The organism is Aliamphritea hakodatensis, from assembly GCF_024347195.1.
Taxonomy (GTDB): domain Bacteria; phylum Pseudomonadota; class Gammaproteobacteria; order Pseudomonadales; family Balneatricaceae; genus Amphritea; species Amphritea hakodatensis.
In genome coordinates this window covers 4,208,476-4,266,146 of sequence record NZ_AP025281.1, presented here as the reverse complement: position 1 = coordinate 4,266,146, position 57,671 = coordinate 4,208,476, and the positions used below count along the sequence as shown (strand labels likewise).

26 protein-coding genes (2 of these 26 only partly in view) are annotated in these 57,671 nt (G+C 55.3%); 11 read left to right on the top strand and 15 right to left on the bottom strand.

Annotation, left to right across the window (positions count from 1 at the left end; genetic code table 11):
• Positions 1-1,315, bottom strand: the 5' portion of a protein-coding gene (locus PCI15_RS19370; RefSeq protein WP_271271554.1) for an ATP-binding protein. The gene continues 305 nt to the left of window position 1, outside the view; 1,315 of the gene's 1,620 nt are visible here — the first part of the coding sequence; it begins with the start codon at positions 1,313-1,315; its stop codon lies off the left edge, out of view.
• 185 nt (positions 1,316-1,500) lie between these two features.
• Between PCI15_RS19370 and PCI15_RS19365 the strand changes: the two genes are divergently transcribed.
• The 4 genes from PCI15_RS19365 (at position 1,501) to PCI15_RS19350 (ending at position 5,713) form a co-directional block, all read left to right on the top strand.
• On the top strand, positions 1,501-2,487 hold the full coding sequence (locus tag PCI15_RS19365; RefSeq protein ID WP_271271553.1) for a tripartite tricarboxylate transporter substrate binding protein: 987 nt from the start codon (positions 1,501-1,503) through the stop codon (positions 2,485-2,487).
• A gap of 145 nt (positions 2,488-2,632) precedes the next feature.
• Positions 2,633-3,106 (top strand): tripartite tricarboxylate transporter TctB family protein, encoded by a 474-nt coding sequence (locus tag PCI15_RS19360; protein ID WP_271271552.1) that lies wholly within the window; start codon positions 2,633-2,635, stop codon positions 3,104-3,106.
• Positions 3,107-3,110: 4 nt separating this feature from the next.
• Entirely contained in the window at positions 3,111-4,652 is a 1,542-nt protein-coding gene (locus PCI15_RS19355) for a tripartite tricarboxylate transporter permease (RefSeq protein WP_271271551.1), read from the top strand.
• Positions 4,653-4,984: 332 nt separating this feature from the next.
• Positions 4,985-5,713 carry a class II aldolase/adducin family protein gene (locus PCI15_RS19350; protein ID WP_271271550.1) on the top strand — a complete coding sequence of 243 codons (729 nt, stop codon included), beginning with the start codon at positions 4,985-4,987 and terminating at the stop codon, positions 5,711-5,713.
• 62 nt (positions 5,714-5,775) lie between these two features.
• Here PCI15_RS19350 and PCI15_RS19345 read toward each other — a convergent pair whose 3' ends face one another.
• The 4 genes from PCI15_RS19345 to PCI15_RS19330 all read right to left on the bottom strand — a co-directional run bounded on the left by PCI15_RS19345 (position 5,776) and on the right by PCI15_RS19330 (position 11,417).
• On the bottom strand, positions 5,776-6,699 hold the full coding sequence (locus PCI15_RS19345) for a DMT family transporter (protein WP_271271549.1): 924 nt from the start codon (positions 6,697-6,699) through the stop codon (positions 5,776-5,778).
• 139 nt (positions 6,700-6,838) lie between these two features.
• Positions 6,839-8,182, bottom strand: coding sequence for a GGDEF domain-containing protein (locus PCI15_RS19340; protein ID WP_271271548.1), 1,344 nt, complete (start codon positions 8,180-8,182; stop codon positions 6,839-6,841).
• The gene (locus PCI15_RS19335) at positions 8,179-9,099 is read right to left on the bottom strand and encodes a cytochrome-c peroxidase (protein ID WP_271271547.1); all 921 of its coding nucleotides are present in this window, start codon (positions 9,097-9,099) and stop codon (positions 8,179-8,181) included. Before PCI15_RS19335 ends, PCI15_RS19340 begins: the two co-directional genes overlap by 4 nt.
• Before the next feature lie 329 nt (positions 9,100-9,428).
• Positions 9,429-11,417, bottom strand: a complete 1,989-nt coding sequence (locus PCI15_RS19330) for a methyl-accepting chemotaxis protein (RefSeq protein WP_271271546.1) — start codon at positions 11,415-11,417, stop codon at positions 9,429-9,431.
• A gap of 437 nt (positions 11,418-11,854) precedes the next feature.
• On the opposite strand from PCI15_RS19330, the gene PCI15_RS19325 reads away from it, so the two are divergent.
• From PCI15_RS19325 to PCI15_RS19315, 3 genes are all read left to right on the top strand, one after another.
• The gene (locus PCI15_RS19325) at positions 11,855-12,532 is read left to right on the top strand and encodes a tRNA (adenine(22)-N(1))-methyltransferase (RefSeq protein WP_271271545.1); all 678 of its coding nucleotides are present in this window, start codon (positions 11,855-11,857) and stop codon (positions 12,530-12,532) included.
• A gap of 310 nt (positions 12,533-12,842) precedes the next feature.
• On the top strand, positions 12,843-14,147 hold the full coding sequence (locus PCI15_RS19320) for an NAD(P)/FAD-dependent oxidoreductase (protein ID WP_271271544.1): 1,305 nt from the start codon (positions 12,843-12,845) through the stop codon (positions 14,145-14,147).
• A gap of 313 nt (positions 14,148-14,460) precedes the next feature.
• A complete protein-coding gene (locus PCI15_RS19315) occupies positions 14,461-17,649 on the top strand; it encodes a methyl-accepting chemotaxis protein (RefSeq protein WP_271271543.1) in 3,189 nt (1,062 codons plus the stop codon).
• Positions 17,650-17,719: 70 nt separating this feature from the next.
• Here the strand turns inward: PCI15_RS19315 and PCI15_RS19310 are convergent, their stop codons facing one another.
• Positions 17,720-18,367, bottom strand: a complete 648-nt coding sequence (locus PCI15_RS19310) for a glutathione binding-like protein (protein ID WP_271271542.1) — start codon at positions 18,365-18,367, stop codon at positions 17,720-17,722.
• Between the two features lie 170 nt (positions 18,368-18,537).
• Positions 18,538-19,722: an HD-GYP domain-containing protein gene (locus PCI15_RS19305; protein WP_271271541.1), complete on the bottom strand. Its 1,185-nt coding sequence runs from the start codon at positions 19,720-19,722 to the stop codon at positions 18,538-18,540.
• A gap of 405 nt (positions 19,723-20,127) precedes the next feature.
• Between PCI15_RS19305 and PCI15_RS19300 the strand changes: the two genes are divergently transcribed.
• The 3 genes from PCI15_RS19300 to PCI15_RS19290 all read left to right on the top strand — a co-directional run bounded on the left by PCI15_RS19300 (position 20,128) and on the right by PCI15_RS19290 (position 24,436).
• Complete coding sequence (locus PCI15_RS19300; RefSeq protein WP_271271540.1) at positions 20,128-20,688, top strand: RNA polymerase sigma factor; 561 nt, start codon at positions 20,128-20,130, stop codon at positions 20,686-20,688.
• A 10-nt stretch (positions 20,689-20,698) separates the two neighbouring features.
• Positions 20,699-21,688 carry a FecR family protein gene (locus tag PCI15_RS19295; protein ID WP_271271539.1) on the top strand — a complete coding sequence of 330 codons (990 nt, stop codon included), beginning with the start codon at positions 20,699-20,701 and terminating at the stop codon, positions 21,686-21,688.
• 183 nt (positions 21,689-21,871) lie between these two features.
• Positions 21,872-24,436 carry a TonB-dependent siderophore receptor gene (locus PCI15_RS19290; RefSeq protein ID WP_271271538.1) on the top strand — a complete coding sequence of 855 codons (2,565 nt, stop codon included), beginning with the start codon at positions 21,872-21,874 and terminating at the stop codon, positions 24,434-24,436.
• Positions 24,437-24,532: 96 nt separating this feature from the next.
• Here the strand turns inward: PCI15_RS19290 and PCI15_RS19285 are convergent, their stop codons facing one another.
• The 5 genes from PCI15_RS19285 to PCI15_RS19265 form a co-directional block, all read right to left on the bottom strand.
• Positions 24,533-24,994: a superoxide dismutase family protein gene (locus PCI15_RS19285; RefSeq protein ID WP_271271537.1), complete on the bottom strand. Its 462-nt coding sequence runs from the start codon at positions 24,992-24,994 to the stop codon at positions 24,533-24,535.
• Positions 24,995-25,151: 157 nt separating this feature from the next.
• A complete protein-coding gene (locus PCI15_RS19280) occupies positions 25,152-26,318 on the bottom strand; it encodes a glutathionylspermidine synthase family protein (RefSeq protein WP_271271536.1) in 1,167 nt (388 codons plus the stop codon).
• A 1-nt stretch (position 26,319) separates the two neighbouring features.
• Positions 26,320-26,904, bottom strand: a complete 585-nt coding sequence (locus PCI15_RS19275; protein WP_271271535.1) for a DUF1190 domain-containing protein — start codon at positions 26,902-26,904, stop codon at positions 26,320-26,322.
• 11 nt (positions 26,905-26,915) lie between these two features.
• On the bottom strand, positions 26,916-27,323 hold the full coding sequence (locus tag PCI15_RS19270; protein WP_271271534.1) for a DUF350 domain-containing protein: 408 nt from the start codon (positions 27,321-27,323) through the stop codon (positions 26,916-26,918).
• A 23-nt stretch (positions 27,324-27,346) separates the two neighbouring features.
• A complete protein-coding gene (locus PCI15_RS19265) occupies positions 27,347-28,342 on the bottom strand; it encodes a potassium channel family protein (protein ID WP_271271533.1) in 996 nt (331 codons plus the stop codon).
• Between the two features lie 679 nt (positions 28,343-29,021).
• On the opposite strand from PCI15_RS19265, the gene PCI15_RS19260 reads away from it, so the two are divergent.
• Positions 29,022-52,568: a cadherin-like domain-containing protein gene (locus tag PCI15_RS19260; protein WP_271271532.1), complete on the top strand. Its 23,547-nt coding sequence runs from the start codon at positions 29,022-29,024 to the stop codon at positions 52,566-52,568.
• 96 nt (positions 52,569-52,664) lie between these two features.
• Here PCI15_RS19260 and PCI15_RS19255 read toward each other — a convergent pair whose 3' ends face one another.
• The 3 genes from PCI15_RS19255 to PCI15_RS19245 all read right to left on the bottom strand — a co-directional run.
• On the bottom strand, positions 52,665-53,363 hold the full coding sequence (locus tag PCI15_RS19255) for an SDR family oxidoreductase (RefSeq protein WP_271271531.1): 699 nt from the start codon (positions 53,361-53,363) through the stop codon (positions 52,665-52,667).
• A 47-nt stretch (positions 53,364-53,410) separates the two neighbouring features.
• The gene (locus PCI15_RS19250) at positions 53,411-54,481 is read right to left on the bottom strand and encodes an ABC transporter substrate-binding protein (protein ID WP_271271530.1); all 1,071 of its coding nucleotides are present in this window, start codon (positions 54,479-54,481) and stop codon (positions 53,411-53,413) included.
• Between the two features lie 179 nt (positions 54,482-54,660).
• A protein-coding gene (locus PCI15_RS19245) for an efflux RND transporter permease subunit (RefSeq protein WP_271271529.1) crosses the window boundary here: on the bottom strand, positions 54,661-57,671 show its 3' portion. It continues 157 nt past the right edge of the window; the window shows 3,011 of its 3,168 coding nt (coding positions 158-3,168); its start codon lies beyond the right edge, outside the window; it ends in the stop codon at positions 54,661-54,663.

Below are 57,671 nucleotides of genomic sequence, written 5' to 3'. Positions count from 1 at the left end.
CGATGAGGTTGCCAAGAATGCTGACGAGCTGATCCCGGGGCAGGTTTTCGGGCAGATCAGCCATCTGGCTTTCCGGGTCGATATTCAGGCGCAGGCTGAGTTCCCGGGCGCGGTTGTACTTGCCCAGCAGACAGCCGGCGAGAATCGGATCAGGCACTGATGCAACCAGCAAATGTATCAGTTCCTGATGGTCCTGGGTTTCCTGACCGATCAGCGCCAGCGCTTCTTCTTTGGCGTTAATCTGAATCAGCCCGGCGATGGTGTGCAGTTTGTTGGAGTATTCATGGGCCTGACTGCGCAGGCTGTCGGCGTACTGCTGGATTCGGGTGAGTTTTTTACTCACCTGATCAAGCTCGTCTTTGCGGCGGAAACTCGACACCACGCCGGTGATGGTGTCCCCCTGATGCAGGGGCAGGCGGTTCACAATCAGGTTTTTGCCCTTCAGCCAGACTTCATTGTCGAACTGGGGTTCACCGCTGGCAAGAACTTCCAGCATGGCACTGTCGGGCAGCAGTTCTTCAATCGGCTGGCCGGTGAGGTCGGTATCAGTGGGCAGGCCAAGGGTTTTAATGGCGGTCTGGTTGATGGTGGTGATCTGACCTTCGCTGTTGATGGCAATGATGCCTTCACGGACCGATTGCAGGGTGGCTTTCTGTTCGTCGAACAGGCGGCCGATCTGCTCCGGCTCCAGCCCGAAGGTGGCTTTTTTGAAGTGATCGGCAAACCACAGGGCAGTCAGCACGCTGAAGGCAAAGGCACCGATGATGACCAGTATCAGGGTGATGCGGTAACCGGCGATGGTCGCTTCCACGGTGTCCAGCAGGTAGCCCACCGAAATAACCCCGATGATGTCTTTGCCGTTGTGATCATATACCGGTACCCGGGCCCGCATAGACCAGCCAAGGCTGCCTTTGGCTTTGGAGACCCGTTCAATGCCCTGTTTCAGGGTGGGAGATATGTCATCGTCATCGTCATCCACAAGTGACAGACCGATCATTGCCGGGTTGGGATGGGAGAGACGAATGCTGTCCTGATCGCCGAATACCACAAAACGGGTTTGGGCTTTTTGCGCCAGATGCATACTCAGCGGTTGCAGCATGGCGGAGTCTTTACGCTGCACGGCATCGATGACTTCGGACATAGCGGCAATGGTTTTTGCCACGTGCAGGGCTTGCTGACCGATTTGCTCATCGAGCGACCGGTTGAGGTTATGCAAGGCAAAGAGGCCGATGATACTGGTCTGCAATAACGCGATCAGACCGAGGATCAGTACCATGCGTTTTTTTAGCTTCAGGCTGCGTATGGAGAATTTCATTATTTTTCTTATTCCGCCGGATACCCTCTGAATACTAAGAAATTTTTTCCGGAAAAGCCCGTGAACTTTATGCACAAAAGGTGCTTTAAATTCTTTAATGCCATTAAATCCACAATCTTCTTTACTCAGGCATGAGCGACTACCTTGAGGGCTGAAAATAACGATAAAAATGCGAGGAAACTCAAATGTTCGCCAAGAAAGCCTTCTCCAAACCAAACCTGATGGCAGCGCTGCTGACCACCTGTCTGACGGCGGGTATGTCTATGCACGCTGCGGCGGTTGATAACATTCACTTCCTGATTCCCGGCGGTGCCGGCGGTGGCTGGGACGGTACTGCCCGGGGGACCGGTGAAGCCCTGACCAAGTCTGGTCTGATCAAGGAAGTTTCCTATGAAAATATGTCTGGCGGTGGTGGCGGCAAAGCCATTGCACACCTGATCGAGACAGCTGCGCAGCAAGACGAAACGCTGATGGTGAACTCAACGCCGATCGTGATCCGTTCCCTGTCTAAAGTATTCCCTCAGTCGTTCCGCGACCTGACACCGGTTGCTGCCACCATTGGTGACTTCGGTGCATTCGTGGTGAAAAAAGATTCCAAGTACAACAGCTTTAAAGAAGTGGTCGCTGATTATCAGGCTGACCCGCGTGCGATCAAGATTGCCGGTGGTTCTGCCCGGGGCAGCATGGACCATTTAGTGGCGGCAATGGCGTTTAAAGCGGCCGGTGGCGATGCCCGTCAGGTGCGCTATGTATCTTACGATGGCGGCGGAAAGGCGATGGCCGGCCTGTTGTCCGGTGAGGTTCAGCTGTTATCCACAGGTCTGAGTGAAGCGCTGACCCTGGCGGAAGCCGGTGAAGTACGGGTGCTGGTGATGACCGGTGACGAGCGTAATGATGCCGCTGCTGACGTGCCGACCCTGAAAGAACTGGGTTACGACGCCGTGTTTGTTAACTGGCGTGGTTTCTTTGCCGCACCGGGTATCTCTGATGCTAAGAAAGGTGAATACGTCGCTGTGCTGCAGAAAATGTACGACACCCAGGAGTGGGAAGACGTTCGCGCCCGTAATGGCTGGAGCGAAATCTTTAAGCCTGATGCTGAGTTCGTCAGCTTCCTGAAGGAACAGGAAACCGAAGTCGGTAACCTGATGCGCGATCTGGGCTTCCTGAAGTAAACCCTGCTGCTTTACCTCTCACGTGATGTGTCTGCTGCCGTGTACCGCCGGTACCGGCAGCCAGACTCTCTGACTGGCTGCTCAGTTCTGTTGACCGGAACGGGTGTGACTGCAGCCTGCAAGTGTTTTGTCCGGGAGTATTTCCATGACGATTACCAAAGACCATATTGGCGGCCTGGTGTTTCTCTGCCTGTCGGTTGCCTACGGCTATTACGCCCGGGATATTCCTCTGTTACCCGGGGATGAGTTTGAACCCTTCACCGCCCGCAGTGTGCCCAATGCACTGGCCTGGATTGGCGGTGTGCTGTCGCTGGCACTGATCGTGACGGCTAAGTCTGATGCCGCGAATACATTGCGTCTGGCGGGGCTGGATTTTGGCCTGGTCAGCAAGTTACTGATTTTAGTGGTGCTGTTCGGTCTGGCACTGGACTGGCTGGGCTTCCTGCTGGCCACTGTACTCTTTCTGGTGGCTGGCTACTGGCTGCTGGGGGAACGGCGGCCAAAAATGTTACTGATTGCGTCCGTGCCGTTTGCTGTCGGTATCTGGTTTGTACTGACCCAGTTGCTGGATATTTATCTGGCCAAGGGTAAGTTTTTCACAATGTTAATGGGAGGCTAGGACCATGTTGGATGGAATTTTTACCGGTTTATCCACTGCGCTGATGCCGTTTAACCTGTTAATGGTGGTGGTAGGCTGTTTTGCCGGCACCTTTATCGGCATGTTACCGGGGCTGGGGCCGATTTCGGCTGTCGCGCTGATGATCCCGATTACTTACGGATTAGATCCGTCTTCCGGCATCATTCTGATGGCCGGGGTCTATTACGGGGCCGTATTTGGCGGTTCGACGTCTTCAATTCTGATCAATGCACCGGGCTGTGCAAGTACGGTTGTAACCTCTTTTGACGGCTATCCGCTGGCGCAACAGCAGCAGGCGGGTAAAGCACTGGCGCTGGCGGCGTATTCATCATTCACCGGCGGCACTATCGGTGCGCTGGCACTGTTGTTTGCTGCCCCGGCACTGGCGACGGTGTCGCTGAGTTTTCAGTCGACGGACTATTTCGCCCTGATGGTACTGGGCCTGACGGCGGTCGCTGCGTTTGCCGGTAAGGGGCAGGTGCTTAAAGCGCTGATTATGGCGGTGTTCGGCCTGATGATTGCGACGGTGGGGACGGATCTCAGTTCCGGTGCGCCGCGCTATACCTTCGGCAGTGTGGATCTGATCGACGGGGTCAGCTTCCTGTTACTGGCGATGGCAACGTTCGCCCTGACAGAAGTAGTCATGACGGTGTTAAAAGGGGAGCACCGTGATGAAGAAAAGCAGGTGGACATGAGCCAGCTGGGCAGTATGAAACTCAGTAAAGAGGAAGTGCTGCATATCGCACCCACGGTAGGCCGCAGTTCTGTGTTCGGTTTTCTGGTGGGCATTTTGCCGGGGGCCGGGGCAACCATTGCATCCTTCCTGGCCTACGGTCTGGAGCGTAACCTGGCATCGGTTAAGGAACGGCTGAAGTTTGGTAAAGGCGCATTACGGGGGCTGGCGGCGCCGGAATCCGCAAACAACGCGGCCTCGACCGGCTCGTTTGTACCCCTGCTGACACTGGGTATTCCGGGCTCAGGTACTACGGCAATCATGTTGGGGGCGCTGATTGCATACGGTATTCAGCCGGGGCCGCGGTTATTCATTGATAACCCGGATGTGTTCTGGTCGGTGATCATTTCCATGTACTTCGGTAATCTGGTGCTGCTGATTCTGAACCTGCCGCTGATCCCGTATATCTCCCGTTTGCTGGTGATTCCGCGGCCGATTCTGATTCCGCTGATTCTGTTCTTCTCAATCACCGGGGTGTATCTGGTGAGCTTTAACAGCTTCGATATTCATATGATGGCGATCATCACTTTGATTGCGATCTTCCTGAAGTTGCTGAACTTCCCGATGGCACCGATGTTGTTAGGCTTCATTCTGGGCGGGCTGATGGAAACCAACCTCAGCCGGGCGCTGATTATATCTGACGGCAGCATGGCCTTTCTGTGGGAACGTCCGCTGACGCTGGCGATCATGATCATCGCGGCGCTGATGCTGTTCATGACACCGCTGATTGAACTGATGAAGAAGTTTCGCTCTGACCGGGGCGTTGAAGAATCCGTGGGAGAAGGCGAAGGTTAATCGCTGCGCTGTGGGTTAAGTGTGAAGAGCACCAAAAGCCTTCTTCTGGCCGTCAGGAGAAGGCTTTTTTAGTGCCGGCTTTACTGAATTGGCGACGGCACTCAGGGAGGTGAAGCGGGCAGTGAAATCAGCCGGCATGACTCCGCGTGACAGATACCCTTAATTATTGCCTCTGAGCGACAGGGTTGAATGCACCCGACCTGATGTGCAAAAAAATAGCGGTGGCTATAGAGGCAGGGCATGGTTTGCTGTAGATTGTAGGACAATCTGTAAATAACAATAAAACCTGACTGTGTAATCTGGATAGCAGACGCAGCGGAAGTGAGGTGCTTATGTCACAGGAACAACAATTACGTATCGATCTGGCAGCCGCGTTTCGGCTGGTCTATGAACTGGATATGCATGAGTCGGTTGCGAATCATCTGAGTGCGGCAGTCTCCCCGGACGGCAAACAGTTTCTGATGAACCGTCGCTGGATGCATTTTGCCAATGTTACCGCCAGCAATCTGCAGTTACTGGACAGTGAAGATGACAGCATCATGCACACCGATGAAGCGCCGGATGCCTCTGCCTGGGCCATTCATGGCAATGTGCATAAAGCCTTTCCCCATGCCCGGGTCATTCTGCATGTGCATTCTACCTACGCAACCGCACTGTCGACGCTGAAAGATCCGCGCATTTTACCGCTGGATAACAATACCGCCCGGTTCTATAACCGGATTGCGTATGACACCAATTTTGGGGGCATCGCAACCAGTGATGCAGAAGGTAAGCGCATCATGGATACCTTTGAAGGTAAGAAAGCCCTGATGATGGGGAACCATGGTGTGTCCGTGGTGGGTGAAACCGTCGCGGAAGCGTTTGAAAGCCTGTATTACCTGGAAAAAGCCTGTAAAACCATGGTACTTGCGTATTCAACCGGTCAGCCGCTGAATGTGTTACCGGATGATCTGGCGGAAGAAACCGCTGCCAGCTGGGATGAATTCAAAGGCGCCGGGGATGCGCACTTTGAACAGCTCAAAGCCATGCTCGATAAGAAGGACCCGTCTTACCGGGATTAATGCTTCAGACGCACATAAAAAAGCAGCCGGTTGGCTGCTTTTTTTGTGGTTTTCTGAGGCGATTATTTTTGCCGTACCGCCAGTACACCGGCGCTGATAATCAGTGCCATACCGCTCAGCGTGAAGATGTCCGGTATCTCTGCGAAGAACAGAATGCCCCAGACAGTCAGGAAAGCCAGGTAGCTGTAATCGAACGTGGCAACGGTGGCGCTCGGACCGTTTTGGTAGGCATAAGCGCCGCCGACAGCACCGATCACGGCGGCCACAGCCAGCGCGCTCATGGCCAGCCACTGGGTGATGCCCATGTCGGTCCAGGCACCGAAAATAAACTGGTTGCCGGTACTTTGCAGAGCATCCGGCCAGAACAGGGGAAAGCCCATGCTGGCGACAGCACCGACCGTCAATATGGTCAGATGCAGACTAAGCCCCAGTACGAGCGGGCTTTCCTGCTGGCATTTTGCCCGGGTCAGTACCATGGAAAGTGCATAAAGAATTGCACCTACCAAGGGCAACAGTGCCGTGAAGCTGAAGTCATCGGCGCCAGGACGCAGCATGATCAGTACGCCGCTAAAGCCCAGCCCGATGGCGAGCCAGCCCAGCGGGCGAATATGTTCCCCCAGAAAACAGGCGGCAAACAGGGTGATAAATAACGGCAGGGTATAGAAGGTTGCCCCGGCAACGGAAAGGTCGATCGTTGGCAACGCGGCATAATAGGCCACCCACTGAAAGGTCAGCATCAGGCTGCGCAGGGCCACCCAACCCCGGGCTTTAGGCCGCAAACCCTGCTCTCTGGGTAAAAAGTGAATCAGTAAAATCAGGGGGATCACCGCAACAATGCTGCGCATGACGAATAATTGCCACAGGGGAAAAGACAGGCTGAGGGCTTTAATCAGCGCGTCACCCAGTGACAGGGCAAATACCGCCAGCAGGATCGCGCCGACAGGGTACATAAGCTTGACCGGAGCCTGGGGCAGGGCCTGATTCATAGACTGTTTTCCTGTGATTATTATTCTTTTAGCGGGCAGTTGCTGCGCGACGGAGAATGCCGATCATACGGTCTGACGATAGCTGCTGGCAACTGCCCTGAGCCGGCTCTTCAGAGGAGGTGAATGCTGGTGTCTGGCATTATTCAGGGGCGTAAAACCGGATACACTGTTTGCCGTCCTGCTTTGCCTGATACATCGCCTGATCGGCCAGTTCTACCAGTTCATGCATATTACGGGTATTGGAAGGATAGTGGCTGATGCCGATGCTGGCGCTGACCTGAATGTTTTGTTCCAGTGTTGTACTGCACAGGCGCAGGGTGTTTTTTGCAATCCGTTCGAGAATATCTTTATTGGCATTGGCGATCGCCAGTACAAATTCATCACCGCCAAAGCGGATGACCAGATCATTTTCCCGCAGAGACAGTTGTAATTCGTTGGCAATATGACGCAGCAGTTCATCCCCCTGCTGGTGGCCCAGGGTGTCATTGACGGCTTTGAACCCGTCCAGATCGATAAACAGAATGCCCAGCGAGGTATGGTTGCGTTTGGCTTCACTGAACAGCACTGGCAGTTGCTGTTCCAGTAAGCGCCGGTTCCCCAGCCCGGTCAGGGTGTCGGTCATGGATTCTGTTTTATGGAAGTAATGCTGTTCATGATAGTGGCGCAGGGCGTAGATCAGCACACTGATCAGTAACAGGCCGGCCAGCACATAGATAGCCAGCCAGGTTTGCTGTTGTTCGCGGTGTTCGTCCAGAAAGGCCAGATGCTCAGAAAACAGCCGGTTAAAGTCTTCAATTTTGGACTGCATCGCGATGCTGTCCAGTTGCTGGCTGAGCTTGATGTTGTTGTCCCGGTGCATGTTGAGCAGGCTGAGGTGCTTAAGCATGTTTTGCCACAGGGGTTGTAATTCTTCCGGTAACAAACCGTTGTAAGGAATCACCTGCAGGGTTTCCAGCCGGTAATCCACCAGTTGATTGGTGAGGCTCTGAATCACTTCATTTTGCAGATAGTTACGGAACAGAATGCTGGTTTCCGCGGTGATCTGACGTTGTTGTTTCGCCTTTTCGAGCCTGCTAAACATCACTTCGATCAGGTTTGGCAGGTAGTTAAGTGAGTTGCGTAGCAGGGCATTATTGGATTTGAGTTGCTCGATCAGCGGGAACTTCCGTTCCAGGCTGGCCCGTAACTCCGGAATGCAGGGGGCCAGTGTCTCAGGCAGTGACGGCGGCGAGGCCAGCGTGTCTTTATATTCTGTATAGACTGAATTCAGCTCGTCATAACTGCGAAAATACCAACTGTCCATCAGCAGAATCTGCTTTTCAAGCTTGGCATCCAGCTGCTCTAACTTGCTGATGTATTGATTGATTTCCGCTTGCTGGTGGCGTTCAGAGCTGGTCTGGTCCTGAACAAACAGAAACAGCAGTGCCAGCCCCAGAATGGCCAGTAAAATACTGAAGATAATTCGGCTTTGCAGGCTATTCATGGCATAAGCGTCGGATGTGGTGAGCCGCTGAGGCTTTCTAGGAATGCAACGATAAGAGTGACATCCGTCACCGGGATTTCCCGCCCCAGCTGGTGTCTGGCCATCAGCCTGATCACGTCTTCAAGGGTGCTGACTGAACCGTCATGGAAATAAGGTGGCGTCTGGGCGACGTTGCGCAGGCTGGGCACCCGGAACACCTGAATATCTGCTTCATTTTCGGTTGTGTTATACCGGCCCAGGCTGGCCTGGGAGCTGTCATCCGGATCATAGGCGTAGGGTTCGATGACGCCAATTTTCTGTAACAGGTTACCGCCGATCTTCTGTCCCTGATGGCAGGATACGCAACCGTAACGCTTGAACAGTTCGTAACCGAGTATTGCGTCTTCACTGATGGCGGATTCGTCACCCTGAAGATAGGCATCGAACGGTGACGGTGTAGTCAGGGCCAACTGGTAAGTGACCAGCGCCTGAGTAATGCTTTTCCGGGTAATCCCTTCCGGGTAGAGCCGGGTAAACCGTGAGTTATAGTCTGCCTGCTGCCGCAGGCGGTTTTCGATGTTGTCCCAGCTCAGGCCCATTTTGGCCTGTTTGTTGACGAGGCTGTGCATCTGCGCCTGCATGGATGTTAGCTGACCTTCCCAGCCCAGAGGGTAGTTCTGCGACAGATTAAAAACAGACGGTGAGTTATAGCGGCTTTTCCTGCCGTTATGCATGGGAGTTTTAGCCTGCGGGTAGCTGCCGCCGTGGGAAAACAGGTGACAGGATGCACAGTTGGTTTGCCGGTCTTCAGATAACAGCGGATCAAAGAAGAGTTTTTTCCCCAGCAGCATTTCCGGGGTGATTTTTGCCGGATACTGAACAGCCGAGACCGGTTCGCGGGCATGACTGATCCCCGCAAGGAGCAGCTGCAGAAGCAATATCCATATCAGGGAGGTCAGTTGAAAAGCGCTTTGCCGCAATGGATGGGCCCGTATGTTTCAGTGTTGTTATTAGTATTCATACTGAGGTTACAGCTCTGTGCTGTAATCCGTCCGCTAAACCCTGCATGGTTTACCGGTATCCGTTCAGGTTATGCGTATTCCGGCGGTTTGCCTACGCCTTTTATTGCCGTTTCGGGCACTCCTGGGTAAACGGATTAATATCCTTACGAAGTTTACAGGTAATACCGGCCAGAAAAAATCAGGTATTTAAAGCACATGAATAGCCCAAGTTGGGTATTCATGTGCTTTATCAGTTACTTATCCGGTTATACCTGAAAGCGTTGTACGCTGGCACTGAGTTGCTGTGAGGTATCTTGTACACCGTCGGAGCTTTCACTCAGCTGTGCCATGCTGTCGGCACTATCGTTATAACGCTGCTGGATTTCCTGAATATTGTCGTTAATTTCGTTAACCGTGGCGGACTGTTCCTCGGTCGCGGCGGCATTCTGGGTATTCATATCGTTGATGGTCGAGATCTGATCGATAATGCCGGTGAGCTGCTCAACCAGAGAGCCAATGCTGTCATGGGTGGCCACGGCTTTTTCCTGGCTTTGGGTCATCGCATTGACGGCCCTCTGGCTGCCGTTCTGCAGCTTGTCGATCATCTCTTCAATACGGATAGTTGATTCCCGGGTGCGTTGTGCAAGGGTGCGGACTTCATCGGCAACAACCGCAAACCCGCGGCCCTGTTCGCCGGCACGGGCGGCTTCAATGGCAGCGTTCAGTGCCAGCAGGTTGGTTTGTTCAGAGACCCCTTTGATGACATCCAGAACGCTGCCGATTTCCTCGCTGTCGCTGGCGACCTGACCAATGATGTCACGGGTTTCCAGCAAAGTGCTATCCAGTGTATTTACATCTTCACGGGTTTTCTGCAGCAGCTCTTTGCCGGACTCAGCAGAGATGTTGGTGGCGTTAGACTGATCTGCTGCCATGGAGCAGTTTGACGCAACTTCCTGAATGGACGCGGCCATTTCATACATGGCTGCAGCAACCATGTTGGTTTGATCCTGGCCACTGACCATCTGGGTGCGAACGTCGCTGGAGACCGTCTGCATGGTATCCACCGTATTCTGCATACTGTGGCCGGCCTGCTGGATATCATCTACCAGCTTGCGGATACCGTCGACCATGTTGTTGAAGATCACCGCCAGACGGCCAAGGTCGTCTTCACTGCGCGGGGTCACTTTAACCCGCAGGTTGGAGTGTTCGCCCAACTGGGTCAGGCCTTCAATGATGTCTTTCATTTGAAGCGCGATCTGGCGCTGAGTCAGTACGCTCAGTGCAATGGTAGCGCTGATGACCAGGATAGCCGCAATCAGTACGGTGTAGAAAATGCTGTTGGCGGCGTCTTTCTTGTTGTTCACCAGGCCGATCAGGTCTGCAGACAGAGTATCTTCAGCCTGTTTCAGCAGATTAATCCGGTTAGTGGCCTGTTTAAACCAGGTGTTTGCATCAACGTTAAAGTTGCTGTCGGCTGCCCAGGCGATCTGGCGCATCCGGTTAACTTCAGCAACCGCCGGGTTCTGTAACACACGGTTTACTTCCTGCTGGTTCACCTGGGTGGCAAACTTGCGGAAAACCTGCATCAGGGCGGTTTGCTCAACGGCCAGAGAAATGTACTTTTCTTTCTCCTTGGCTGTTGCCACGTCTTTCACAAACACACCGCTTAATACTGCCCGCTCAATACCCGCGCGTTCTTTACTTTGCATCATGTAAAAATATGCAGAGGCACGGTTGGCAATATCAACGTCCGCGACCATGTCTGATAAACCGGCGGTGATGTTAAGCATTTTGCCGTTCAGAGCTGTTAAGAAGCCGATTGCCTGCGGAAGAGGAATACTCAGTGATGAAATCTTTCCGCGCATGTTTTCCAACTGGTTGAGGTCGGCGCTGATGGCATCCAGACTCTGGCGAAGTCCGCCTTCTTCATGCTTTGCCAGAATATCAGCGACAACTGTCTTATAGGCTTTCAGGGCTGTATCGGTGTTACGGCGCTGATTCCCCATTTCGGTGTTGAAGCGCTGGCCCTTACTGCCCAGATATATGGCCGATGCACCACGTTCTTTCTGAACTTCATGTACCAGTTCGCTGGCGGCAACGGAGAGCTCAATCAGGTCAGCGGCTTTCTGATCATCGGAAACAATGGTGTATTTGTCGGTAAGGATACTGGCCATGCATAAACACAAAATGCTTAAAGGCAGCAGAATGATGAGTTGCAGTTTGGATCTGATAGACAGATTCCTGAAAAAAGACATAACAGCTCCTTAGGGGGGAGGCCCCTAATCTATGAAAACAACATTTTTATTGCTGGACTGCATAGGTTTACTGGCCGTCAGGTGCCAGCGGTCCATCGCGTGCTACATGGGAAGATAATACATTATATACAATGCATTTAAACCAGCGTTTGTATACTTTATAACCCAAATTGTGTGTGCGTTTGTCTGGCAAAAAAGTCTTTGAAAAACAATATATGTACGCGAAGTGTTTCATAGTATTGCCACTCAATTTTTGATTTTTATCAAGAAAACGCGACTAAAGTTGAATGCTTAAGTACTGACCTGCCCATTATGAAAATAACGGGTGTTTTTAACTGAGATGTTGCCGGGCGAGAGGGCTGAAATAAGGTTTATGACGTGCTGCAACAGGTGGGGTAAACTGAGCCGCCTTCTTCGCTGTTTAAGAGAATATCCGCATGAAAGTCAGCCTGCGTATCCAGCAACTCAGTACCATGGTTCACGGCCACTATACCCATATCTGGGATTGCTGCTGTGATCACGGTTTGCTGGGGCAGCTGTTACTGGAACGGGGCCGGGCAGACTGTGTGCACTTTGTGGATGTCGTGCCGGCGCTGATGAACACGCTTGAGCACCATCTGCAACAAGATTACGGCGACAGACGGTGGCAGGTGCATTGTCTGGATGTTGCCCGGTTACCCCTGAGCCGGTACGCGGGCGCCGGTGAGCCGCAACTGGTGATGATTGCCGGAGTCGGCGGCGATCTTCTCGTGGATCTGGTGACGGCTATCTGTCAGGCGCATCCGGAGGTGCCCGTTGAATTCCTGCTGTGTCCGGTTTATCACAACTATAAGGTGCGCCGGGCACTGGCAGATTTGTCGCTGGGGCTGATCAGTGAAACCCTGGTGGAAGATAAACAGCGCTTTTATGAAATACTGCATGTCGCTTCTGCCGGCGGCGATCCCGTCAGCCCGGTGGGAGAGCGGATGTGGGATTTCACGGATACGGTTCACCGGGCCTATTTACAGCAAACCCTGAATCATTACCGGCGTATGGCCAGTAATCCGCATCAGGATGTCAGTGCCGAACTACAGGCCTATCAGCGCCTTGAACCTGCTTTTCTACCTCTTAAGTGATAGGGACAGCCCTGTTCGTGATCATTTATGCTCGGTACAGAACCCCGATATAGCCTGTTGTACACGGAGTACAGCCGGTGTTGGGACTGTTTTTCATAGAGTGTTCTTCAGATCTTGTTCTTCAGGTATTTTGCTATGGAAGTGTTTATCAGTTGGTCACACTGGGCCTGTACTGCTGCCATCTGGCAGGACTTCTTCCGTGGTGAAGACACCGATCCTCTCCTTTAGCGCTGATTCATTGCTGTGTCTGTTGCCGGCAGTCTGATGCTGCTGGCCGGTATTGTCTTATCTTATCTGAAGGAGAGGGCTGATGTTTGCTCTGAAAAAACCGCTGGAGAGTCGCCAGCACACCGGATCTTATTACGCTGCGACCGCTAACTGGCAAAACTGTTATCCACCGTTAACCAGTGAAATAAACGCGGATGTTGTGATTGTCGGCGGTGGTTTCACCGGCGTGAACACATTACTGGAATTAACGGAACGTGGTTATAGCTGCGTATTGCTGGAAGCTAACCGGATCAGTTGGGGCGCGACCGGCCGTAACGGCGGGCAGATTCTGGGAGGGATCGGCCATTCCCATGAGCGCTTCCGGCCTCAGATAGGCGAGACCGGCGTGCGTGCTCTTTTCGATATGGGGGTTGAGTGCACCGATATAATCCGCCAGCGGGTGGCGAAATACAGCATCGGCTGTGATCTGCGCTGGGGCTATCTGGATGCGGCCCTTAAACCCCGTCATATGAAGGAGTTTGAAGCGGATAAACGCTGGCAGGAGCAAATGGGCTACCCCTATACATTAACCCTGCTGGACCGTGAGGAAATGCGTGGGCATATAGGGTCAGACCTATACGTTGGCGGCATGCTTAACGCGCATGGCAACGGTCACTGCCATGTGCTGAATCTCTGTATTGGTGAGGCCCGTGCTGCAGAACAGCAGGGGGCCCGTATTTTTGAAAACTCAAACGTTATCCGGCTGGTGCAGGGTAACCGTCCCCGGGTGTATACCGATAGCGGCGTTGTGAATGCCCATCATGTGGTGCTTTGCGGCAATGCGTATCTGGGCAATCTTGTACCGGCAATGGCGTCACGGATTCTGCCGGCGAACAGTTCGGTTGTAACAACTGCACCGTTAACGGCGCAACAGCAGCATGATTTACTGCCGGGCAATGTGGCGGTGTGTGATCCGCGAACGGCGCTGGATTATTTTCGTCTGACGGCCGACGGACGCCTGCTCTTTGGTGGTTTGTCTAATTATACGGGGCGCGAGCCGGGGGATCTCACTGGAGTGATGCGTCAGAAAATGCTGAAGGTGTTTCCGCAGCTTCAGGATGTACCGCTTGAATACGGCTGGAGCGGGCAGATGGGCATCGGTATTAACCGGATGCCGCAGCTGGGCCGGCTTGACGGCAATGTGTATTACATTCAGGCGTATTCGGGCCATGGGGTTGCGCCCACCCATATGATGGCACGTATTACGGCACAGATGATTGCCGGTCAGGCGGAACGGTTTGATGTGTTTACCCGGATTAAACACTGGCCGTTCCCGGGCGGGCCGGTATTCAGAACCCCCTGTTTTGCCCTGGGGATGTTGTATTACAAACTCAGAGATATGTTTTAGCGGCATAGCGGTCATCAGGGTAAGGCTCCTTACCCTGATGATTTGTAAGCTTTTTCCCCTCCTGAATGCGGAAAGTCAGAGTTCTCCCCAAAATGGTCAATCAAATAGCCATGTCGCTATTCAAAGTGCCGTTAACCCACCTATGCTGTATGCGGATGTAAACCGTGATTTACCCGGGGTGATGGAGGTAACACGGTTGCAGGCGGTGCCTGATTACATCCGATAAAAATCCCGGACACGGTTCCTTCAGGAATCGGGCAGTAGAACAATTAAGTCCGGAAAGGTTGCTGGAAAAATCCATGGGAGAGTGTGCATGAAGATCAATATGCCGGTTACTGAAACGGAAGTCATGATGCAGGAAGGTCAGGAGCTGGTCTCCAAAACTGACCTGAAGGGAGTTATAACCGATTGTAATCAGGACTTCGTGGATATCAGCGGTTTTACACTGGATGAACTGATCGGGAAAAACCACAATCTGGTGCGTCATCCGGATATGCCGCCAGCGGCGTTTCAGGATTTATGGGAGACGCTTCAGGCTGAACAGCCCTGGATCGGGATGGTAAAGAACCGTTGTAAAAACGGTGATTATTATTGGGTACAGGCCAATGTTACGCCGATTAAAGAAAATGGCCACGTCAGTGGCTATATGTCTGTCCGTTCCAAGCCCAGCCGCCAGCAAATTGATGAAGCCGATGCGCTTTACCGGAATATAAATGCCGGCAAGGCGACGCTGCATGCTGCCCGTCGCTGGGAGCGACTGAACTTTTTCTCCCGCTGGAAATTATTTCAGAAATTATCGTTTTCACTGGCAATGGTGCTGATTCCGTTGCTGGCGCTGCTGTTCCTGGTGGTTGCGGAACAAAACAGTGAAATTGCCAAAGCGCAGGATGAAGTACACGGTGTGGAATTCATTATGCCATTGCGTACTTTGCAGCAGAATCTGGCAGAACACCGGGGGCGCACTGCCGCGTATAAAAATGGAGATAGTAGTCAGGCTGGCCGGTTAGCCGAACTGAAAAACAATATTGCCGCAAGTATTACCCAGATTGACCAGGTAAACGCCGAATATGGCTCAGAACTGAAACTGAGTAGTGAATGGCAGACGCTTAAGTCACGGTGGCCGGCGCTGGAAAGCCAACTGGGCGGTTTGAGTGGTCAGGAGAGTTTTGTCCGCCACAGTGCCATTATTAATGCCCTGTTTGAATTTATTGTGCATATATCGGATAAGTCCGGCATGGCGGTAGACCCGAATCTGGATTCTTCATTGCTGATCAGTTTGACGGTGAATGAGTTACTGCCACTGGCAGATACATTAGGGGTTATGCGTGGTACAGGTGCAGCGGCTATTTCTGCCGGTGTTATGAATGAATCGCGCCGTGATGCCGTACTATCAATGCATGGGCTGGTTGAAAAGTATATTCATGACATTGATGACCGTTATCAGTCTTTATTTAAAGCGAACCCGCAGCTGGAAGCGAGCCTGAAAAATGAGGTTGAAGGTGTACTGCGTGAAGCGAAAGACTATCTCCATCTGGTGGATGAGCAGTTGTTGTCCCGCAATGTAATAACGGTCAGCAGCGATGTTTATTTCAGTCAGGGAACCGAGGTCATCAATCATATTTTTGCGCTGTTTGATGAATCCGAACATCAGCTGAATTACCTGCTGAATGACCGGGTAACCGGTTTGCGTATTACCCAGGGCATAGAGCTTGGGGTAGTGTCACTGATCATTATTATGGCACTGTTCCTCTACTGGCGGACAGTCCGCGGAATTACCCGGCCGCTGGATTCGGCAGTGGGCATGTTTGAAGCTATTTCCGAAGGTAATTTCACGACCCGCGCCGATCTTAGTCAGGCAGATGAGATTGGTGATGTATTGCGTGCTTTGACCAGCATGCAGATAAAGCTGGGCTGTGAACTGAATGAAAGCAGGGCCAAAGCTGAATCAGCACTGCGCATTAAGGTGGCGCTGGATAACGTTTCCAGTAATGTCATGCTGGCGGATACCAATGGTCAGTTGATTTACCTTAACCCTGCTGTGAACAATATGTTGCGGAGCGCTGAAGACGCTATCCGGAAGGATTTGCCTGAGTTTGATGTTAATGCGTTGCCGGGTGCCAGCATTGGCGGGATCTTTACTGATGAGGACCTTCAGAGCCGGATGCTGGAAAAACTGACGTCTACTTACCGGACCAATATTCAGATCGGAGATCATCACTTCAGCCTGATTGCTAACCCGGTTGTGAATGATGCCGGGCAGCGTTTGGGAACCGTGATTGAATGGACGGATATCACGGAACAGCTGGATGCTGAGAAACAAGTTGAAGCACTGATTGCCCGTTCGGTTGCCGGTGAACTGGATGACCGTCTGGATACCTCAAGTTACGATGGCTTTATGAAAACCATCAGTGAAGGGGTTAACCAGATGCTGGATACCGTGGTGGTGCCTATCAAGGAAGTGCGCCGGGTACTGTCAGAGCTGGCACAGGGTAATCTGAGAGAGCGGATGGACGGTGACTTCCAGGGTGAGTTTGAGGCCCTTGACCGGGCGCTGAATACCACCATGGATCAGTTGAGCGAAACTGTGATGAATATCCGGGCTAACGGTCAGCAGATAAACCACGGTGCCGGTGAGATTGCCCAGGGCAATACAGTACTGAGCCAGCGCACGGAAGATCAGGCCGCAAGCCTTGAAGAAACCGCGTCCAGCATGGAAGAAATGACCGCAACGGTGAAACAGAATGCGGATAACGCGCGCCGGGCCAGCGAGCTGGCCAGCGGTGCAAGGGATCAGGCCGAACAGGGTGGCCGGGTTGCCACCGAGTCTGCAGAAGCCATGTCGACCATTAACCAGAGCAGTAAGCAGATTGTTGAGATCATCGGTGTCATCGATGAAATTGCTTTCCAGACTAACCTGCTGGCACTGAACGCAGCCGTTGAGGCTGCCCGGGCCGGTGAGCAGGGCCGTGGCTTCGCGGTGGTGGCGTCTGAAGTACGCAGCCTGGCGCAGCGCAGTGCCAGTGCGGCGAAAGACATTAAAGATCTGATTAACGAAAGTGTGGTGAAGGTGGAAGAGGGTACCCGTCTGGTGGGCGAGTCCGGGGAGTCACTGGAGCAGATTGTTAAATCGATCAAAGAAGTGAGTGATATCGTGTCCGAAATTGCCTCTGCCAGCCAGGAGCAGGCCAGCGGCATTGAACAGGTGAACATTGCCATTGGTTCAATGGATGAAGGCACTCAGCAAAACGCTGCACTGGTTGAGCAAACCGCTGCTGCCAGTGAGTCTGTTAATCAGCAGTCTCAGCAGATGATGGACCTGATTGCGTTCTTCTCTGTGGATGATACCGGGGCAGTGCCTGATGCGGTGGCAAAAAATGATGCCCTCAGTAAGCTGATGGGCTCAGCCAATGAACAGCGCGATGTTGAATCCCCGCTGAAGCAGAAAAGCAGCCGTCCGGTAGATCTGGTGCAGAGCGGTGGTAATGAATGGGAAGAATTCTGATCACTGGCTGATCAGACTGACGGAAAAGCCCGCGACAGTTCAGCTGTCGCGGGCTTTTTAGTTATCTGTATCAGACTTCCGGAATAATCTGCTGATTCATTTCCCTGTCTTTCAGGCGGTCGCTTTCGATCAGTGCGCGGATCAGCGGACGGGATAAAACCCGTTCCCGGTATGCATTCAGGTGTTCATATTCAGTCGGGTTCAGTCGTGCGTTTTCTGCCAGTACAAAGAACCAGGTCAGATAAGCATCGGCGGCCGAAAAGTTATCCCCCAGCAGAAACTGTCTGTCAGCCAGATGCTTATTGAGCACGTCAAAGCGTAACGGTGCCAGATCACGGATTTTATCTTTGACGCTGTCGGTGGCTTCCGGATAGAAAACCACCCTGAAGATCTGCTTGTGCAATTCGGTGGCGCAAAAGGCGATCCAGCGCAGCATCTGAAAATAGTCCGGGCTATCCGGTGCACGGTGAAAGTGGCTGTTTTGCGACTGCGACTGAATCCACAGCAGGCAGGTTGAGGTTTCCGTCAGAATCTCACCGTTATCAAACTGCAGTACGGATACCTGCCCCAGCGGGTTTATATCATATAGGGATGTGCCGTTTTCCAGTGTTTTGGTCCGCAGGTTCAGGTACTCAGTATTCAGGGAAACCCCGCCTTCTGCGGCTGCTATACGGGCGGCCAGTGAGCAGGTTAACGGGGCGTGCATAAGTGTGGTCATTGGATATCCTCTGCTGGCGGCCAGCGTTGTCTGCAGCTTGAAAATGCTGCAAAAAAGAAAGGCTTAGCCTATAAGAGGATGTAACGGTCAGCGACGGACACAGGTGACAGATTACGGGCGAAAATTGACAATCGGTATCGGCTTTGCCCGCCGGAGAGAACGCAGGCGGGTTACATTTCGTCCCGGGCCAGAGGGTGTTGCATGGGCCAGACGGTACGCAGGCCTTTCAGCAGATGCTGATTTTCTTTCGCGCAGAGCATGTTTTTAATGGTCAGGCCAGTGTCGCCGCCGGTAGGCGTTTCCTCGCCGATTTCACTGGCATGCCCACGGGCGTCACTGATCAGGCGGATCTGGGGTTCATCCAGTTTTTTAGTGAGCCGGGTAACGATCCCGGTTTCACCGCTTGTCAGCACAATCAGGCTGCCCGGAGAATAAATGCCAATGGCATTGATCAGCAGGGTAACCAGGTCGCCGTCAATGGAGCTGCCGCGTTGCTGCAGCATCTGCCGCAGGGCGTCTTTATGCAGAATTCTGCTGCGATAAGCCCGTGGGCGGATCAGTGCCGTGTAATTATCGGTAATGGCCAGCAGTTTGGCGTCTTCACTGAGATCTGCGCCGCTGATACCGGCAGGGTAACCGCTGCCATCGATACGTTCATGGTGCTGCCGGACCGCTGTCAGCCAGCGTTTTTCAGTTACCCCGTGGCTGACCAGTAAGTCATGACCGGTTTGCGGGTGTTCATCGATAATGGTCTGCTGCTCTTCGCTGAGGGCTTCTTCCTGATGAAAGACCTGCTCCTGAATGCTCAGCATGCCAATGTTCTGGGTCAGGGCTGCCACCAGAATAGGTAAACGGTCCAGCGGTCCCTTACCCTGACGGCGACAGGCGGCTTCACACAGAATGGCATTGTGCAGCGGGTGCGCAAGAAAATTAGGAGCTTCCTGATTGAGCTGAATACTGCCAACCATCGCATCCGTGTTTTCATCGCAGGCATACTGAATATCCAGTGCGATGCGCATGATTCGGTTAATAAAGGTGGGATCATTTTCTTCGTGCAGAATGGCGAATGCATTTTTCAGATGATCAAGTAAGGTATTGATGATCAGAAAACTGACCGCCGGTTCATTGGGGTCGCGGCTGGTTTTTTTGGTTGCAGTCACCTCTTCGGGGGAGCAGTAATAGCAGGCTCCGCGGGCAATCAGCTGAGTGATCTGGCTATCGCTTTTGATCACGTGGCCTTTTGAAAGCAGCAGTGATCCCCCTGAGGAAAAAATATCCCAGTTCAGTGCTTCGCCGGCAATGACATCCTCATCGGTGATTTTTCGTTTTATAAGCTCATCAGTCTTGTTTGTCATGCAGAGTCTGCTTGTGGTCCGGCGGTCAGCTGCATATCTGGGTGCTTATCCGGGTACTACAGCCGGAAGAACCGGAACCGGAAGCACGCAGAGATGGGGGCCGGATAATTATTTTTATGATTATTCTGTTCATTCTATATTCATATTAGCGGCCGATTTGCCCGGGACTCAATGACTAAAACCCACTTTGGGTAGGGTGTATGGCAAGTTTGTCTGCTTATGGAGACGTTTATTGCTGATTATTTCGGAACTGATTATTTGTTTTATTTGTTAATGGTTATCATTTTTGATGAATTAAGGCTGTCTCTCTAGTATTCTCTGCGCCGGATTTTAAGTGTTACAGCCCTGGATGCCGATGGTTGTGACGATGTACCGCGGAACTGGATCAGGTTGTATTTCGGAATAATGAGCAGTCAATCATATGATGTCGCGCTGGAAGACCGGCCACCGGAGGCGGTCGCACAGCAGGGCGGTGTGTTGGAAAACTGGTACCGGCAATACCGGCAGGCGCTGTTATTGCAGATTCAGGGGCAGGTAAAACACCGGCATATCGCTGAAGAGCTGCTGCATGAAACCTTTATCCGTTTGTCCCGCATGCCCGCACTGGATACCATTCGCCAGGTAAAGCCTTTTATCCACAAGGTTGCCGGTAATGTCACGGTTGATTATTTACGTGCCCGTCACCGGACGCCGGAAACGGAATCCGATGATATTTTGCAGGAATGGGCATCCGATGATCCCGGCGCCCTTGAGAGCATTGCCCTGCAGCGGGAAATAGACAGCCTGCGGGCCGCCATTGAACAATTGCCGCCGCGCAGTAAGGAAACGCTGTTACTGGCACGTTTCAGGGAAATGCCATTACGTGAAGTTGCCAGGGAGTTGGGCATTTCACAGACAATGGTTGAAAAGCATTTAAAAAACGCACTGCAGAAATGCCGCCATGCGTTACTGAAAGATCTGAACTGAGGGACGCCGGATGTCACCGATACATTCTTCTTCACAAGCCAGGCAGCATGCTGCCAGCGCCAGTCAGGATGAAGCGCTGGACTGGTTCCTTACATTACAGGCAGATCCGGAAAACCCCCGTCTTAAGCAGGCCTTTGTTGAATGGAAGGACAGCCATCCGGACAACGAAAGCCTGTATCTGGAGGTTCTGTTGCTCTGGGATAACGTAAACCGGGTTGATGAAGCCGCCGTTACCGTGCCGGCGGAACAGGACACAGTGGTTGCTCCGGCCGGGCGGTGGCGTTCCGGTAAATTATGCTATTGGCTGGGGGCGTCCCTGTGCTGTCTGTTACTGTTTATGACTGTGTTTGTGCCCGGCTCCGTATTGCTGCCGCTGAGCAACGCGGACTATGTGACGGCCAGCGGTGAGCAGGAGATGCATGTGTTGGAAGATGGTAGCCGTCTTTATCTGAGTGGCGGGTCGGCGGTGGATGTGGCGATGACAGCAGCGGAAAGAAGGGTCGCCTTGCTGCGCGGAGACGCTTTTTTTGAAGTGGCTAAAGACCCCCTGAGGCCTTTCCGGGTCATTGCCGGTGAGACGCTGACGACGGCCGTCGGCACGGCATTTAACATCAGCCTGAGTGAGTCGCAGATAACCGTTACCCTGACGGAAGGCATCGTTGATTCCGGCACCGTTGCGGACCGGATCAGGCTGAATGCGGGGCAGGAATTGCTGTTCCGCGCAGGACAGTTGGATCTGCAGACAGGCAGCGCGCAGTACTGGCCCGCTTGGAAGCGGGGTATGGTCAGTGTTGAGGACATGTCCGTCAGCGAGTTGGTGACGCTGCTTAACCGGCATTATTCAGCGGTGATCCGTTCGGTTGACCCCCGGTTACTGGATGCCCGGGTCAGCGGTATTTTGCCACTGGATGATCTCCCGACAACGCTGCAAATGCTTCAGCAGATCCTGGGCATCAGGCATCTGACGCTGTCTGATTCACTGGTTTTATTACACCGCTGAAATTTTTTTCCTGAAGAGGGTTGGGTAAACACGGCCCGGTAACGTACTTAATATCTAAGTAATGCGAATTGTTTGTATTTGTATTTTTGATATTTATTCAGTTGTCAGGAGTTTCAGGTCATGGCATCCAGCCAGAATTCTGTAAATGTTTCATCTGCATCCGTCTCTTTGCGGAAAGGTTTTATGCGCACGCTGCTGTGTTCAGCATTTGCGATGGGCATGTCGTCTCAGGCATTCGCCCAGCAGGAGGATGTACTCACTCACCCGCTGCAAAATGCTGTTCCTGTACAGAGCTTGCAGCGTTCTCTCATCAGTGTGGCTGAACAGGCCGGGCTGATTGTGCTGATGCCGGCAGGTGACTTTCAGCAGGAAGCGGTCGCGGTTGATTCAGACATGACGGTTGGCCAGGCACTGGAGCATTTGCTACACAATACCGGATTCAGTTTCCGGATCAATGATGGCAAACAACTGGTGATCACCCCTGCAGATGCGGCAGTACAGAATGCCGCCGGTGATGTGCCGGAAGCTGAGGTTGCTGTGGTATACGGCACTCCCCTGAGCCGTTACGAGTTTGATGAAGCCTCTTCGGCGACAGGTTTCCCAGCGGATATTGATGAACTGCCCCGGACCGTGCAGGTGTTACCGGAACAGCTGATTCTGGATCAGAATGCCAATGATATGAATGACCTGCTGATGAATGCGGCGGGTGTTACCCGTGCACATGGGTTTGGCGGAACCGAAACCCAAGTCAATATCCGCGGATTTACCAGCAGCCATCTGTTCGTTGACGGTAACCCGGTGAGTAACCGTTACAACATTGATCTGGCCAATGTAGAGAGCACCGAAGTCATTCTCGGGCCTGCATCGGTGCTGCACGGGCAGGTAAGTCCGGGTGGTCTGATCAATATCATTACCAAGAAGCCGGAAGCTGAACAGGCCAACTCACTGCAGCTGGAAATGGATGAACATGGTAAGCAAAAACTGGTGCTGGACAGCACCGGTTCTCTGTCGGAGGATCTGCAGTACCGGTTGATTATGTCCGGAGAAGATAGCGAGACGTTCCGGGAAGTAAAGACCACCGAAGGTACCTTCCCTTCAGAACGGGAAAGCTTCAGTATTTCGCCATCCATCAGTTATACACCGGATGAGCAAAATACCTATACCCTGCGGCTGAATTACGCCAAACAGGCATTACCCATTGATCGGGGGACCGTTGCAATCGCGGATGCCAGCGGCAATATCAGCATTGCCGATATTCCGGAAGAACGGCGGCTGGGCAGCGAACATGATAAACGGGAAAGTACTGACAGCAGAATTCAGTTTGACTGGGATCATGAGCTGGACAATGGCTGGACCAACCGTCTGAAGTTTGGCTATTACGAAAAAAAGTTTGATGACTACCAAACCCGTCCGGTGTCCGGCCTGAATGCTGTTCCGGCCGGCAGTGACTTCCTGAGTGTTGCGCTGGCAGGGCTGAACCGCAGCTCTGTTCAGGCAAACGGTCAGTTAGTGCGGATTTCCGATACTAACCCTGATGTTAAAGAAAGTGATCTGTTCCTGTCTGACAGCCTCAGCGGTGACTATCAGATCGGTGATATTGATAACACCCTGTATCTGGGGGCTAATTATACCCGCCGCAAGGTAAAAGATGCCGACGGGGCGGCCCTGACGGATACTCCGGCGCCTTTGATTGCCGGGGGTTTTGGCGCCTATGTGTATGACCTTTCAGTGGTTGATATCAACAGTTCGGTGCAGCCGGCCAATCAGAAACTGGCGCAGACATTACTGAATGACAGTGAAGAAACCATTGATGAGTTCGGGCTGTCGGTCCAGAATCTGGCTCATCTGACCGACCGGCTGAATTTACTGACCGGGATTCGCTATGACCGGTTTGAAATCGATGAGACCAGCACAACCTATTACCGGGCCATCAATTCCGGGCAACAGGGCTTTGAAAAACTGGCCACACCGGAAGTAAGTAAAGTCAGCACTAAAAATGACAATATCAGTACCCAGGCGGGGCTGATGTATGACATCACCGATGAAGTGGCGGTGTATGCGTCTTACAGTGAGTCTTTTACGCCTAACTACATCGGTGTTACTGCCGGATCAGCGGCGTCATCTGCGTCGCTGGCACCGGAAGATTCATCCCAGATTGAATTGGGGATTAAAACCAGTTTCATGGATGACAAACTGCGTTTCACGGCGGCCGCCTATGATCTGACCCGCAAGAATGTCCTGCGTTACGAAAATCTGGTGGCCTACCTGAACGGGGAAGAGCAGACCCGGGGTGTGGATATCAGCAGTACCATGCAGTTTGTGCCGGGCCTGAACGTGCTGGCCTCATACTCCTACATGGATAGCGAGATTGTCCGTGTCAGCGGCACATCAACAGCGAATGAAGGTAACCGCCCGTACAGCATTCCGCAGCATAAAGCCCGGATCTGGGGCTCTTATGAAGTGCAGGGGGGCGACTGGGCCGGCCTGGGGGTTGGTTTGGGCATGGAGCACGTGGGGGAACGCTACGGTAACGATGCAAACACCTTCAAGCTGCCTTCCTACACTGTTTTTGATACGGCGACCTGGTATTACATTCCGCTGGGGAATGAGCAGTCACTGCGGTTACAGGCGGGCATCAAAAACCTGACCGATAAACCCCATTATCTGGCCAACGGCAGTGGTGATGCTTACCGGATCAATGTGGGTGGCCCGCGTACGTTCTACATGACCGCACGGTATGAATTCTGAGGGAAAACTGAGCAAGCTGCAGATACGGCGGTTTTAAAACAGGCCCTGAACGCTCTGGGGCCTGTCTGTTAAACCCAAATACTGCTGATCGGTTTTTCAGTTGAGAATGCCGCAGCCGATGCGGCTGCCGGTATCGTCATGGATGACCACTGCATGGCCTTTGTTGCCGCTGTAATCGATACCGGACACCAGCCGGAAACTGCCTTTGGCATCTCCGGCACTGTCTGCAACCCAGCGGGCGCTTTTCCAGTAATCCCCTTCTTCAACCGGTGCCCAGTAGTGTCCGCCAACATCACTGGCGTTGTCACAACTGGTGCCTGTGTGAATATGCACACCACCACTGGTCACCGGTTTGACGCCTTGCAACTCGTAAAACATCGTCAGGTAGTTGTCTGTAAAGGTGACCGATATATTACCGCTGGCATTTGCAGTTGCATTGCCAGGATACGCACCTATTTGGGCCGTCAGAGCCTGGGCCTGAACCGCCAGCGTCAGGCTGCACAAGCCCGCACCTGTGAGTATTTTTCTGAGTGTTCCTGAAGACAGCATTTTTTTCATTACATCACCTGTTCGTTATGTGTGAGGAGCGATGCATGAATATTAAATTGCGCATAATTTAATGGTATGTGATTTATTTAATGGCCTTCATAGATATTTGAAATAACAGCCTTTTGAGGTGACTGTTATGTCAGATATCAATCAGGCCGCAGATATCTCAGTCGAGAATAATATGCGGCACGAAGCGGGATAAGTCCTGAGTGATCTGGCTGCTGTCTTCCCGGACAGACATACCGGCAGGTCGGTCATTGATCAGCCAGGAACCGATCAGGGTGTGATTGCCGGCAAAGCGGGGCAGAGGGCAGTATTCCTGATAAATAAAACCTTCTTTACCGTAGGGACCTTCCGAGGCTTCGATCTGCTGGCCATCCACATGAATGCTGACGTTGGCGCCTTCACGGGCGAATATAGGTTTGCGCACATAGCGGCTCAGCCCGGAGGACGGCATGTCTTCTTCAAAATATGACGGCAGCAGGTTGGGGTGGCCGGGGAACATTTTCCACAGCAGCGGCAGAATGGCTTTATTGGACACCAGTGCTTTCCACGGGGGCTCCAGCCAGGATACCGCCGATTTTTGTAGCAGGTCACCGAAGTCTTCCCGGAGCATAAACTCCCAGGGATAAAGCTTAAACATCCAGCGAATCTGTTCACTGTCGATGTCGGTAAACACATCCCCGACGCCGTGACCGATATCTTCCACATAGGTAAATTTATTGCGGATACCGGCTTCGCTGGCACAGTCCTGCAGGTATTGTACCGTTCCCCGGTCTTCATCGGTGTCTTTGGCGCAGGCAAAGTGCAGCATGGAATCCAGCCGGGGCTGGCGGATTTCCCGAAACCGTTCGATCAGTTTTTCCTGCAGGGAATTGTACTGATCAGTCTGTTTGGGTAAGTCGCCGCTGTGTATTTTGTCTTCCAGCCAGAGCCATTGCCAGAATCCGGTTTCGTACAGGCTGGTGGGGGTGTCAGCATTGTTCTCGTAGAGTTTTGCCGGGCCGCTGCCGTTGTAAGCCAGGTCCATGCGGGAATACAGGCTGGGATCTTTGCGCAGCCAGGAGTGTCTGATCAGATCACGGTGGATATCCGGAATCTGAAATTTCGCCATCAGGGCTTCACTGCTGACGACTTCATCCACTGCCGCCAGACACATCCGGTGCAGCTCTTCTGTCGGATCTTCAATATGATTCTCAATTTGCTGCAGGCTGAATTCATAGTAGATGGATTCATCCCAGTAGGGTTCGCCGTACATAGTATGAAAGGTGAAACCGAACTCCGCTGCCCGGCTCTGCCAGCCCGGACGTTCGCGGCTCTGGTGGCGCTGCATATCAGCCTCCCCGGCTGGAACGGGAGGCGACACTCAGCCCGAAGCCACCTCTGGAAAGGGTCCGGGTGGTGGTTGGCTTAAGTTTAAAGCTGCTTTTGTCCACGGTAATGGTGCCGTAGCGTTTCGGGCCGTAAACGATGCCGTCGGCGCTGGTCCATTTGCCAAACACCCGGGAACGGCGGGATTTGGAGCTGTACAGCGGGCTGGAGATGTAATCATCATTGTCCCAGTCATTGCCGTTGTAAAACAGGAAACCGGCCATGATGGGCATAAACCAGGTCTGGTTATTCAGTACGTTATAGGGAATGCACTGTTCATCACCGAACTCATCTTCACAGGCCGGTTCTGTCTGATATTTAGGGCCGGTACGGAAGGATTCTGACTGGGCATGGCGGTATGCGGCTTCACAGTCCTGCAGCATCAGCGGGTTTTCTGCGATGCACTGGGCAACGCTTTCATACACTTCAACATCCACGTCGCTGCAGGAAACCAGCATCACAGATGAAACGGCAACGGCCAGTGGCTTAAGACGCGGCTTCAGGCATTTACGCATCCGCTGCAGATTAATAGCTTGGGTCCTTTTCATGGCTATATCCTTCAGTAAGTCATGCAGGCCGCATTTAACAGGCCAACTGCCACTGACAGGCCCCCGAGCATGATGCCCGCTGAGATTTCATTATCCTTAATCCGCTGTACCAGCTTTGGCATAAACACGAAGCGTAAAATCAGGAAGGCCAGGATCTGGGCAACCAGACCGATGACTCCCCAGATGGCAAAATCGAGCAGTGAAACTGAGTTTGCGGCGGCGCTGGCCAGTGCCAGCGAGAAACCGATAATTGCGCCGGTAAAGCCGGTTGCGGCGGCTACGTTCTGCTCTTCCCTGACCAGCTTCCACTCATCGTAAGGGGTGATGAAGGCGTAAATAAATTTGAACGCCAGCAGTAAGCCGATGGCCACGGCAAAATACAGGGCAAAGTTCGTGAGTCCGGCGAGTGAGGTAAGCATGCAGTATCCTTTAGCAGGGGGGCTTAAAATGTATCCCAGTTAAGCTGGTTAATCCGTTCATCGGCAATGTAATACAGGGTACTGCCCGGTGCAACGGACTGGTCCAGTGCCGGGTTCAGTTCAATGGCGTCATACCCCTGGCTGGAAATGCCGATCAGTGTGGCAGCATACTGTTCTTTGAGTGTCAGGAATAAGTCCCGCACGGTCACTGTTTTGCTGGCACCGAATGGCATGGAGTACTGGGTCATGCCGCTGTGTACATCCAGTAACTGATGGTGCAGGGCACTGGAACCCGGGTCCATCGCAGATTTAGCCAGCATTTCGATTGCCACCGATGGCATGCATTCAACATTCGGGCAGTGGGCTTTCAGCAGTTTGCCGAGGCTCTCTTCTTTAAAATAGGCAATGATATGGGCGTCAGGATTCTGATCAGAACAGTACAGGGCAGTGGTCATGGTCAGATCATCTTCAGGGTTATCAATGATGATACAGCTGGCCTGCTTTAACGCGGCGCGGGACATCTGTTCGTCATTGTTGAAGCTGCTTACCCGGATAAAACCGATTTCGTCGGGTAACGGATTTTCAATATCCGCTTTCACACACAGCGCTACCCGCTGGGTTTCGTGATGATATTCAATCTCCCGTAACAGCAGCCTGATAAGCTGTAATGTGCGGTCATTATTCCAGCCCATGATCAGAATATGCCCGGTGTAATCTAACGTTTTCAAACCTCTTAACCCCTTTCGCCATTGGAATGAAACAAATGCCGCCAGCCTGCCGACAGCCAGACCGAACAGCCCCAGGCCGAACGGAATTACAAACAGAGAAACAATGTATTTACCGGCAGCCGTCGTGGGAGAAAAGTCTCCGTAGCCCACCGTTGATGCCGTCACGATTATCCAGTAGATGAAATCTGCACCGTTAAGCAATGCCTGTTCGCCGGCCAGCTGAAGTAAGCCCCAGCTCATGATGATATAGAAGGCGCAGGCCAGCACGATGCTGTACCAGCGTAAATCCATAAAATGCCGGAGGAAGACTTTTTTAATTCTGAAGAGCAAAGGCATTGATTCTGAGAACCTCTGTACATGAATCGGATTTAACGTCTTCAGACGTCAATTTACCTAACTTTATCAATAGTATGAAGTGGCCTTCTTTAAGATGGAAGTCTGGCTGCGGATATAAAAGAATGCCTGTTATAAAAATGATGGATATCACGGAGCAGTAATCCTGAAAGTGGTAAGTATTGAGGCGGATAACATATTTGTTCTGTGGCATTGGTAACCGGGCGACGCGGGGGAAGGCAAAGCTGCAATTTCAGTGAGTTTTTCAGATTTGATTCAGACAGATATGGTGGGATAGACGTGCTTGATACGGTTGGTTTTTCCGGGGGTTGAAGCATGAATAAGGTTTTTGTTACGGGTCTTATTTTGCTAAAATACGCACCATATTTTTACGTGCCGGAAGCCGTCGTCCGATGGCTGTATTCATCTTGTATCAAGCGTTTTTACTGTAAAAATGTGTCTCAGAATGACACGTGCTACAGATCTTTGCCGCTGCAGGCGGCAACGACTTTGTAGCACGTTTGATATGTTGTTGATTTATATTTGTTTATAGAGAAAGGGAACGCTTTGTGCATCCTTTTCCGGAAATGTGTTCACTGTTTACAAATACCTCCAGGGGTATTCAAGCGAGGTCGGTATGGCTGATACCAGGGTTGATGTAGTTATTATCAGTGTTGAAGGTGATGTAGTGCTGCTGTCGGAAGATGGCAAGGTACGAGCCGCCACAGCTGAAGAAAAACTGTATCCTGGCGACAAGATCATTACAGCGGACAATAGTGCTGTTGTGGTGGATCTGAGTAGTGGCGAAGCGCGCCTGCCAGCCGGCAGTACTGCCCTGGTTGTGACAGACCCGGAAACCGGAGAGACCAGCCTTAACATTCAGACTCTGGCCGGACAATCTGAAATCGACGGTGAACTCTCTGCTATCGAACAACTGATTCTGGCGGGTGCTGACCCGACAGAGCTGCTGGAAGAAACCGCCGCCGGTGCACAGGGTGGCAACGGGGTTGCCAGTGATGGTGGCTTTAATACGCTGGGTGAAATCACCCGCAGCGGCGAATCGGTAATCGCAACCTCTGGTTTTGAAAGTGAATCAACGGTTGATCCGAATGCAACTGACGGCGATACCTCTGAGTTTGTGGATATCAATAATCTGCAGCCTGTTACTTCTGCAACGGATGCACCGACAATTACCATAGTGGAAGATTCCAATAACGATGGTGTCATCAACGGCAATGAGTTATCCGGTTTAATTAATGTAACGGTTGGACTGCCGGCCGGTGCGGCTGTTGGTGATCTCCTGACGGTTACTGACGGTACAGCGCCACAGGTCATTGTGCTGACTGCTGCTGATATTGCTGCCGGAGAAATAAGCACGGGGTTCAGTGCGCCGGTAAGTGGCAGTACGCTGGATGTATCTGCAACAATTACCAATCCTCAGGGCTTTGTATCGCCTCCCGGAACCGGGTCTGTCACGGTTGATACTGTGGCTCCAACTGTTGCCATCACACTGTCGGACGATGCCCTGCAGGCCAATGAGACCAGCACGGTGACCTTCACCTTCAGTGAAGCGCCGGTTGGCTTTGATCTGTCGGATGTGACCAGCCCGAACGGCACCCTCAGCGGCTTAACCGTTGATCCGTCCAACCCGCTGGTATACACCGCCACCTTCACGCCTGCCACGGATGTCGAAGACGCCAGTAATGTGATTACCGTCAGCACGGATTACACCGATGCCGCGGGCAATACGGGCGTGGGTAGCAGCTCTGCCAACTATGAAGTGGATACCCTTGCACCGACCCTGAGCATCAGCGCGGCCGACAGCAATTTATCGGCGGGCGAGACCACAGTACTGACGTTCCAGTTCAGTGAAGACGTCACCGGCTTTGCGCTGGGCGACATCACGGCGGTCGGCGGCACCCTGGCGAACTTCACCCAGGTGGATGGTGACACCTACACCGTTGAGTTCACCCAGTCCGGCAGTGATACGCCGTCGGTTACGGTGGACAATGACAGCTACACCGATAACGCGGGCAACAACGGCACCGGCGACAGCCTGGCGATGACTGCTGACATTGTCCCGCCAGCAGTACCGACGGTTGCCGGCCAGTTAACCAATGATGCAACCCCGTTAATTACCGGCACCGCTGGCAATAACGGACCATTGGCCCCGGGAGAACTGCTGACTGTCACCGTAAATGGTGCGACGTATACCAATGTACCTGTGGATGCTTCCGGCAACTGGAGTATTGATACAGGCACGGCTGTGCCATCCAGTGGTACCTTGGGCAGCTTTACTGACGGCACTTATGATGTTGTTGCAGTGGTAACCGATGCAGCAGGAAACAGCAGTACTGATGCCAGTAGCAATGAGCTTGTTATTGACTTATCCGCATCTGCTTCAATCAGTGTCAATAACATTACTCCGGATGATATTGTTGATACGGCTGAAGCGTCAGGAATCATTGCAGTTAGCGGAACGGTAGGCGGAGACGCCTCAGCCGGGGATGCCATTGTTTTTACAGTCAACGGTACCGTTTATACAGGTACGGTTAATGCGGACAACACGACCTGGAGTGTGAACGTTTCCGGTGCGGATCTGGCTGCTGATACCAGTTTTGCTGTGACGTTGTCTGGCAGTGACGATGCCGGTAATCCATTTACGGCAACTGTTGTTTCTTCACACGCAACCCAGATTGCCCCGGTCAATACCGTGCCTGGTGCACTGACCGTTGATGAAGACAGTCTGCTGCAGGTGGCGGGTGTTAGTGTTGATGATCCGGATGGTAATCTGGCCACGGTTCAGCTGAGTGTGACCGACGGTGTTTTGAACGTGAGTCTGGCCGGTGGGGCAACGATAAGCAGCGGAGCAAACGGTGGCGCTACCCTTACATTGAGTGGTACTCAGGCGCAGATCAACGCGGCACTATCCACCCTGACTTATCAGGGAGGCGCGAACTTTAACGGCACCGATAGCCTGACAGTTACTTCGACTGACAGTTCGGGTACACCTTTGAGTGATACCGATAGCATCAGCATCACCGTCACCCCGGTGGATGATGCCTTTACTGATGATAATGAGAACATCAGCGTGGCCGAAGACAGCGGCACCAGCACAGGTTCGGTAATAACCGGCACCTCCAGTGTGGACGGTCCGGTAACGGTCGCCAGCTTCACAGTGGATACCGGCACCGGTTCACAGAGCAGCTTTAATGCCGGTGATACCGCCACCATTACCGGCGTCGGTACAATCAGCTTATTAGCCAACGGTACTTACAGCTTTACCCCGAACGCGGACTATAACGGTCCGGTCCCTGTGGTGACTTACACCCTGACCGACGGCAGCAGCACGGATACTTCTACGCTGAGCATCACGGTTACGCCGGTGGATGATGCCTTCACCGATGCTGACGAAGCGGTCTCTGTTGCTGAAGACAGCGGCACCAGTACCGGTTCAGTGTTAACCGGCACTTCCAGCGTGGACGGCCCGGTGACCGTTGCCAGCTTCACAGTGGATACAGGTACCGGCTCGCAGAGCAGCTTCAGTGCGGGCGATACCGCCACCATTACCGACGTGGGTACGATTACCCTGGCTGCGAACGGCACCTACAGCTTTACGCCAGTGGCGGACTATAACGGCCCGGTCCCTGTGGTGACTTACACCCTGACCGACGGCAGCAGCACGGATACTTCTACGCTGAGCATCACGGTTACGCCGGTGGATGATGCCTTTACTGATGACAATGAGAGCATCAGCGTGGCCGAAGACAGCGGCATCAGTACCGGTTCGGTCCTCACCGGCACCTCCAGTGTGGATGGCCCGGTGACGGTCGCTAGCTTCACCGTTGATACCGGCACCGGATCGCAGACCAGCTTTACGGCAGGGCAGACCGCGACCATTAGCGGCGTCGGTACAATCAGCTTATTGGCCAACGGCACTTACAGCTTCACGCCAGTGGCGGACTACAACGGCCCGGTGCCGGTAGTGAGCTACACCCTGACCGACGGCAGCAGCACGGATACTTCCACGCTGAGCATCACGGTTACGCCGGTGGATGATGCCTTTACTGATGACAATGAGAGCATCAGCGTGGCCGAAGACAGCGGTACGACGACTGGCTCCTTGCTGACCGGCACCTCCAGTGTGGATGGCCCGGTAACCGTTGCCAGCTTCACCGTCGATACCGGCACCGGTTCACAAAGCAGCTTTAATGCCGGCGATACCGCCACCATTACCGGCGTGGGTACGATTACCCTGGTTGCAAATGGCACCTACAGCTTTACGCCGAACGCGAACTACAACGGTCCGGTGCCAGTGGTGACTTACACCCTGACCGACGGCAGCAGCACGGATACCTCCACGCTGAGCATCACGGTGACCCCGGTGGATGATGCCTTTACTGATGATAATGAGAACATCAGCGTGGCCGAAGACAGCGGCACGACTACAGGCTCCGTGTTGACCGGCACTTCCAGCGTGGATGGCCCGGTGACGGTCGCCAGCTTCACCGTCGATACCGGCACCGGTGTTCAGACCAGCTTCAGTGCGGGTGATACCGCCACCATTACCGGCGTGGGTACGATTACCCTGGCTGCGAACGGCACCTACAGCTTTACGCCGAACGCGAACTACAACGGTCCGGTGCCAGTGGTGACTTACACCCTGACCGACGGCAGCAGCACGGATACCTCCACGCTGAGCATCACGGTTACTCCGGTGGACGATGCCTTTACTGATGATAATGAGAACATCAGCGTGGCCGAAGACAGCGGCACCAGTACAGGTTCGGTAATAACCGGCACCTCCAGTGTGGACGGCCCGGTAACCGTTGCCAGCTTCACGGTGGATACCGGCACCGGTGTTCAGACCAGCTTCAGTGCGGGTGATACCGCCACCATTACCGGCGTCGGTACGATCAGCTTATTAGCCAACGGCACTTACAGCTTTACGCCAGCGGCGGACTACAACGGTCCGGTGCCAGTGGTGACTTACACCCTGACCGACGGCAGCAGCACGGATACTTCCACGCTAGCCATCACCGTCACCCCGGTGGATGATGCCTTCACCGATGCTGACGAAGCGATCTCAGTAGCCGAAGACAGCGGCACGACGACCGGTTCTGTCCTCACAGGCACCTCCAGTGTGGACGGTCCGGTAACCGTTGCCAGCTTCACGGTAGATACCGGCACCGGTTCACAGAGCAGCTTTACGGCAGGGCAGACCGCCACCATTACCGGCGTCGGTACGATTACCCTGGCTGCGAACGGCACCTACAGCTTTACGCCGAACGCGAACTACAACGGCCCGGTGCCGGTAGTGACCTACACCCTGACCGACGGCAGTAGCACGGATACTTCTACGCTGAGCATCACGGTGACCCCGGTGGATGATGCCTTCACTGATGCTGACGAAGCGATCTCTGTTGCTGAAGACAGCGGCACCAGCACAGGTTCGGTAATAACCGGCACAAGCAGTGTGGATGGCCCGGTAACCGTTGCCAGCTTCACGGTGGATACCGGCACCGGCTCGCAGAGCAGCTTCAGTGCGGGTGATACCGCCACCATTACCGGCGTGGGTACGATCAGCTTATTAGCCAACGGCACCTACAGTTTTACCCCGAATGCCGACTATAACGGACCGGTCCCTGTGGTGACTTACACCCTGACCGACGGCAGCAGCACGGATATTTCCACGCTAGCCATCACCGTCACGCCGGTGGATGATGCCTTCACCGATGCTGACGAAGCGATCTCAGTAGCCGAAGACAGCGGCACGACGACCGGTTCTGTCCTCACAGGCACCTCCAGTGTGGACGGCCCGGTAACCGTTGCCAGCTTCACCGTCGATACCGGCACCGGTGTTCAGACCAGCTTCAGTGCGGGTGATACCGCCACCATTACCGGTGTGGGTACGATTACCCTGGCTGCGAACGGCACTTACAGCTTCACGCCGAACGCGAACTACAACGGTCCGGTGCCTGTGGTGACTTATACCCTGACCGACGGCAGCAGCACGGATACCTCCACGCTGAGCATCACGGTGACCCCGGTGGATGACGCCTTTACTGATGATAATGAGAACATCAGCGTGGCCGAAGACAGCGGCATCAGTACCGGTTCGGTCCTCACGGGGACCAGCAGTGTGGACGGCCCGGTAACCGTTGCCAGCTTCACGGTGGATACCGGCACCGGTGTTCAGACCAGCTTCAGTGCGGGTGATACCGCCACCATTACCGGCGTCGGCACAATCAGCTTATTGGCCAACGGTACTTACAGCTTTACGCCGAACGCGAACTACAACGGCCCGGTGCCGGTAGTGACCTACACCCTGACCGACGGCAGCAGCACGGATACCTCTACGCTGAGCATCACGGTGACCCCGGTGGATGATGCCTTCACTGATGCTGACGAAGCGATCTCTGTTGCTGAAGACAGCGGCACCAGTACAGGTTCGGTAATAACCGGCACCTCCAGTGTGGACGGCCCGGTAACCGTTGCCAGCTTCACGGTGGATACCGGCACCGGTGTTCAGACCAGCTTCAGTGCGGGTGATACCGCCACCATTACCGGCGTCGGTACGATCAGCTTATTAGCCAACGGCACTTACAGCTTTACGCCAGCGGCGGACTACAACGGTCCGGTGCCAGTGGTGACTTACACCCTGACCGACGGCAGCAGCACGGATACCTCTACGCTGAGCATCACGGTGACCCCGGTGGACGATGCCTTTACTGATGACAATGAGAACATCAGCGTGGCCGAAGACAGCGGCACGACTACAGGCTCCGTGTTGACCGGCACTTCCAGCGTGGATGGCCCGGTGACAGTCGCCAGCTTCACGGTGGATACCGGCACCGGTGCTCAAACCAGCTTCAGTGCGGGCGATACCGCCACCATTACCGGCGTGGGTACGATTACCCTGGCTGCAAATGGCACCTACAGCTTTACGCCAGTGGCGGACTACAACGGCCCGGTGCCGGTAGTGAGCTACACCCTGACCGACGGCAGCAGCACGGATACTTCCACGCTGAGCATCACGGTTACGCCGGTGGATGATGCCTTCACCGATGCTGACGAGAGCATCAGCGTGGCCGAAGACAGCGGTACCAGCACAGGTTCGGTCCTCACGGGGACTAGCAGTGTGGATGGCCCGGTGACAGTCGCCAGCTTCACGGTGGATACCGGCACCGGTGCTCAAACCAGCTTCAGTGCGGGCGATACCGCCACCATTACCGACGTGGGTACGATTACCCTGGCTGCGAACGGCACCTACAGCTTTACGCCAGTGGCGGACTATAACGGCCCGGTCCCTGTGGTGACTTATACCCTGACCGACGGCAGCAGCACGGATACCTCTACGCTGAGCATCACGGTGACCCCGGTGGCCGATGCCTTTACTGATGACAATGAGAACATCAGCGTGGCCGAAGACAGCGGCACGACTACAGGCTCCGTGTTGTCCGGCACTTCCAGCGTGGACGGTCCGGTAACCGTTGCCAGCTTCACGGTGGATACCGGCACCGGCTCACAGAGCAACTTTACGGCAGGGCAGACCGCCACCATTACCGGCGTGGGTACGATTACCCTGGCTGCGAACGGCACTTACAGCTTTACGCCAGCGGCGGACTATAACGGCCCGGTCCCTGTGGTGACTTACACCCTGACCGACGGCAGCAGCACGGATACTTCCACGCTAGCCATCACCGTCACGCCGGTGGATGATGCCTTCACCGATGCTGACGAAGCGATCTCAGTAGCCGAAGACAGCGGCACGACGACCGGTTCTGTCCTCACAGGCACCTCCAGTGTGGACGGTCCGGTAACCGTTGCCAGCTTCACCGTCGATACCGGCACCGGTGTTCAGACCAGCTTCAGTGCGGGTGATACCGCCACCATTACCGGTGTGGGTACGATTACCCTGGCTGCGAACGGCACTTACAGCTTCACGCCGAACGCGAACTACAACGGTCCGGTGCCTGTGGTGACTTATACCCTGACCGACGGCAGCAGCACGGATACCTCCACGCTGAGCATCACGGTGACCCCGGTGGATGATGCCTTTACTGATGATAATGAGAACATCAGCGTGGCCGAAGACAGCGGCACGACTACAGGCTCCGTGTTGACCGGCACTTCCAGCGTGGATGGCCCGGTGACGGTCGCCAGCTTCACCGTCGATACCGGCACCGGTGTTCAGACCAGCTTCAGTGCGGGTGATACCGCCACCATTACCGGCGTCGGCACAATCAGCTTATTGGCCAACGGTACTTACAGCTTTACGCCGAACGCGAACTACAACGGCCCGGTGCCGGTAGTGACCTACACCCTGACCGACGGCAGCAGCACGGATACCTCTACGCTGAGCATCACGGTGACCCCGGTGGATGATGCCTTCACTGATGCTGACGAAGCGATCTCTGTTGCTGAAGACAGCGGCACCAGTACAGGTTCGGTAATAACCGGCACCTCCAGTGTGGACGGCCCGGTAACCGTTGCCAGCTTCACGGTGGATACCGGCACCGGTGTTCAGACCAGCTTCAGTGCGGGTGATACCGCCACCATTACCGGCGTCGGTACGATCAGCTTATTAGCCAACGGCACTTACAGCTTTACGCCAGCGGCGGACTACAACGGTCCGGTGCCAGTGGTGACTTACACCCTGACCGACGGCAGCAGCACGGATACTTCCACGCTAGCCATCACCGTCACCCCGGTGGATGATGCCTTCACCGATGCTGACGAAGCGATCTCAGTAGCCGAAGACAGCGGCACGACGACCGGTTCTGTCCTCACAGGCACCTCCAGTGTGGACGGTCCGGTAACCGTTGCCAGCTTCACCGTCGATACCGGCACCGGTGCACAGACCAGCTTTACGGCAGGGCAGACCGCCACCATTACCGGCGTCGGTACGATTACCCTGGCTGCGAACGGCACCTACAGCTTTACGCCGAACGCGAACTACAACGGCCCGGTGCCGGTAGTGACCTACACCCTGACCGACGGCAGTAGCACGGATACTTCTACGCTGAGCATCACGGTGACCCCGGTGGATGATGCCTTCACTGATGCTGACGAAGCGATCTCTGTTGCTGAAGACAGCGGCACCAGCACAGGTTCGGTAATAACCGGCACAAGCAGTGTGGATGGCCCGGTAACCGTTGCCAGCTTCACGGTGGATACCGGCACCGGCTCGCAGAGCAGCTTCAGTGCGGGTGATACCGCCACCATTACCGGCGTGGGTACGATCAGCTTATTAGCCAACGGCACCTACAGTTTTACCCCGAATGCCGACTATAACGGACCGGTCCCTGTGGTGACTTACACCCTGACCGACGGCAGCAGCACGGATATTTCCACGCTAGCCATCACCGTCACGCCGGTGGATGATGCCTTCACCGATGCTGACGAAGCGATCTCAGTAGCCGAAGACAGCGGCACGACGACCGGTTCTGTCCTCACAGGCACCTCCAGTGTGGACGGCCCGGTAACCGTTGCCAGCTTCACCGTCGATACCGGCACCGGTGTTCAGACCAGCTTCAGTGCGGGTGATACCGCCACCATTACCGGTGTGGGTACGATTACCCTGGCTGCGAACGGCACTTACAGCTTCACGCCGAACGCGAACTATAACGGCCCGGTTCCTGTAGTCACCTACACCCTGACCGACGGCAGCAGCACGGATACCTCTACGCTGAGCATCACGGTGACCCCGGTGGATGATGCCTTCACTGATGCTGACGAAGCGATCTCTGTTGCTGAAGACAGCGGCACCAGTACAGGTTCGGTAATAACCGGCACCTCCAGTGTGGACGGCCCGGTAACCGTTGCCAGCTTCACGGTGGATACCGGCACCGGTGTTCAGACCAGCTTCAGTGCGGGCGATACCGCCACCATTACCGGTGTGGGTACGATTACCCTGGCTGCGAACGGCACCTACAGCTTTACCCCGAACGCGGACTACAACGGTCCGGTCCCTGTGGTGACTTACACTCTGACCGACGGCAGCAGCACGGATACCTCCACGCTGAGCATCACGGTTACTCCGGTGGATGACGCCTTTACTGATGATAATGAGAACATCAGCGTGGCCGAAGACAGCGGCATCAGTACCGGTTCGGTCCTCACGGGGACCAGCAGTGTGGACGGCCCGGTAACCGTTGCCAGCTTCACGGTGGATACCGGCACCGGTGTTCAGACCAGCTTCAGTGCGGGTGATACCGCCACCATTACCGGCGTCGGCACAATCAGCTTATTGGCCAACGGTACTTACAGCTTTACGCCGAACGCGAACTACAACGGCCCGGTGCCGGTAGTGACCTACACCCTGACCGACGGCAGCAGCACGGATACCTCTACGCTGAGCATCACGGTGACCCCGGTGGATGATGCCTTCACTGATGCTGACGAAGCGATCTCTGTTGCTGAAGACAGCGGCACCAGTACAGGTTCGGTAATAACCGGCACCTCCAGTGTGGACGGCCCGGTAACCGTTGCCAGCTTCACGGTGGATACCGGCACCGGTGTTCAGACCAGCTTCAGTGCGGGTGATACCGCCACCATTACCGGCGTCGGTACGATCAGCTTATTAGCCAACGGCACTTACAGCTTTACGCCAGCGGCGGACTACAACGGTCCGGTGCCAGTGGTGACTTACACCCTGACCGACGGCAGCAGCACGGATACTTCCACGCTAGCCATCACCGTCACCCCGGTGGATGATGCCTTCACCGATGCTGACGAAGCGATCTCAGTAGCCGAAGACAGCGGCACGACGACCGGTTCTGTCCTCACAGGCACCTCCAGTGTGGACGGTCCGGTAACCGTTGCCAGCTTCACCGTCGATACCGGCACCGGTGCACAGACCAGCTTTACGGCAGGGCAGACCGCCACCATTACCGGCGTCGGTACGATTACCCTGGCTGCGAACGGCACCTACAGCTTTACGCCGAACGCGAACTACAACGGCCCGGTGCCGGTAGTGACCTACACCCTGACCGACGGCAGTAGCACGGATACTTCTACGCTGAGCATCACGGTGACCCCGGTGGATGATGCCTTCACTGATGCTGACGAAGCGATCTCTGTTGCTGAAGACAGCGGCACCAGCACAGGTTCGGTAATAACCGGCACAAGCAGTGTGGATGGCCCGGTAACCGTTGCCAGCTTCACGGTGGATACCGGCACCGGCTCGCAGAGCAGCTTCAGTGCGGGTGATACCGCCACCATTACCGGCGTGGGTACGATCAGCTTATTAGCCAACGGCACCTACAGTTTTACCCCGAATGCCGACTATAACGGACCGGTCCCTGTGGTGACTTACACCCTGACCGACGGCAGCAGCACGGATACCTCTACGCTGAGCATCACGGTGACGCCGGTGGATGATGCCTTCACCGATGCTGACGAAGCGATCTCAGTAGCCGAAGACAGCGGCACGACGACCGGTTCTGTCCTCACAGGCACCTCCAGTGTGGACGGCCCGGTGACAGTCGCCAGCTTCACCGTCGATACCGGCACCGGTGCTCAGACCAGCTTCAGTGCGGGCGATACCGCCACCATTACCGGTGTGGGTACGATTACCCTGGCTGCGAACGGCACCTACAGCTTTACCCCGAACGCGGACTACAACGGTCCGGTCCCTGTGGTGACTTACACCCTGACCGATGGCAGCAGCACGGATACCTCTACGCTGAGCATCACGGTGACCCCGGTGGATGATGCCTTTACTGATGACAATGAGAGCATCAGCGTGGCTGAAGACAGCGGCACGACGACCGGTTCTGTGCTGACCGGCACTTCCAGCGTGGATGGCCCGGTGACAGTCGCCAGCTTCACGGTGGATACCGGCACCGGTGCTCAGACCAGCTTCAGTGCGGGTGATACCGCCACCATTACCGGCGTGGGTACGATTACCCTGGCTGCGAACGGCACCTACAGCTTCACGCCGAACGCGAACTATAACGGCCCGGTTCCTGTAGTCACCTACACCCTGACCGACGGCAGCAGCACGGATACTTCTACGCTGAGCATCACCGTGACCCCGGTGGATGATGCCTTCACCGATGCTGACGAAGCGATCTCAGTAGCCGAAGACAGCGGCACCAGTACAGGTTCGGTCCTCACCGGCACAAGCAGTGTGGACGGCCCGGTGACGGTCGCCAGTTTCACCGTCGATACCGGCACCGGTTCACAGAGCAACTTTACGGCAGGGCAGACCGCGACCATTAGCGGTGTCGGCACAATCAGCTTATTGGCCAACGGCACTTACAGCTTCACGCCGAACGCGAACTACAACGGTCCTGTCCCTGTGGTGACTTACACCCTGACCGACGGCAGCAGCACGGATACTTCTACGCTGAGCATCACGGTCACGCCGGTGGATGACGCCTTCACCGATGCCAACGAAGTGATCTCAGTAGCCGAAGACAGCGGCACCAGTACAGGTTCTGTCCTCACGGGGACCAGCAGTGTGGACGGCCCGGTAACCGTTGCCAGCTTCACCGTCGATACCGGCACCGGTGTTCAGACCAGCTTCAGTGCGGGTGATACCGCCACCATTACCGGTGTGGGTACGATTACCCTGGCTGCGAACGGCACTTACAGCTTCACGCCGAACGCGAACTACAACGGTCCGGTGCCTGTGGTGACTTATACCCTGACCGACGGCAGCAGCACGGATACCTCCACGCTGAGCATCACGGTGACCCCGGTGGATGATGCCTTTACTGATGATAATGAGAACATCAGCGTGGCCGAAGACAGCGGCACGACTACAGGCTCCGTGTTGACCGGCACTTCCAGCGTGGATGGCCCGGTGACGGTCGCCAGCTTCACCGTCGATACCGGCACCGGTGTTCAGACCAGCTTCAGTGCGGGTGATACCGCCACCATTACCGGCGTCGGCACAATCAGCTTATTGGCCAACGGTACTTACAGCTTTACGCCGAACGCGAACTACAACGGCCCGGTGCCGGTAGTGACCTACACCCTGACCGACGGCAGCAGCACGGATACCTCTACGCTGAGCATCACGGTGACCCCGGTGGATGATGCCTTCACTGATGCTGACGAAGCGATCTCTGTTGCTGAAGACAGCGGCACCAGTACAGGTTCGGTAATAACCGGCACCTCCAGTGTGGACGGCCCGGTAACCGTTGCCAGCTTCACGGTGGATACCGGCACCGGTGTTCAGACCAGCTTCAGTGCGGGTGATACCGCCACCATTACCGGCGTCGGTACGATCAGCTTATTAGCCAACGGCACTTACAGCTTTACGCCAGCGGCGGACTACAACGGTCCGGTCCCTGTGGTGACTTACACCCTGACCGACGGCAGCAGCACGGATACTTCCACGCTAGCCATCACCGTCACCCCGGTGGATGATGCCTTCACCGATGCTGACGAAGCGATCTCAGTAGCCGAAGACAGCGGCACGACGACCGGTTCTGTCCTCACAGGCACCTCCAGTGTGGACGGTCCGGTAACCGTTGCCAGCTTCACCGTCGATACCGGCACCGGTGCACAGACCAGCTTTACGGCAGGGCAGACCGCCACCATTACCGGCGTCGGTACGATTACCCTGGCTGCGAACGGCACCTACAGCTTTACGCCGAACGCGAACTACAACGGCCCGGTGCCGGTAGTGACCTACACCCTGACCGACGGCAGTAGCACGGATACTTCTACGCTGAGCATCACGGTGACCCCGGTGGATGATGCCTTCACTGATGCTGACGAAGCGATCTCTGTTGCTGAAGACAGCGGCACCAGTACAGGTTCGGTAATAACCGGCACCTCCAGCGTGGATGGCCCGGTGACAGTCGCCAGCTTCACGGTGGATACCGGCACCGGTGCTCAAACCAGCTTCAGTGCGGGCGATACCGCCACCATTACCGGCGTGGGTACGATTACCCTGGCTGCAAATGGCACCTACAGCTTTACGCCAGTGGCGGACTACAACGGCCCGGTGCCGGTAGTGAGCTACACCCTGACCGACGGCAGCAGCACGGATACTTCTACGCTGAGCATCACGGTGACCCCGGTGGATGATGCCTTCACTGATGCTGACGAAGCGATCTCTGTTGCTGAAGACAGCGGCACCAGCACAGGTTCGGTAATAACCGGCACAAGCAGTGTGGATGGCCCGGTAACCGTTGCCAGCTTCACGGTGGATACCGGCACCGGCTCGCAGAGCAGCTTCAGTGCGGGTGATACTGCCACCATTACCGGCGTGGGTACGATCAGCTTATTAGCCAACGGCACCTACAGTTTTACCCCGAATGCCGACTATAACGGACCGGTCCCTGTGGTGACTTACACCCTGACCGACGGCAGCAGCACGGATACCTCTACGCTGAGCATCACGGTGACGCCGGTGGATGATGCCTTCACCGATGCTGACGAAGCGATCTCAGTAGCCGAAGACAGCGGCACGACGACCGGTTCTGTCCTCACGGGGACCAGCAGTGTGGACGGCCCGGTAACCGTTGCCAGCTTCACCGTCGATACCGGCACCGGTGTTCAGACCAGCTTCAGTGCGGGTGATACCGCCACCATTACCGGTGTGGGTACGATTACCCTGGCTGCGAACGGCACTTACAGCTTCACGCCGAACGCGAACTACAACGGTCCGGTGCCTGTGGTGACTTATACCCTGACCGACGGCAGCAGCACGGATACCTCCACGCTGAGCATCACGGTGACCCCGGTGGATGATGCCTTTACTGATGATAATGAGAACATCAGCGTGGCCGAAGACAGCGGCACGACTACAGGCTCCGTGTTGACCGGCACTTCCAGCGTGGATGGCCCGGTGACGGTCGCCAGCTTCACCGTCGATACCGGCACCGGTGTTCAGACCAGCTTCAGTGCGGGTGATACCGCCACCATTACCGGCGTCGGCACAATCAGCTTATTGGCCAACGGTACTTACAGCTTTACGCCGAACGCGAACTACAACGGCCCGGTGCCGGTAGTGACCTACACCCTGACCGACGGCAGCAGCACGGATACCTCTACGCTGAGCATCACGGTGACCCCGGTGGATGATGCCTTCACTGATGCTGACGAAGCGATCTCTGTTGCTGAAGACAGCGGCACCAGTACAGGTTCGGTAATAACCGGCACCTCCAGTGTGGACGGCCCGGTAACCGTTGCCAGCTTCACGGTGGATACCGGCACCGGTGTTCAGACCAGCTTCAGTGCGGGTGATACCGCCACCATTACCGGCGTCGGTACGATCAGCTTATTAGCCAACGGCACTTACAGCTTTACGCCAGCGGCGGACTACAACGGTCCGGTGCCAGTGGTGACTTACACCCTGACCGACGGCAGCAGCACGGATACTTCCACGCTAGCCATCACCGTCACCCCGGTGGATGATGCCTTCACCGATGCTGACGAAGCGATCTCAGTAGCCGAAGACAGCGGCACGACGACCGGTTCTGTCCTCACAGGCACCTCCAGTGTGGACGGTCCGGTAACCGTTGCCAGCTTCACCGTCGATACCGGCACCGGTGCACAGACCAGCTTTACGGCAGGGCAGACCGCCACCATTACCGGCGTCGGTACGATTACCCTGGCTGCGAACGGCACCTACAGCTTTACGCCGAACGCGAACTACAACGGCCCGGTGCCGGTAGTGACCTACACCCTGACCGACGGCAGTAGCACGGATACTTCTACGCTGAGCATCACGGTGACCCCGGTGGATGATGCCTTCACTGATGCTGACGAAGCGATCTCTGTTGCTGAAGACAGCGGCACCAGCACAGGTTCGGTAATAACCGGCACAAGCAGTGTGGATGGCCCGGTAACCGTTGCCAGCTTCACGGTGGATACCGGCACCGGCTCGCAGAGCAGCTTCAGTGCGGGTGATACCGCCACCATTACCGGCGTGGGTACGATCAGCTTATTAGCCAACGGCACCTACAGTTTTACCCCGAATGCCGACTATAACGGACCGGTCCCTGTGGTGACTTACACCCTGACCGACGGCAGCAGCACGGATATTTCCACGCTAGCCATCACCGTCACGCCGGTGGATGATGCCTTCACCGATGCTGACGAAGCGATCTCAGTAGCCGAAGACAGCGGCACGACGACCGGTTCTGTCCTCACAGGCACCTCCAGTGTGGACGGCCCGGTAACCGTTGCCAGCTTCACCGTCGATACCGGCACCGGTGTTCAGACCAGCTTCAGTGCGGGTGATACCGCCACCATTACCGGTGTGGGTACGATTACCCTGGCTGCGAACGGCACTTACAGCTTCACGCCGAACGCGAACTATAACGGCCCGGTTCCTGTAGTCACCTACACCCTGACCGACGGCAGCAGCACGGATACCTCTACGCTGAGCATCACGGTGACCCCGGTGGATGATGCCTTCACTGATGCTGACGAAGCGATCTCTGTTGCTGAAGACAGCGGCACCAGTACAGGTTCGGTAATAACCGGCACCTCCAGTGTGGACGGCCCGGTAACCGTTGCCAGCTTCACGGTGGATACCGGCACCGGTGTTCAGACCAGCTTCAGTGCGGGCGATACCGCCACCATTACCGGTGTGGGTACGATTACCCTGGCTGCGAACGGCACCTACAGCTTTACCCCGAACGCGGACTACAACGGTCCGGTCCCTGTGGTGACTTACACTCTGACCGACGGCAGCAGCACGGATACCTCCACGCTGAGCATCACGGTTACTCCGGTGGATGACGCCTTTACTGATGATAATGAGAACATCAGCGTGGCCGAAGACAGCGGCATCAGTACCGGTTCGGTCCTCACGGGGACCAGCAGTGTGGACGGCCCGGTAACCGTTGCCAGCTTCACGGTGGATACCGGCACCGGTGTTCAGACCAGCTTCAGTGCGGGTGATACCGCCACCATTACCGGCGTCGGCACAATCAGCTTATTGGCCAACGGTACTTACAGCTTTACGCCGAACGCGAACTACAACGGCCCGGTGCCGGTAGTGACCTACACCCTGACCGACGGCAGCAGCACGGATACCTCTACGCTGAGCATCACGGTGACCCCGGTGGATGATGCCTTCACTGATGCTGACGAAGCGATCTCTGTTGCTGAAGACAGCGGCACCAGTACAGGTTCGGTAATAACCGGCACCTCCAGTGTGGACGGCCCGGTAACCGTTGCCAGCTTCACGGTGGATACCGGCACCGGTGTTCAGACCAGCTTCAGTGCGGGTGATACCGCCACCATTACCGGCGTCGGTACGATCAGCTTATTAGCCAACGGCACTTACAGCTTTACGCCAGCGGCGGACTACAACGGTCCGGTGCCAGTGGTGACTTACACCCTGACCGACGGCAGCAGCACGGATACTTCCACGCTAGCCATCACCGTCACCCCGGTGGATGATGCCTTCACCGATGCTGACGAAGCGATCTCAGTAGCCGAAGACAGCGGCACGACGACCGGTTCTGTCCTCACAGGCACCTCCAGTGTGGACGGTCCGGTAACCGTTGCCAGCTTCACCGTCGATACCGGCACCGGTGCACAGACCAGCTTTACGGCAGGGCAGACCGCCACCATTACCGGCGTCGGTACGATTACCCTGGCTGCGAACGGCACCTACAGCTTTACGCCGAACGCGAACTACAACGGCCCGGTGCCGGTAGTGACCTACACCCTGACCGACGGCAGTAGCACGGATACTTCTACGCTGAGCATCACGGTGACCCCGGTGGATGATGCCTTCACTGATGCTGACGAAGCGATCTCTGTTGCTGAAGACAGCGGCACCAGCACAGGTTCGGTAATAACCGGCACAAGCAGTGTGGATGGCCCGGTAACCGTTGCCAGCTTCACGGTGGATACCGGCACCGGCTCGCAGAGCAGCTTCAGTGCGGGTGATACCGCCACCATTACCGGCGTGGGTACGATCAGCTTATTAGCCAACGGCACCTACAGTTTTACCCCGAATGCCGACTATAACGGACCGGTCCCTGTGGTGACTTACACCCTGACCGACGGCAGCAGCACGGATACCTCTACGCTGAGCATCACGGTGACGCCGGTGGATGATGCCTTCACCGATGCTGACGAAGCGATCTCAGTAGCCGAAGACAGCGGCACGACGACCGGTTCTGTCCTCACAGGCACCTCCAGTGTGGACGGCCCGGTGACAGTCGCCAGCTTCACCGTCGATACCGGCACCGGTGCTCAGACCAGCTTCAGTGCGGGCGATACCGCCACCATTACCGGTGTGGGTACGATTACCCTGGCTGCGAACGGCACCTACAGCTTTACCCCGAACGCGGACTACAACGGTCCGGTCCCTGTGGTGACTTACACCCTGACCGATGGCAGCAGCACGGATACCTCTACGCTGAGCATCACGGTGACCCCGGTGGATGATGCCTTTACTGATGACAATGAGAGCATCAGCGTGGCTGAAGACAGCGGCACGACGACCGGTTCTGTGCTGACCGGCACTTCCAGCGTGGATGGCCCGGTGACAGTCGCCAGCTTCACGGTGGATACCGGCACCGGTGCTCAGACCAGCTTCAGTGCGGGTGATACCGCCACCATTACCGGCGTGGGTACGATTACCCTGGCTGCGAACGGCACCTACAGCTTCACGCCGAACGCGAACTATAACGGCCCGGTTCCTGTAGTCACCTACACCCTGACCGACGGCAGCAGCACGGATACTTCTACGCTGAGCATCACCGTGACCCCGGTGGATGATGCCTTCACCGATGCTGACGAAGCGATCTCAGTAGCCGAAGACAGCGGCACCAGTACAGGTTCGGTCCTCACCGGCACAAGCAGTGTGGACGGCCCGGTGACGGTCGCCAGTTTCACCGTCGATACCGGCACCGGTTCACAGAGCAACTTTACGGCAGGGCAGACCGCGACCATTAGCGGTGTCGGCACAATCAGCTTATTGGCCAACGGCACTTACAGCTTCACGCCGAACGCGAACTACAACGGTCCTGTCCCTGTGGTGACTTACACCCTGACCGACGGCAGCAGCACGGATACTTCTACGCTGAGCATCACGGTCACGCCGGTGGATGACGCCTTCACCGATGCCAACGAAGTGATCTCAGTAGCCGAAGACAGCGGCACCAGTACAGGTTCGGTCCTCACCGGCACAAGCAGTGTGGACGGCCCGGTGACGGTCGCCAGTTTCACCGTCGATACCGGCACCGGTTCACAGAACAGCTTTACGGCAGGGCAGACCGCGACCATTACCGGTGTCGGCACGATCAGCTTATGGGCCAACGGTACTTACAGCTTTACGCCAGTGGCGGACTATAACGGCCCGGCCCCTGTGGTGACCTACACCCTGACCGACGGCAGCAGCACGGATACCTCTACGCTGAGCATCACGGTGACCCCGGTGGACGATGCCTTTACTGATGACAATGAGAACATCAGCGTGGCCGAAGACAGCGGCACCAGTACAGGTTCGGTAATAACCGGCACCTCCAGCGTGGATGGCCCGGTGACAGTCGCCAGCTTCACGGTGGATACCGGCACCGGTGCTCAAACCAGCTTCAGTGCGGGCGATACCGCCACCATTACCGGCGTGGGTACGATTACCCTGGCTGCAAATGGCACCTACAGCTTTACGCCAGTGGCGGACTACAACGGCCCGGTGCCGGTAGTGAGCTACACCCTGACCGACGGCAGCAGCACGGATACTTCTACGCTGAGCATCACGGTGACCCCGGTGGATGATGCCTTCACTGATGCTGACGAAGCGATCTCTGTTGCTGAAGACAGCGGCACCAGCACAGGTTCGGTAATAACCGGCACAAGCAGTGTGGATGGCCCGGTAACCGTTGCCAGCTTCACGGTGGATACCGGCACCGGCTCGCAGAGCAGCTTCAGTGCGGGTGATACTGCCACCATTACCGGCGTGGGTACGATCAGCTTATTAGCCAACGGCACCTACAGTTTTACCCCGAATGCCGACTATAACGGACCGGTCCCTGTGGTGACTTACACCCTGACCGACGGCAGCAGCACGGATACTTCCACGCTGAGCATCACGGTGACGCCGGTGGATGATGCCTTCACCGATGCTGACGAAGCGATCTCAGTAGCCGAAGACAGCGGCACGACGACCGGTTCTGTCCTCACGGGGACCAGCAGTGTGGACGGCCCGGTAACCGTTGCCAGCTTCACCGTCGATACCGGCACCGGTGTTCAGACCAGCTTCAGTGCGGGTGATACCGCCACCATTACCGGTGTGGGTACGATTACCCTGGCTGCGAACGGCACTTACAGCTTCACGCCGAACGCGAACTACAACGGTCCGGTGCCTGTGGTGACTTATACCCTGACCGACGGCAGCAGCACGGATACCTCTACGCTGAGCATCACCGTCACCCCGGTGGATGATGCCTTCACTGATGCTGACGAAGCGATCTCAGTAGCCGAAGACAGCGGCACCAGTACCGGTTCGGTATTAACCGGCACCTCCAGTGTGGACGGCCCGGTAACCGTTGCCAGCTTCACGGTGGATACCGGCACCGGTTCACAGAGCAGCTTCAGTGCGGGTGATACGGCGACCATTACCGGCGTGGGTACGATTACCCTGGTTGCAAATGGCACCTACAGCTTTACGCCGAACGCGGACTATAACGGTCCGGTGCCTGTGGTGACTTACACCCTGACCGACGGCAGCAGCACGGATACCTCTACGCTGAGCATCACGGTGACCCCGGTGGATGATGCCTTTACTGATGCTGACGAAGCGATCTCTGTTGCTGAAGACAGCGGCACCAGTACCGGTTCCGTCCTCACGGGCACCTCCAGTGTGGACGGCCCGGTAACCGTTGCCAGCTTCACGGTGGATACCGGCACCGGTGTTCAGAGCAGCTTCAGTGCGGGTGATACCGCCACCATTACCGACGTCGGTACGATCAGCTTATTGGCCAACGGCACTTACAGCTTTACGCCGAACGCGGACTATAACGGTCCGGTCCCTGTGGTGACTTACACTCTGACCGACGGCAGCAGCACGGATACCTCTACGCTGAGCATCACGGTGACCCCGGTGGACGATGCCTTCACTGATGACAATGAGAGCATCAGCGTGGCCGAAGACAGCGGCATCAGTACCGGTTCTGTCCTCACGGGGACCAGCAGTGTGGACGGCCCGGTAACCGTTGCCAGCTTCACCGTCGATACCGGCACCGGTGTTCAGAGCAGCTTCAGTGCGGGTGATACCGCCACCATTACCGGCGTCGGTACGATCAGCTTATTGGCCAACGGCACTTACAGCTTTACGCCAGCGGCGGACTACAACGGCCCGGTCCCTGTGGTGACTTACACCCTGACCGACGGCAGCAGCACGGATACTTCCACGCTGACCATCACCGTGGCCCCGGTGGACGATGCCTTTACTGATGATAATGAGAACATCAGCGTGGCCGAAGACAGCGGCACCAGTACCGGTTCTGTCCTCACGGGGACCAGCAGTGTGGACGGCCCGGTAACCGTTGCCAGCTTCACCGTCGATACCGGCACCGGTGTTCAGAGCAGCTTCAGTGCGGGTGATACCGCCACCATTACCGGCGTCGGTACGATCAGCTTATTGGCCAACGGCACTTACAGCTTTACGCCAGCGGCGGACTACAACGGCCCGGTCCCTGTGGTGACTTACACCCTGACCGACGGCAGCAGCACGGATACTTCCACGCTGACCATCACCGTGGCCCCGGTGGATGATGCCTTTACTGATGACAATGAGAACATCAGCGTGGCCGAAGACAGCGGCACGACTACAGGCTCCGTGTTGACCGGCACTTCCAGCGTGGATGGCCCGGTGACAGTCGCCAGCTTCACGGTGGATACCGGCACCGGTGCTCAAACCAGCTTCAGTGCGGGCGATACCGCCACCATTACCGGCGTGGGTACGATTACCCTGGCTGCGAACGGCACCTACAGCTTTACGCCAGTGGCGGACTACAACGGCCCGGTGCCGGTAGTGAGCTACACCCTGACCGACGGCAGCAGCACGGATACTTCCACGCTAGCCATCACCGTGACCCCGGTAGATGACGCCTTCACTGATGCTGACGAGAACATCAGCGTGGCTGAAGACAGCGGCACGACGACAGGCTCCGTGTTGACCGGCACTTCCAGCGTGGATGGCCCGGTGACAGTCGCCAGCTTCACGGTGGATACCGGCACCGGTGCTCAAACCAGCTTCAGTGCGGGCGATACCGTCACCATTACCGGCGTGGGTACGATTACCCTGGCTGCAAATGGCACTTACAGCTTCACGCCGAACGCGAACTACAACGGTCCGGTCCCTGTGGTGACTTACACTCTGACCGACGGCAGCAGCACGGATACCTCTACGCTGACAGTGAACGTTACTTCAGTGACTGATCTCACTGCCGGAAATGACAGTGCTTCGACTGCAGAAGATGTAGCTCTGAACGGATCAGTTGCTGGTAATGACAGCACCACCAGTGGCGGTACGCTCACTTATACAATGGCAACAGATGTGTCTGACGGCACGCTGGTGTTTAACACCGACGGTACTTACACCTATACCCCGGCTGAAAATTTCAGCGGTAATGACAGCTTTACTTATACCGTGACCGACAGTCTTACGGGTGAGAGCCTGACCCGTACGGTGGCACTGCAGGTGACGCCGGTGGCTGACACACCGGATCTGTGGGTGGTGCCGAATGTACAGGGTGTGTATCAGCCGCTGACGCAGATAAATACTTCAGCGAATGTTTCCCAATCGAATATTGAAAGTCAGCTTGGTCTGAACAATAACGTTCTGGATACTTTTAATCCGCCTTCCGGCGCGGTCACGGATAACGGCAATGTGGACGCAACCCGTGGTGATGTGGTGACGTATGAAGCCAATCTGGAAGCAGGTGATACGCTTGCACTGGACTGGACTTTTAACAACGGTGAAACCAGCCAGAACTTTATCAGCAGTGGCTATAACGATCTGGCGTTTGCGGTAATTACCGATCCGAACGGCAATACCACCATCGTGCAGCTGAGCTCATCGGAACAGGTCTGGAGCAGTTCCGGTGCGGGCAGCGCATCCGGCACCCAGTCTGTTACTGCAACAGTACCCGGTACGTATCAGGTTTCCTTCATTGTTATGAACGGTAGGGACCAGAGCGTACATTCAAATCTGAATGTTACCGGCTATCAGTTGACCCAGTCAGACGGTACAGTTCTGAATGAAGCCTCTGTACCGCTGGCGATCTCTGCCGGTCTGAGGGACAGTTCAGAAACCCTTACCATTCAGATCAGTGGTGTGCCGGCTGGCGCTACTCTGAGTGCCGGTATCAATAACGGCGGTGGTGTCTGGACGCTGACTCAGGCTGAGCTGGAAGGTCTGATGCTGACACCGGCAAGTGGATTTACTGGCGATATCAATCTGACTGTCACCGCCACATCCACAGAAAGCAACGGTTCAACCAGCACGGCGACGGAAAATATTACGGTTAACATTGCCCAGACCACGAATGAGCAGGCGGGTAATCAGGGTAATAATACCCTGAACGGTACCGGTAATAATGACAACATCGACGGTTCCGGCGGCAATGATACGCTGAACGGCAACAACGGTAATGATCTGTTATCCGGCGGTACCGGAAACGATACCCTCAACGGTGGCAGCGGCAATGATATTCTCGACGGTGGTATCAGTAATGATACGCTCAACGGTAATTCCGGCCACGATCAGCTGCGGGGCGGTGACGGTACCGATACTCTGACCGGCGGCAGCGGTAATGACATTATCTGGGGGGATGCCGGTGACGACATCATCTTCGGTGGTCTGGGGACCGATCAGCTTTCGGGCGGTGACGGGGCTGACCGCTTCACGTATCTGTCCTCAGATGTGGGCGGTACTGTAGAGATTGATACTATTCTGGATTTTGATCAGAGCGAAGGCGACGTGCTGGATCTCACCAGTCTGCTGAATACCGCAGAAACGGCCAATAATCTGGATGCGTATCTGAACTTTGAAAAAGTCGGTAACGATACCCTGGTGCATGTGAACAGTGATGGTGACTACGTTTCCGGGAGTTCTATGTCACAGGAGAGCTCCAAGGATGACATGGTGATCAGGCTGCAGAACGTCGATCTGACCAATAACGGCGGGAATACCGATCTGGATATCCTGCAGCAGATGCTGGCTTCGGGTAGCCTGGAAACAATCTAGGTCTGCCTTACTGTCAGCAGAGTACATGCATAAAAAACCACTGCCTGTTGCAGGGGAGTGGTTTTTTTTGTCTCCGGTCAGGGGCCGGTGCCGGCTCTACCAGGGAATGGTGTTGCCGTTGTATTCCAGAAACTGGCCGCTCTGAGCCGGCCCGGCCTGTAACAGTATCTGTTGCAATCCGTTGACGCTTTCAGTGGTACTGATCAGCGCATTCGGCCCGCCCATTTCGGTCTGGACCCAACCCGGGTGCAGGCTGACGACGCTGATGTTCATCGGGGCGAGATCAACCGATAAGCTTTTCACCACCTGATTCACCGCGGTTTTGGAAGATCGGTAAATGTATCCGCCACCACCCTGATTATCGGTAATGCTGCCAACTTTACTGCTGATTACCGCAATCAGTTTTTGCCGGCTGGCTGCAACCTGGGATACAAAGGCCTGCGCCAGCATCAGCGGAGCGATGGTATTGGTTTCCAGCACATCCCGCCATGCCTGCGGATCAACGTTTCCGAAATCATAGCCTTTGGGGCCGTATGATCCGGCGTTGCTGAGTAAAATATCAATGGGGATATCTTTAAGCCGGTCAGATAATGCTGCGGCCTGTGGATAATCCGTGACATCCAGCTCAAAGAGCTCAATGTTGCTGTACTGTGCCGCCAGCGACTGCAGTTCACTGGCGTGTTGTGGCTGCCGGCTACACGCCAGCACCCGCCAGTTGCTGGCGGCAAACTGCCGGGTCAGTTCCAGGCCTATACCGCGGTTAGTCCCGGTGATCAGAATAGTGGAGGTTGTCATTGTCTGATGCTCTGCTGTCTGTAGATGACCCGGAGCATAGCAGAAACTTAGCTGCTGTTGGCGGGGGTCTTTGCCTGTTGTAATGCCCGCTGCCAGATGCTCTTCATAAAGTTGCGTTCCCGGCTGTTCAGCTCAGGCCATTTAAAATCAAAGTTAATACAGGCTTCATCATGGGGGAGGGTGCCGGCGTTTTTAAGTGCGCGATATACGGCTTCGCTGGCCGGAAAACTGTTGAGTTGCTGATAGATTGCCCGGGTTTGAAACGCCTTGCTCAGTGTGAAGTTAATCCATTCTTCGGCAATGCGTTTATGCTGTGGCCGGTCCTGTAAGGTCTTACTCAGGGCGTAGCCGTCGATCCAGACAGTAGTCCCTTCCCGGGGGCAGGCCATCTTCCATTGTTCGCCCCGTTGACGCAGTGCCGGGAAAGAGAATCCCCAGGACGTGGCCAGAGTATGGCCACTGAGGTCGCTGGCCTGATCCACACCGCCCCAGAGCTGGCTGGCATTTTTTACCAGCGCAGTCAGCATCTGCCTGAGCTCAGGTGTGTTGAGTTTATCCACATTGTTTATATCCCCGATACTCATACCGGATGCGAGGGCTGCAATGTAGATATTGGCTTCATAGTAATCAGAATTCACGGTATAGCGGCCCGCATACTCAGGCTGCCACAGGCTTTTCCAGGAACCGGGCGCATTGGGAAGTTGCTGTTGATTATAGGCAAGTCCATAGGGGCCGAAGGTCAGAGGCACAAAGAAAACGTCTTCGCTGGCATCGGCATAACGGATCGCTTTCAGGCGTGGCATCAGGCCGGCATAGTTGGGCACATTGTCCAGGTTAATCGGGATGAGCAGCTGGCGGTCGAGAAATTTGTAGCGTGAATCATTAAAGACACTGTGGCTGGGGGCAATGATATCCACACGGCCAGCCCGGATCGCATCGAAGAAATCATCAGAGGAATCAACATAAGCGATTTCGATATTGAGGGGCACGCCGTATTTTTTCAGGATGAGTTCCCGGAATCTGTCCGCCTGCGAGACAGGCGCATAGCCTTGCCAGGTGAGCATACGCAGGGTGAGAGTGTCAGCGGCCGACGCAGTGCTGAATGTGGTAAACAGCAAGCATAGGAGGCCGGAGGCAAAGATGTTCTTGCGGAAAAACTTTATCGGTCTGAACATTGAATCCTCAAAAACGGGTATTACATCTTTGATTATAAGTAAGATCCCGCGTTGTGAAAGCTTCGGGTACATCATTATAGGCAGTCCGGTTCCGGCGTGCGGCAAGCGACCCCGGGACTATTTTAGTGTTTTGGATGATGTCGGGTCGTAGGTTTACCTTGAGTCGTATGTCTGAGCGGTATCACCGGGGCTAAAAACCGTTTTCCCAGTGATTTAATGTCTTCGGCGATGGCAATCAGCACCGGCACCAGAATCAGCATCAGGGCCGTGGCAAACAGCTCACCATAGGCTAAAGACGCAGCGGCGGGAATCAGATACTGCGCCTGTTCAGAGGTTTCCGACAACAGAGGCACCAGGCCGATAACCGTGGTAGCGGTTGTCAGAAAGATTGCATTAAAGCGGCCGGTGCCGGCGTCCTGCAGGGCGTCGGGTATGTCCATACCGCTGCGCCGGGCATCGTTATAGCGGGTCATCATCACCAGGCTGTCGTTTACCACCACGCCGGTCAGTGCCAGCATGCCGAAAAATGACAACAGCGACAGGGGCAGATCCATAATCATATGTCCCATGGCCGCGCCGATAAACCCGAAGGGGACAATCGACATAATGATAAACGGCTGCCAGTAAGACTTCAGCGGCACCGCCATCAGGATATAAATCAGTACCGCCGCAAGCATCAGTGCCTTGATGAGATTTTTTCGGATACCGCCCATTTCTTCGAGTTCACCGGCGGGCAAAATTTCCACGCCGGGGTAACGGGCCTGCAACTGTTCGGCATATTCACCAAAAATGGCCTGACCGATTTCTTCCGGTGAGGTCTTGCTGCGGTCGATGGCGGCGGAGACGGTATTAACCTGCTTACCATTGCGCCGGTGCAGGGTACCTGCCACATAGGTGCCTTTGAATTCAGCAACCGCATGCAGGGGGATCCAGGCGCCGGTGCTGCTGCGTAACCGGGTTTGCAGTAAGTCGTCCAGCGTGTCACGGTCAGCCCGGGCGTTCTGAATCAGCACTCTTATTTCGTTACTGTCCCGGCGCAGTTTCTGAACTTCGGTTCCACCGAATGCGTAGCCAATCTGCGTGGCTAAGGATTCACTGGTGAATCCCAGCGTCCGGGCTTCGGGCCGTAACCTGATTTCCAGTTCCGGCTGGCCGGTCACCAGGCTGTCGCGCAGCTCACTTACCCCTGTGATTCCGGCCAGATAGGTTTGCAGTTCCTGGCTGGCGGTGGCTAATTGTTGAGTGTCTTTACTCTGTAAACGAATCTGAAAACCGCCGGCAATGTCTTCTGAACCGGCGAAAACCAGCTCAGTGCTGCCTTCCAGCTGTCCGGTGTTTTCCCGCCATTGCCGGGCAATGTCCAGTACGCCCAGTGTTGGCCGGTCGGCGGTGGGGGTCAGTTCCGCAAATATCTGGGCAGATTTTGCGCTGGGAGCAATCAGAAATATGCTGCGGATGGGCGGTTGGTCAAGCCCGGCCTGTTGCTGCAGGTGTTGGTTAAGGGCTTCCCCGGTGGCCTGAATATGCTCAATGTGCTGGCGGGTCAGGCGGAAAGGCGCACGGGCGTCCATCACCAGATTCACCCGGATCAACTGGCCCGGCACATCGGGGAAAAATACCGTCCTTATCTTGCCCATATAGAGCATACCTAATCCCAGAGTACCGGCGGCGATAAACATGATCAGCACGGCATAGCGTTGCCGCAGAGCATGTTTCAGTAACGGGGCATAGATACGATCCCGGAAGCCCAGTAACCCCCGGCGGGCGGTTTGCTGCACCCGATGCCAGAGACGGGCCAGTAAAAAGCGGGGCGGGCGGTCATCCAGATTCATGTGGGCCAGATGGGCCGGTAAAATAAACTTACTTTCGATCAGTGAGAAAATCAGCGCCAGAATCACAATCCCGGAGAAGCCCGCCAGTACTTTGCCCAGTGGGTTGTCCATCAGCAGAATGGGCGCAAAAGCGGCAATGGTTGTCAGGACACCAAATACCGTGGCCACCGCGACTTTTTCAACCCCGGCTTCGGTGCCGGCATACGCATCTTTATGTTTCAGGCGTTCTTCAAACACACTTTCGCCAACCACTACTGCATCGTCCACCAGAATGCCCAGTGCGATGATCAGACCGAAGGTGGTGATATCGTTAAGCGAGTAATCTACCCAGCCGGTGCCGGCCACGGCCAGTGCACCCATCACCGAGATCGGAATGCCCATGGCCACCCAGAACGCCAGCCGGACTTTAAGGAACACCGACAGCATCAGCACCACGAGCAACAGACCCTGCACACCGTTGGTTTTCAACAGTTCAAGCCGGTCGGCAATGTACCCTGATGAATCCCCCCAGACAGTAATGTCTACGTTGGCAGGCAGCTGTGGCTGAAAGGCGTCAATGACCTCATGTACCACGGCTGATATTTCCAGCAGGTTTTCTTTTTTGCCAACCAGTATTTCCATGCCGGTGGTGGAGGCGTTGTTAAAGCGAAACAGGAAATCCCCCTCCAGAAATGTGTCCTGAATATTGGCAATATCCCCCAGTAAAATCTGACTGCCATCCGGCCGCTCAACAATGGGAATGGCCGCGAACTGATGGCTGAAACGGGCACGGTTATCCGTGCGCAGATACAGGGTGCCATCCCGGGTACGCAGGGTACCGGCACGGAAATCCAGAGAACTGGCGCGGATTTTTGCTGTTACGTCTGCCAGAGTCAGCGCTAACTGACGGATTCGCTGCGGCTGAATTTCGATACGGATTTCCCGTGGCTGAATGCCCCAGGTGGTGAGCCGGGAAATTTCTTCACGGGCCAGCAGATTTTCTTTGAGGCGTTCGGAAAGGGTCTGCAGGGTGGCCAGATCGGTATCGCCATAAAGATTGATATACAGGGCGGGGATATCAAATCCATCCGTTTCAATGACCGGGCGTTTGGCTTTTGCCGGCAGATCCTGAATGCCATCGATGCGCAGACGGACCTTATCCAGCAATTGTTGCAGATCCTGTCCGCCGGCTTTTCGCACCGTGACGAATGACGAACCGTTGGCGGACTGAGAGCGGATACTTCGAACCCCCGGCAGCCCTTCCAGAGACTGTTCGATCTTTCGGGTGACCAGTTCATCAACCTGGGCCACTGTCGCCCCGG

Bases quoted from the DNA above. Each gene is read 5' to 3' on its own strand.
- PCI15_RS19310 (WP_271271542.1), bottom strand. From the start codon at position 18,367: ATGACCACACTTATGCACGCCCCGTTAACCTGCTCACTGGCCGCCCGT.
- PCI15_RS19360 (WP_271271552.1), top strand. From the start codon at position 2,633: ATGACGATTACCAAAGACCATATTGGCGGCCTGGTGTTTCTCTGCCTG.
- PCI15_RS19350 (WP_271271550.1), top strand. From the start codon at position 4,985: ATGTCACAGGAACAACAATTACGTATCGATCTGGCAGCCGCGTTTCGG.
- PCI15_RS19325 (WP_271271545.1), top strand. From the start codon at position 11,855: ATGAAAGTCAGCCTGCGTATCCAGCAACTCAGTACCATGGTTCACGGC.
- PCI15_RS19300 (WP_271271540.1), top strand. From the start codon at position 20,128: ATGAGCAGTCAATCATATGATGTCGCGCTGGAAGACCGGCCACCGGAG.
- PCI15_RS19365 (WP_271271553.1), top strand. From the start codon at position 1,501: ATGTTCGCCAAGAAAGCCTTCTCCAAACCAAACCTGATGGCAGCGCTG.
- PCI15_RS19275 (WP_271271535.1), bottom strand. From the start codon at position 26,904: ATGAAAAGGACCCAAGCTATTAATCTGCAGCGGATGCGTAAATGCCTG.
- PCI15_RS19305 (WP_271271541.1), bottom strand. From the start codon at position 19,722: ATGACAAACAAGACTGATGAGCTTATAAAACGAAAAATCACCGATGAG.
- PCI15_RS19290 (WP_271271538.1), top strand. From the start codon at position 21,872: ATGCGCACGCTGCTGTGTTCAGCATTTGCGATGGGCATGTCGTCTCAG.
- PCI15_RS19345 (WP_271271549.1), bottom strand. From the start codon at position 6,699: ATGAATCAGGCCCTGCCCCAGGCTCCGGTCAAGCTTATGTACCCTGTC.
- PCI15_RS19330 (WP_271271546.1), bottom strand. From the start codon at position 11,417: ATGTCTTTTTTCAGGAATCTGTCTATCAGATCCAAACTGCAACTCATC.
- PCI15_RS19355 (WP_271271551.1), top strand. From the start codon at position 3,111: ATGTTGGATGGAATTTTTACCGGTTTATCCACTGCGCTGATGCCGTTT.
- PCI15_RS19255 (WP_271271531.1), bottom strand. From the start codon at position 53,363: ATGACAACCTCCACTATTCTGATCACCGGGACTAACCGCGGTATAGGC.
- PCI15_RS19315 (WP_271271543.1), top strand. From the start codon at position 14,461: ATGAAGATCAATATGCCGGTTACTGAAACGGAAGTCATGATGCAGGAA.
- PCI15_RS19285 (WP_271271537.1), bottom strand. From the start codon at position 24,994: ATGAAAAAAATGCTGTCTTCAGGAACACTCAGAAAAATACTCACAGGT.
- PCI15_RS19320 (WP_271271544.1), top strand. From the start codon at position 12,843: ATGTTTGCTCTGAAAAAACCGCTGGAGAGTCGCCAGCACACCGGATCT.
- PCI15_RS19340 (WP_271271548.1), bottom strand. From the start codon at position 8,182: ATGAATAGCCTGCAAAGCCGAATTATCTTCAGTATTTTACTGGCCATT.
- PCI15_RS19260 (WP_271271532.1), top strand. From the start codon at position 29,022: ATGGCTGATACCAGGGTTGATGTAGTTATTATCAGTGTTGAAGGTGAT.
- PCI15_RS19265 (WP_271271533.1), bottom strand. From the start codon at position 28,342: ATGGATTTACGCTGGTACAGCATCGTGCTGGCCTGCGCCTTCTATATC.
- PCI15_RS19270 (WP_271271534.1), bottom strand. From the start codon at position 27,323: ATGCTTACCTCACTCGCCGGACTCACGAACTTTGCCCTGTATTTTGCC.
- PCI15_RS19295 (WP_271271539.1), top strand. From the start codon at position 20,699: ATGTCACCGATACATTCTTCTTCACAAGCCAGGCAGCATGCTGCCAGC.
- PCI15_RS19280 (WP_271271536.1), bottom strand. From the start codon at position 26,318: ATGCAGCGCCACCAGAGCCGCGAACGTCCGGGCTGGCAGAGCCGGGCA.